Here is a 57,671-nt window from a genome sequence, read left to right as displayed (position 1 = left end):
AGAGGTACAAACTGGATTTCAATTAGTCGAAGAAGATAATCACCGACTTCTATTAACTTGGAATGAAATTGAAGAAGCTGCATATTCAGTATCTAAATAATAAATTGAGGCCTACAAAGTAGGCCTCAATATTTTTGTAATATATATTTTAAAAAGGGGACATTACCATTGAGTTGGCTTGAAAATCTTGTTAAATGGAATTCATATCATAATATGGATAAAGAATTAAAGAATAAATTACTACAATTAGAAAATAGTAAGAAAATCTTAGAGGATAGTTTTTATAAGCATTTAGAATTTGGTACTGGTGGAATGCGTGGGGAACTGGGACCTGGAATCAATCGCTTAAATATTTATACGATTCGTAGAGCAGCAGAAGGTCTCGCAAAGTATATTGTGCAACAAGGTGAAGCGGCAAAACAACGGGGGGTTGTTATTGCTTATGATTCACGTCATAAATCCCCTGAGTTTGCTCTAGAGGTAGCTAAAACGGTTGGCAAACATGGAATTAAGTCCTATTTATTCAATGAACTACGACCAACGCCTTTACTATCCTTTGCTGTGCGGTATTTAAGCGCCTTTTCAGGTGTTGTCATAACCGCAAGTCACAATCCTCCAGAATATAATGGATTTAAGGTATATGGCGAGGATGGTGGCCAGATTCCTCCTGAGGCAGCAGATATAATTATTCAATATATAAATGCTGTAGAAGATGAACTTACGGTCGAAGTAGCAGAAGAGAAGGAGCTTCTATCAAGTGGTTTATTAACCTACATAGGTGAAGAAATCGACCGAGAATATAATGCACAGTTAAAAAAGCTTCAATTAAATCCTGAAATGGTTGCATGTGTGGCAAAGGATTTAAAAATAGTTTATTCTCCTCTACATGGCACTGGGAATAAACCAGTCAGTTCCGGTCTAAAGGCATTTGGGTTTGAAAACCTAACGGTTGTAAAAGAACAAGAATTTCCTGATGCTAACTTTTCTACTGTTAAATCACCAAATCCGGAAGAACATGCTGCATTTGAGTTGGCCATTAAATATGGGGAAGAAATCGGTGCGGATATCTTAATGGCTACTGATCCTGATGCGGATCGCTTGGGTGTAGCGGTTAAAAATGGAAAAGGTGAATATGTTGTTTTAACAGGTAATCAAATGGGTGCCTTAATGCTAGAGTATCTATTATCTCAAAAGCAAGAAAAAGGGATCCTTAAGGTTAATGGTGTAGTTATTAAAACAATTGTTACATCTGAAATTGGACGAGCTATTGCTGAAAATTATGGTGTACGAACTATGGATACACTAACTGGATTCAAATTTATTGGTGAAAAAATTAATGAGTTTGAACAGAGCGGTGAGAATACTTTCTTATTTGGCTATGAAGAGAGCTATGGTTATTTAATCGGAGAATTTGTTCGTGATAAAGACGCTGTCCAATCCGCCATCTTTGCTACAGAAGTTGCTGCTTATTATAAGTCAAAAGGCATGTCCTTATATGAGGGTTTGTTAGCCATTTTCGAAAAGTACGGTTTTTATCAAGAGGAACTCCAATCCATTACGTTAAAAGGAAAAGACGGCGCCGAACAGATTTCAGAGTTAATGAATAGTTTTAGGGCGGAAAAGATATCTGAAGTTGCTGGAGTGGAGGTAACCACTATTGAGGATTATTTAAACTCTATTAGATATGCTAATGGTGTTGAAAATCAGATAGATTTACCTAGATCAAATGTATTGAAATTTCACTTGGCGGATGGATCCTGGTTCTGCCTTCGTCCATCTGGAACAGAACCAAAGGCAAAATTTTATTTTGGAGTTAAAGGGAATTCGATGGAAGACAGCCAGGAAAAGTTATTGTCAATCCAAAATGCTGTTATGAATAAAGTGAATCAGCTCCTAGGAATAAATTAAAAAATAACATTCATCCTTGTAATTGGATTAAACAACCATTATAGCTTGTATGTACTAGAGACAGTTTCTAGTCTATAATAAGTTTTGTTCCTGGATTAGTTATTATGAATAAAATTTTTTTGATGTAAATAGATTAAAATTTTAACAACCTTTGTTTTTCTTATAGAGCTACAATGGTAGCATTAAAATAATATAGAAAGTATAGGGGGCAGCTCAAATGTACAAAATAGCAGTAGCTGGAACGGGATATGTAGGTTTAGTAGCGGGAGTTTGTTTTGCTGAAGTAGGGCATCAAGTGACCTGTGTCGATATTGATGAGAATAAAGTAAATTTGATGAAGCAAGGAGTCTCACCAATTTATGAGGCTGGACTAGAGGAGTTAATGCAGAAGAACTATGCTGCAGGAAGATTAACTTATACTACTGACTATAAAGCAGCCTATAAGGATGCGGATGCCATTTTTATCGGAGTAGGGACGCCAGAACTTCCAGATGGTTCTGCCAATCTTTCTTATATCGCTACTGTTGCTAGACAAATTGCAGAAACGATTGAAAAGGATTGCCTAGTAGTTGTTAAATCAACTGTTCCTGTTGGAACAAATGATAAAGTGGAGCAATTTATATATGACTTCTTACCATATAATGAGGAAGGGGTAACAGGCAATGGTTCGGCATTAGGCAAAAAAATTAGAGTGGAAGTAGCTTCTAACCCTGAATTTTTAGCACAGGGTACAGCCGTTCGTGATACTTTACATGCTGCAAGAATTATTATCGGAACTGAAAGTAAGTGGGCTGAAGAAATCCTTATGAAAATTTATGAGCCATTTAATATTCCGGTTGTATCAGTCAATAGAAGATCAGCTGAAATGATTAAGTATGCTTCAAATGATTTTCTTGCTCTTAAAATATCCTATATGAATGATATAGCAAACTTATGTGAATTAGTGGGAGCAGATATCCAAGATGTAGCTGTAGGTATGAGTTTTGATGAACGCATAGGAAGTAAGTTTCTAAATGCAGGTATTGGCTATGGAGGCAGCTGTTTTCCAAAGGATACAAAGGCACTTAGCTACCTAGCAGGTCAGCATGGATATGAGCTTAAAACAGTGAATGCTGCTATTGAAGTTAATACTGAACAAAAGACACTGTTATATAAGAAGGCAAGTAAAAGATTAATTACATTTAATGGTCTTAAGGTAGCAGTGCTTGGCCTAACATTTAAGCCAGGAACAGATGACTTAAGAGAAGCTCCATCACTTGAAAATATTCCATTATTATTGGAACAGGGTGCTGAAATCTATGCATATGATCCAGTAGGGGCAGATAATTTTAAACGGAAATTTCCAGAAGGTAAAAATGGCAAAGGAAGCATCAAGTACGTTCAAAATGTTGAGGATGCATTAACGGAAGCCAATGTGTGCTTTATCTTTACTGAATGGGGAGAAATAAAAGCTATTCGGCCTGAAGATTATAAGAAATTAATGAGAACACCTTTATTATATGATGGTAGAAATATATATGGTACTGAGTATATGAAAGAAGCAGGAGTAGAATACTACTCTGTTGGAAGACCGAAGGGCACTGGAAAACTTTCTACGGTAAAAGCAAAGGAGACGAACGTAAGTGAGACAAGACTTTAAACAACTTGATAAGAGTAAAACATACCTCATTACGGGAGCAGCGGGTTTTATTGGATACTATCTATCAAAGAAACTGCTAGAGCAAGGATGTCGTGTTATTGGAATTGATAACATAAATGACTACTATGATGTGAATTTAAAATATACACGTTTGAAGAACTTAGAACACTTTGAACAGTTCACCTTTATCAAGGTAGATATTTCAGATAAGGAAACAATCAATAATATTTTTAAAGAGTACAAGCCTAATATTGTAGTAAATTTGGCTGCACAGGCAGGAGTACGCTATTCTATCGAGAACCCTGATGTATATATTCAAAGTAATATTATTGGGTTTTATAATATACTTGAAGCATGCAGGCATTATCCTGTGGACCATCTTGTTTATGCATCATCAAGTTCTGTATATGGAGCTAACAAAAAGGTACCGTTCGCAGAAACTGATTTTGTGGATAATCCTGTTTCTTTATATGCATCAACTAAGAAATCCAATGAATTAATGGCCTTTACGTATAGCCATCTTTATAAGATTCCGGCTACCGGACTTCGATTCTTTACAGTTTATGGCCCAATGGGACGTCCGGATATGGCATACTTTGGATTTGCAAACAATCTTTTTGCGGGTGAACCAATCAAGATTTTTAATAACGGCGACTTTGAAAATGACCTATATCGCGATTTCACTTATATTGACGATATCGTAGAAGGTATTGAGCGTTTACTCAATAACCCATCCGTTGGAGAGAATAACGTAGCCCATAAGGTTTTTAATATTGGTAATAATGATCCTGAAAAGTTAATGGTATTTATTGAAACACTAGAAAAATGTTTAAGTAATAGTTTAGGAAGAGAAGTACAGTTTGAGAAGGTGTTTGAACCAATCAAACCAGGTGATGTACCTGCAACATATGCTACTACAGAAATGCTTCAACAGGCGGTCGGTTTTAAACCTGAGACCTCAATAGAGGAGGGTCTGCAAAAATTTACCGATTGGTATTGTGATTATTATAAAGTGAAGTAGGAATAATAGAGGCTGACACAATTTCCTTGAAAGATGATTTTTTTGTGTCAGCTTTTAAATTGCAATAAAGATAAGAAAGTAATCTTAGTTGTTTGAGTTCCAATGCTTAAATTACCAAAGTTGTAGTTTACACTTGATATATAGAAGGAGTTGTATTTTAACTATTTTAATATTAAGTGTATAGAGATTTACACTCAACTAAAAGATAATTCCCATTAGGGAACACTCACATAAGTAACACAGAGTAAACCAAGTAAGAAATCCCCTTGCTCTTCCATGAAATTCACCTCTAGACTTGTAGAAAATCAGCATTTAATACATTATAAAATTAATTATTGTATAATTAATGGCGTTTACATAATCATGGCATATAAGAACTATTTTTAGTATGTTTAAAAGAATTAATACCAAAATAATATTTTAATATAAAAACTCCACGAAAAAGGATGGTAGGCTTGAAAAAAAACAATACTCAAAAAAGGTATTGGATTATAGTTCTAATTATTTTCTTATGTGCTTTCTCTTTAGTTCTACTGAACAAAGAAAAAAAAGATAAAACTAGTAATGAATTGTCGAATAAAGCTATTAAGGTATTAAAATGGTCGTCAACAGAAAAAGACGGGACTGTTGATGTTACAAACAGAATTCAAAAAATGTTGGATAGCACGCACGATAAAGGTTCTGTGATATTTCCGGCAGGAAGGTATTTAGTGAATGGTAAAGTTTCTGTGAAGAATAAATCTATTAATATTTATAGTCAAGGAGAAGTACAATTTATAGGAACTGGGGAAATTCATTTTAACAGTGATATGTCCTCTAGTGTTCCTAGTAATAATATAAAAAAAGAATCTAACATATTGAACTGTTATTTAAACGTGAATATTAACGATTATATTGAGATTTCAGGGGATATTGTACATAGAGATTATAATCCATCTCGGTACAAAACATTAAAATTTATTGCAAAAGTGGTTTCTAATAACAATGGAAAAATTAAGTTAGATCGACACATCCAATATGGTTTAAACAATGTAAAGATAGCAAAGATTTCTAACCCTTATCAAATTCATATCGATAAAGGATTTAAGTTTAACGGAGTAGGGTTATATGTTAATCATTTCGTGGGCGGTGAAATAAATGCAGCGTTTACGGGAGTTAGAGGTACTGGTAGCGGACTGTTTATTAACCAGTCCATAGATTTTACGGTTAACGTGAATATTAATGACCTCGTAGGAACGATGGGAATAGTTTTAAATGACTGTAATAACTTTAAAGCCTTTGTTAATGCAACAAGAGTAGGTTTAATGGATGGCACAGGAACCAAAGCGTTTAGGGGAAATGGATTACAAAATGGATACATTGATTTAATTTGTAATAGCTCTATTGTAGGTGATAGTACAATCTATGGTAGTCGTAATTTAGAAGTGAAAATTAGGTCAAAAAATGGGGGGAGATATTTTAGAAGAATTCATGATACCTCTGGTAACCGTCTTGAAACCGTACAATTTTCCGAATCTGATAATTTAAAGGTAATTGCTTACATGGATAATGTGGATGATCAGGCTCTTGAATTTTTAAGTGTTGAGGATTCCAATATTTATCCGCAAAGAATCAATACGTTAGAGGGATCAACTGAAGGTGCACTTGTAATTAAGGGTTCCTCAAAGAATATTATCATACATCATCCAGTAATTCGTTGTTATAACGATTATGGTATTAAAATTGAGACTCTTGAAGGTGCACATAATATTAAAATTATTAATCCTGATATAGTTAATCTTGAGAATGGAAGAACAGGGATAACTGTAAGAGACAGTAAAATTACACACAATGTTAATTTAGAAGTAAAAAATGGATATATCAAAGCTTCAGTACCTTTTCTCATATATAACAACAATAATTATGTCTCTTTAAAGAACATGGTCGTGCAAACGACAGGTGGTCATGCAATTTCTGGATACTCTGATTTCCTTAATGTATATAACGTAAATATTATAGGAGGTAATGACCTTCTAACCCGAGCAGTTGTATCTTCGGGAAGTCATGATACTATTTCCAAAGTTAATTCAAAGGGAGCTATATATGTGCGTAATCAAGATAGACGGAATCTAGATATTAAGAGATATGAAGGTAATAAGGTTTCGAGAATTTATATTGACGCCTCCTCGTAGAGGAACAAACACGTACTTATCATCCTCGACAAATTGATCGGCAAATTCATTTATTCATCTTAACTTCTTATGTTGCTCGACAGATAGGTTCTCAACCTTAATGACTATTCGAAGCTGCCCCCAGCCATTTAATACATCTGCATCAATATCTGGGATGTACTTCTTGGATAAGTTCAATTCGGTAAGTTCATCTTCCGATGAAACCTCTTTGTACTTCTTTAAGAATGCCTTGCTCATCGCCATGGGGAAAGATCTCTATCTATTCAAAGGCTGGTGTGATTTTTTAGAAGCTATGAGGGAGTATTAAAATTGCATCTACCGTTTGCTCCTGAATTATAGTATCCTAATATCTGGCGTTAATTTAGGAAGATGTTAATTTAAAGGATGATAATCTGAAGGTGTAGAATGTTAGAATTACCATAGATCAGTTATTCTCCCAAAGGGGTTGAAAAGACTTTTTCCTACACATACTTTGCTGAGGGAGCTTGCATTCTTCCAATCACAAATGATTATAAAGTGATTTGTTTACGAAAATACCGTGATGTGATTCATAGCTGGCTGTTGGAACTGCCTGCCGGAATGATTGATACAAATGCTGAATATCCAATTAAGGTAGCGAAAAGGGAACTGGAGGTAGAGAAAGGGCATGTGGCCGAGCATTGGCTTAAATGAGGAAGCTTTTAACTTCTCCAGGCTCAATAACGCAGGTAATCTTCTTGTTCGCTGCAGCTGGCTTAACTCCTACAGAGCAAAAGGTAGGAGAATAGCATTACACTTCGACTGCATCATGGGGGGGGGGAGGACTTGCGGCTATTTTTCGATATAAATTTACAACAGATGAACATCAATGAGGAGGACTTTTTTTGGAACCATTATTTTTACAATCTGTTTTTAAAGAGAGAATTTGGGGCGGGACTGCATTAAGGGAAGAATTTCATTATGACATTCCAAGTGATAATACGGGGGAATGCTGGGCGATATCTGCACATTCGAATGGGCCCTCTGTAGTAGCAAATGGTACATACAAAGGGATGATGCTAGACCAATTGTGGAGTGAGCATCCTGAGCTTTTTGGGGATCCACAAGAAAAGGTGTTTCCTTTACTAACCAAGATTTTAGATGCCAACATGGATTTATCCGTCCAAGTGCATCCTGATGATGATTATGCCATGGTACGTGAAAATGGTGAACTTGGCAAGACCGAGTGTTGGTATATCATTGATTGTAAAGAGAATGCAGACATGATCTATGGCCATAATGCGAAAAACAAGGAAGAGTTACAGGTCCAAATTCAGGAAGGCAAGTGGAATGACCTGCTACGTCGGGTGAAGATCAAACCAGGTGACTTTTTCTATGTGCCAAGCGGGACCATCCATGCTTTATGTGAAGGGACGCTAGTACTAGAAACCCAGCAGAGCTCTGATACCACCTACCGGGTATACGACTATGACCGCCGGGATGCGGCTGGGAACTTAAGGGATCTTCACTTAGAGAAGGCCGTTGAGGTGACAACGGTTCCCCATCAAGATGTGATTAGTGAGAGAGTTGTTCAAGAGAATGGTCGTACGAGAATCACAACATTTGTAGAATCAGCTTTTTTCTCTGTCTATAAATGGGATGTCGGTGGAAAGTCTAGTTTTTCATTTAATGAGCAATATCTTCTTTTTAGTGTGATTAATGGAGAGGGAACTCTTTCTCATAATGGGGAGCAATATGGATTAAAGAAGGGAACTCACTTTATTCTTCCTGTTAAATTTGGAGATTTTGAGGTAGACGGGAAATTTGAAATGATTGTGTCCCATACTTAATGAAGAAGTATAAAAGAGTAAAGACCCATGGTTTGGGTCCTTACTCTTTTAAAAATGATATATATATATCCACAAAATGATAAATCTTTAACAATAATTAAAATGGTCACATCATCAATAGGATAAAATGTAGAATTATAGAAATGTTTATGTGGGATTATAGGTCTAATTGTTGGAAATTATCGAATGGATAGAGGAAAAAAGGATGGTTCATTTACGCTACTAAAGCATGAGAACCATACTATGAGAATTATTATATATTAACCGCTACTTCCTTTATTTGATCTGGATTGATCACAATTTGATAGTTGTTTGATTTTAAAATATCGTCATAAAGTGTCTTACTTTCGCCACGGATTTGCTAATAATTTAACTGTGTTTTAGGATTAAAGTCTTTTGCAGATAAACCAAGACTCAACATATCTGATGTTGTTATATTTGAAGCCAGGACAAATTGAGGGATTGTTTTAACTAAGTCTGGTAATTTGGTAATCTTGCTTGGGCTTAATGCCGTTTTGGCAATACCCTTTAAAGCTTCTTGTAATTGTGGGCGACCGTATTCAACATTTTTAAGTGAATAGCGTTCGTGAATAACCTCTGTTACCATTTTTCCATCAAAAGAATAAGTACTGGAACTTATTACTTTGTTCTTATTCTCCTAATACCATGGATGGGTTAATGTTACACCAAAAGGCACGTCCATTTTAATACCGCCTAATGAATCTACCATTGATTGGAAGCCCCAATAATTCGTTTCAACATAATAATTTATCGGAACACCCATAAACTCACTTACGATTGTAACCGCTGCTTCTACCCCTTTTTGTGTTCTCTTTTTGGCTTGCATAATATATTGAACTCTTGTTAGTTTGGCATATCCATAGCCATCTAGATGCACACGTGTATTACGTGTCATACATATTACTCTCGTTAGTTTAGACAAGAAGGTTTAATTAATTAAAATAGGGCAATCATTATGATATTGATTAACGAAAAGGAGCAATATTAAATGGAATCTAAATTTTTATCTTGTCCAAACTGCGAGGCAGTATACATTGCGGATATTGATTACTCAAAACCAGAAGCCAAACCTGGGGAACCGCAACGTTATATAAGCTATTGCTCAAACTGCGACGAATTTATTGAAGGTTGATTAATCTAATTAATATCAATGTCGGCTGAAGAAGGCATAAAAAATACACCTTCTTTGGCGTTTGGTTTACATTTATACTCATTTGGCACGAGACCCCCATTAGTATGAGTAAAATTTAAATAAGAGGAATGATTTCTTAGCAGCCCTCATGTAATTTTGTATTCCTCAGTCCAGAGTGTCTTCCCATTTCTATTCCCTTAGCAATTTTAAAAATAGTATAAAGGAGGGTGTCCTCTTGTTACTTTCAATTTCCACAAAAAAGGGACGTATCCAACCTACTTTCTAGAGCTAGTTGTTCTTGTGACATACCTCTAATTTTGCGATGAGGGATGGATATGCCCATCAATCGGCAGCTTTAATTCCAATGAAGGATTAATTAGAAGACAATTGCACTATCGGTATGAATGATAATAATTTATCCTCTACACAAATGATTAGTTCGTATGATGCAATCTTTTATGTAGAGGCCGCCAAGTGTTTATCGCGATAGGATTATAACATGTTGAAAGTAAAATGTGACAACTTTCTTGAGATAACTTGTCCACTATAATGGGGCTTTTCCCCAGAAACCTTCTTTAAAATTCTTTAATTCATAAGAGATGATGAAGGCATTTGGAGACATTTTATTAATGATTTTAATGGCTTTTGGTTCATATCGTCTTTTAACCAATATCTGAATGACTGTACGATCGCCGCTTTTATCGGCACCACTCCAGGATGTAACGCTAAATCCCTGCTTTTGAAGGATTATCGGAAGCTTAATATCCACAGAAGAAACAATGGTTTGGATAGTTACATATCCTAAGGCCAAATATTCCTCAATCCGACTTCCAAAATAAACACCCAATCCCCAGCCAATACAATAACCTATTATGTTTATCGGATTATTTAAGTTTTCAAGAACGATAGCTAAACCTAATAAATAAATATAGACTTCTAGCATTGAAATGAACGAAGCCAATACTTTTTGTCCTTTAATCACAAGCATCATACGAAGTGTGAAACAAGATACATAGAAGATATTAAACATCACAATATTAAAAATAATAGGTTCAAGTTTAATCAAAATCTCCCTCCATAACCCTTGCTTTATCGAAAAACTTGTTTGTTTTCTATATTATGATAGTAGATACATAGTAAATTCCTTTAAATATGGAAAGGGGTCTAAAGACCAAACATTAAGCATGCCGAAAGTGTTAATTGATTTTTTATATACTTAGTTATTAGAAGGAACCGTTCGGAATAGGGACAATCTTCGTCATCTTTTTTGGGAATTTGAACACTACAATCCAGATATGTTGCATGTTTAAGCCATTTTAAATTAAACGATTGTGTAAAGTGGAAAAAAAGGGAATACAGTAGAAACATGTAAAGAGAGGAGGAATCCGTCTAAACTTGTGGAAAAATAAGTTTTTTGGGGAAGTTTTCATTTGCAGAAATCGGTAATTTTATTACATAGTCCGCCGGAAGTGAACGATTAGATCAATAATTGCTTCGATAGTAATCAAACGATTGATTAGTATAAGACATAGGGGAAATGGTCGAGAGAATGTCATTTCATGTAACAAATCATGCAAGTAAGCGATATGCCTATACCTAATTAACTTTTATGATCTGCAGTACAAATTTTAGCGAATTATCACGATTATTAACGTGAAAAACTAATTGTTATTTAATGGAAGATGTGTGAAAATGATATTAGTTATATCCTGCATCCTTTGAACTATATAATCATAAAACTTTTTACAGTAGGGAGCCCTCTACTGTTTTTTATATAGAAAGAAATAGAAAAAAGGGGGAGCAATTTGGGTAAGAAGATAGTTTTTTTAGGATTTATTTTTACTATACTGTTTGGTTCAATCGCTTATGCACACCCAGGAAGAACCGATTCAAATGGAGGACACACATGCCGAACGAACTGTGGTAGATGGGGACTTAGTACCGGTGAGTATCACTATCACAACGGTGGAGGTGCAACTACCAGTAGTTCTTCAAGCCGTTCTACAAGTAGCAGTACTAATATTAATGACAAAGATTGCACCGATTTTGCAACTTATGATGATATGATTGCCTATTGGAACTCAAAAGGTTATTCAGCTACTTACGATCCTGAAAATCTGGATGGATGGGGGAATGGGCAGGTAGACGATGGTATACCCTGTGAGGCTCCATATGGTTATGATTTGACTTTGATAAATAACAGCCCTCAGCAAAAAGCTGCAATTCAAGAAGAGAAAGACAATGAAAATGGTGAAAAAGCTGGCTATCCTGCTGGTATTAATGATGCATACCAAGAGAAACCAAGCAATATGTCCATTTCAAATGGTTCTGAGGCTTATAAAGTAGGCTATGCTGTTGGTTACAATAAAGGATATGATGAAGGACAGAAAAAAATTGAATCTGCAAAATCAAAGGCCACAAATGATGGATATTCTTTGGGGGGAAAACAAGATAAAATGGATATCCCTACTGTCTATGCATCTCACGCGGGATTAAAAAAATCCTTTGAAGATGGATTTAATAAAGCTGTTGCTGAAAGAGTAGAAGAAAAGAAAAAACAACTTAAAGAACAAGGTTACAGTGATGGGAAAAAAGATGTAAATTCTCCTCCTCTAAATGGGGAGGCAATGTTCGTCGAGGCGTACCAAGAGGGATACAATCAGGGGCAAAGTGAATTAAAGAAAGGCTACATGAAGCAAGGATATGAAGCAGCATTTACTATGCTGAAATATCAGGATCCGATATTAAACAATGATAAATTTACAGATTGGTATAAAGAAGGTTTCGATTCTAATAAAGAAATCATCAAAATTAAAAATAAAGGTTACCAACTAGGTAAAGCGGGAGAAGATTTAAATATACCGCCCAAATATAAAAAGGCAGAAACGATATTTAAACATCACTATCAATTAGGATACAAGGAATACGAAGACAAACAAAATAAAATAAAGGCGGCAGGCGGAGCCGGTGCCGTAGTATTGTTAGTTGTAGGCGGTGGATGGTACGGATTTAGAAAAAAACGTAATCGTAAAAAGGAAATCAATTAATTTATAGATACCATTGAAGCAGTGGATTGTACTTCCACTGCTTTTTATGATTAAACTCCATTTTTCGATTAAAGAAAGGGGTTTCGTAGAACCGCAAAAAGAATATAGGACAATGAAAGGAAAAGTTTAGTTTTACAGGTTCTGATTGTAAAGAAAAAACGGAGAAAACTCTCCGCTTTATTTATCGTCATCATCATCTTTAAAAACGTCATAAAATGCAGTGCTTTCTTTGATTTCTCTAACTAAATCTTCAGGCTCTATCTCAAACCCTCTAGCGAGTTTAAACGTAACATAAAGGGAAGGGGCCTTCTCGTTTCTTTCAATTTCTCCATAATAGGATCGATCTAAATTGCTATTCAGTGCCACTTTTTCTTGTGACCAACCTTTTTCCTTACGCAATCGTTTAACGACTTTACCGATGTAAATGGTCTTTTCTTTATCCTTTCCCAAGAAAAAATCTCCTTTTAAGACCATTACATAATTAGAGCAACATATACTCTACAGGCTATAGACAGCAAAACGATTAAAAGTAATCAATGGGGACGGTTCTAGTGATTACGAATCACTAGAACCGTCCCCATGCTCCATATTTCAATCGTGTTCTTCCAAGTGTTTGAATAGTTCGGATGCTTTGATTCCGAGTCCTGCGGAGAGGGCTATGATGGTATTGTAGCCAGGTTTTTTAATATCTCTTTCTAAAATACTGATATAGGTTCGATCAAGAGAGCTGTTGAAGGCTAAACACTCTTGTGAGAGATTCTGTTGCTTTCTCAAATTTTTTAATACTGCACCAAAGTTTTTGTGAATAATAGGGATCTTCCTCTCTAGAAATAAAATGGGTTTATTCTTTAAGATGGTTAGTTTGGTTGCGTTTTCACTTTTGCGAGAACAGTAACCAAACTAGTCATCTCAATCTCTATTAAATAGTAAATAGGACTTTATAACTACGGACTGAAGCAAGTATACTCCATCCTGATTTCATCAATTTGGTGACAATTAAGGTTGTATCTGGCAGTTATCCGTTGTATTCCATTAAAGATTTAAAATCGTATTTGCCTTCCTTCCGCTTGGCAATTGGTTTTATCTGTTTTTCTGATGTGATAAAGTGTGAAAGAGGATGAGGGTGAGTTCCTCTTTCCCGCGATATATTTTTCAGTTGAAGGGCTGTTTGGATCTTGGTGATGAAAGTGTACTTCTTTAAATCAATAATGATGGAAACACCATTGCTGAGTTCAACTTCCGTTTTAAAGCCGCGGGACTTGGTTTTGACAATATGGTCAGGGTTAAACCAGACACAATCTTCTTGTCTTGGCGACTTATATGGAAATAGACATATCCCTTTATAAGGATTGACGATAATGGGCCACATATTGATATTGCCAAGTATGTTTTTGGTGCCTTTGTTTGCTCCTTTTAAATCGAAACCTATGTAATTTAAAGTGTCATCTATTAGCTGTAATGGAGATCTGCTTACTAAGATGGTTTGTCCTCCAATCATTACTCTCGCACAAAATCTCCCAAAGTGATCATATTCACCTGTCATTAAAATGATTTCCTCATCCAATAAATAAAACTGATCAATACTCATAAAACATCTCCCTAATTGTTTTTATAAATTAATTTTGATTAGCGTGAACTTTTTGTGAGCAACTAAGTTGAGATTTACTATTTTTCTTTTTTGTACTTCACCTCTTTTGCTGCAGGTTCTTCACCTGGTTGTAATAGGTGTATTCGCCAATATGATAGTATGGAAATAGAATTGCAAACATGGGAGCGTTTTCCTCTAACATTATTTAAATATAATTAGGACTATTTAACTATGTACTAAAGAACACAAAATTCGTTTAAAGTTTGACGTTTTTGTTAACAAAAAATCATGGGGACGGTTCTGGTGGTCAAAACCATAAAAAAGGGGTCAGTCCTCCACTGTTTTAACGCAGTGGGGGACTGACCCCCACGCATGAATACCTACACCATCAAGAGAACCACTAGATTCTAACGGAAAAATGAGGAAATGATGTGGTCATCACTTTAATAAGGACATGAAAAAATGGCCAAAATTGTAATTGTGAATCCGTTTCCATTAATCTATTATAAAAATAAGAAAAGGGGTGATATACAGAATGACTAGATATCTCTCATTTTAGTCATCAATGACCAATTGACCAAAATGACCAAATAGCCACGGGCGGTTCTAGTAGCTTTAGATATACGGAAAATTAAAAAGAATCCACATCTTATCAAGTGGATTCTTTTTCTTATAGGAGTGAATTCATTTTATTACTTTGGAGGAATAAAGAATGTTTGGAGCGATTGAAGCCGGGGGGACAAAATTTGTATGTGCCATTGGCGATGAAACGGGGAATTTAATCGAACGGATCCAAATCCCTATCACAGTACCTAATGAAACCATTCATGAGGTCATTGATTTTTTTAAAAAGTATCCTATCGAATGTATGGGAGTAGGTTCATTCGGTCCTATTGATGTGAATCGTGAAAGTTCCACTTACGGCTACATTACCTCTACACCTAAAACAGGATGGAGGAATTACCCGCTTGTGCAAACGTTGAAGGAGGCTTTTCCGGTTCCGGTTGGTTTTCATACCGATGTGAATGCAGCTGCATTGGCTGAAGCTACTTATGGTGCTGCCAAGGGATTGGACAGTTGTTTGTATATTACGGTCGGGACGGGAATTGGCGCAGGGGCGGTGGTCCATGGTAAGTTGCTACAAGGTTGGTCACACCCTGAAATGGGGCATATCCTCGCGAAACGCCATCCACAAGATGAGTATCCAGGAAGATGTCCCTATCATTCCGATTGCTTGGAGGGATTGGCATCAGGCGCAGCGATTGAGGAGCGTTGGGGAGAAAAGGGAATCAACTTAGAAGGACGGATGGAAGTATGGGATTTAGAGGGATATTATCTGGCCTAGGCCCTCATGCAATATATTCTAATTCTTTCGCCGAAAAGGATTATTCTTGGTGGGGGAGTCATGAATCAGAAACAAGTTTTTTCTTCCATTTATAAGTATTTGCAGGGATTTTTGCGGGATTATGTTTCCTTGCCAGAGCTTTCGGAGTATATAGTCAGTCCTGGTTTGGGAAACAATGCAGGGATTATGGGTTCTCTTTTGCTTGCCAAGAATGCTATTGTAGAAGCCGAATGTGGATGAATTTTTAATATGGTAGAGTTTAGTGTTCGGGAATTTATTGGAGGGAGAAGGTAATATGAGATTAGAAGGCAAGAAAGTGATCAGTTTGGTGCACCATGACTTTGAGGACTTAGAACTTTGGTATCCGATTCATAGACTTCGGGAAGAAGGTGCCGTTGTCCATCTTGCAGGAGATGAGGCTGGCAAAGAATATATGGGGAAGTATGGCGTACCTGCGCAATCGGATTTTTCATATAGCGAAATTAAGGCGAATGATTATGATGCGATTTTAGTACCAGGGGGCTGGGCTCCGGTTAAGATCCGCCGTTTTCCTGAAGTTATTTCTCTCTTACAGGAAATGAATACAAGTGAAAAGGTCATTGGACAAATCTGTCATGCGGAAGAAGGGGGTCAGTCCCCCACTGTTTTAACGCAGCAGGGGACTGACCCCTGTCATTCATAATACTCATTGTAGTTTTAAATTTTTACTTGAGGCGTTTGTTTCTTCATTATGTATTTTATATTTAAATTTCCTATTTCGAACAAACGAACGACAAATAACTATGGTGAAATGAAATGAACATAAACATGCCAGTGTGAACAATATCAAGAATATTTGATAATTGAAATCACCAGGGGTTGGAAAAATTCTTTTGGACAGAAACATATAATTTCCCCCCGTAAATGTATTGGCTATAAAAGCGAATACGGCCGAGACAATCATAAATATTATCGAGTGGAATAAATCATTCTTATGTACATTGGCTTTCCTTTGAACCAGACGGAATAAACCAACAAAAATCAATGTGAGGTGGTAAAACATAAAGTAGCAAAGATAAAACGTTCCGATACTCGCAATTCCAAATGGATACGACAATGCCGCAATCGGACCCAGGATTGCTGGATACATGATCATATCCAAGAGTTTAATTCGATTGGTCACGACAGCATAAAGAATCCACATCTGCATAAAATTGCACAATTCAAATGGAAGATGGAAGTCCATCCGGAATTGTCCGTCCCACATCACCTTCGTATAGAAAAGAACCCATCCCAATAGGATGGCGGTGAACAAAAAAATACGTAATTGCTTGTTCATTTCATAAACTCCTTGTATCTTTTGTTTTTGTAAAATTCTGGATTTATAAGGTTGTGTTGTTAATAGTACCATTTTTAGTATAATTTGGGAATTGCTTTGCTTAATCTCCGCCCTAAATTTTGGGGTCAGACCCCCACTCAACTAAAGTGTGAAAAAGAGAGAGGTCATTCAGTATTTATGTGTTTATAAAAGATTTGAAATTATTATCGAAACATAGAGGGAAAGAGAGAATGATGTTGAATAATTATATTTGGTAAGAGATTATTATAGAAAGAGAGGCGTTAAGCTCCGATGTCGAGAAAACACCGTGTTTGGTTTCCTGGTGCTGAGTATCATATTACGAGCCGAGGCAATCGAAGGTCATCTATTTTTTACGATGATTATGATCGTGAAGCCTACTTTCAGTTCTTAGAAGAAGCTCGTTGGTATTTTCCTTTTTATCTCCACACATACTGTCTCATGACAAACCACATTCATCTCCAAGTAGAAACCATTCACCACCACCCTAAAGATATGATGAAAATGATTAATTCTAGGTATGCAATGTATTTTAATAAACGTCATCACCTTGTTGGCCATGTTTTTCAAGGTAGATATGGAGCAGAACTGATTGATTCCAAGGACTATCATTTAGACGTTAGCAGATATATTCATTTGAACCCTGTAGAGGCAAACATGGTAAAATCCCCAAGAGATTACCGGTGGAGCAGCTATACTGCATACATATCGGATTCCGCTAATCCTCATATTACAACCACAAAAATATTATCCCATTTTCCAGAGCCACAGAAAGAAAAATACCGAAAATTTGTGGAAGGATCACTCACTTTAACTTCATCAGTAGCGCCTATAACAAGTTAACGAAATTAAAGAATGATAGGGGTCAGTCCTTCACTGGTTTAACGCAGTGGGGGACTGACCCCTGCATTAAAAAGATATAGAATAATTATTGATTTCGTGGGTTAAAGCATAAAAGCGTCTAAGCTTTTATGCTTTTTTGTGAATTCTTGCACAAAAATAATGAATTATCTATAATTTCAAAAGAAAAGGAGTGGAGATATATGTCTCAGGTTAAACAATACTCAGCCTTGGTATTAGGAACTTTTATAGAGGCGTTATGTTTTACATTATTACAGAGTCCAAACCAATTGGCTTCAGGTGGTACAACTGGTGCAGCACTTGTTCTCAGTCCTGTATTACAAATATCATCAGCTACGATACTATGGGCAATCACATTTATTTTATTGTTTACTAGCTTTTTCTTTTTAGGCGTACACGCCATTTTAAAATCTATTATTGGTTCTTTACTAGTACCTTTTTTTGTTTATCTTACAAAAGGATTACCTCCTTTAACTCACGACCCACTACTAGCTAGTATTTATAGTGGATTAGGCGTTGGGATAGGATTATCATTAATTTTTCGTTCAGGGGGGAATACGGGTGGTTTTACTGTCATTTCTCAAATTCTGCATACTAAAATGAACATTAAACACAGTGTATCTATTATTTTTATGGATGCAGCTGTTCTGATTTCTGGAGCATTTATTTTTTCAACAGAAAAGGCTTTGTACGCACTTATTGGGTCATTGATAACTAGAATAACGATGGAATTTATTCAAGCTAAAGCTAAGCACGCTAATAAAATCGTGTATGTTATATCATCCATAGAATTTGAAGATAAAATAAGTACTACCATTCTTCATGATTTAGATAAAGGACTAACTAAAGTATCAGGATATGGAGGATATACTCATAAAGAAAGAATGATCATGATGACTGTAATCAGTTTACCAATGGTAAATAAATTTAAATCAATTGTACAAGAAATTGACCCGCAATCTTTTGTTATTGTATGTGATACTAACGAAGTAATTGGTGAAGGTTTCTCGTTACCTGTTCCTTCACGGAGTAAGAGGTTAATCGCAAATTAAGAGTTTACTAAATTAGTTTTTTAGGAGTGGAGTTGGGTGATTAGAAATAATCATAGTGTGAAACTGCATCGAGAGTTGGATAATAGGCATATCCAGTTAATTGCACTTGGAGGTGCAATTGGAGTCGGCTTGTTCTATGGTTCAAGTGCAACGATCCAAATGGCTGGTCCCGCCGTTTTGTTCTCATATTTAGTGGGAGGGTTAGTTATTTTTACCATTATGAGGGCGTTAGGGGAAATGGCTGTAGATGAACCAGTTTCAGGTTCGTTTAGTACATACGCAAATCGTTATTTAGGAAAGTTTGCAGGATTCTTAACAGGCTGGACTTATTGGTTTATGTGGGTGATCGTAGGGATGGCAGAGATAACAGTGGTTGGTGTTTATGTGAATTATTGGTTTCCAGATATACCACAATGGCTGACAGCACTGGTTGTACTTGTCTTTATAACAATGATCAATCTTGCAAATGTAAAAGCATTTGGAGAGTTTGAATTCTGGTTTGCGTTGATTAAAGTTGTCGCCATTATTGGAATGATTCTCCTTGGATTAGGCATAATCTTCTTTGGGATTGGAAACAAAGGTCAGCCAATCGGTCTGGATAATCTTTGGACGCATAGAGGCTTTGTGCCAAATGGAATCAAAGGTATTTTAATGTCTTTAGTTCTCGTGATGTTTTCATTTGGTGGGGTAGAACTTGTTGGGGTTACAGCCGGGGAGGCAAAAAATCCTAAAAAATCAATTCCATCAGCAATCAACAATATTGTTTGGCGAATATTAATTTTTTATATCGGTGCATTAGGAATTATGATGATTTTATATCCTTGGAATGAGGTAGGTACAAATGGGAGTCCATTCGTTTTAATTTTTGGTAAAGTTGGAATTCCTTATGCCAGCCATATCATTAACTTCGTTGTTATAACAGCAGCATTATCTGCTTTTAATAGTGGTTTATTCAGTTCTGGGAGAATGCTCTACAATTTATCACTACAAAATAACGGTCCTAAATATTTTCGAAAGCTTAACAAAAATGGAAGTCCGATACGTGGAATCCTTTTCTCGTCAATATTTTTATTAGTGGCAGTTGTTTTAAATTATATTGTTCCCGACAGAGTGTTTATGTATATTTCTTCTGTTGCCACGGTTGCGGTTATAACTAGCTGGACTATTATTCTATTAACTCAATTAAAATTCAGACTTTCAAAAACAACAGAGGAAATAGAAAAGCTAGCATTTAAGATGCCGCTTTATCCAGTTTCTACCTATTTGGCACTTGCCTTTTTAGCACTGGTGATTGTATTAATGGTATTTATTCCAGATATGCGTATAGCTTTAGTTGTAGCACCTATATGGTTTTTAATTCTTTATATAGGATATAAAGTAAAAAAAAGAGATCCAAATGAACAGTCAATTGACAATAAAAATATTGCATAAACCCTTAAACTCTGGTTTTACAAGAGCTTAAAGCTAAAATTACAACAGTTTTTTGAAGAACTGTCCTTAAATAAACGGGGTGATTTTTAGGATACTTGATTGGTTAACAGTAGTTTAAAGACTACTGTTTTTTTATATTAAATCGTCTTAAGTAAGGCATGTTTGTCGAATTTTGACGATTAAAAAAATTTAATGTATCCGATTTCAGCTGATAAAATCTTTGAAGATAAATATTTTTAATATTTATAATCATTTGTTTAATTTGAATAACACTAGAAATTCTCACAACAACAACTGGAGGTTAATTGATGGGGCATGAAAACAAAAATACACAAGAAAGAGGTAATAAAGCTAATCAGATAAATAAAGAAACCGTACAATTAGAGATTGAAATCCCAGAGAAAATAAGAGATCACTTTCGGGATGCAGTTGAAAAAAACGGAAAATCAATGACTGAAGTTCTTAAGACGTATATGCAAAAATACATATGGAAACAAAGCGAATTACAAAGAAATAGACAGAAACGACGAGAAAATATTGGATAAAGAGTAGCTTAGGGCTGCTTCTTTTTTAGTGTGCTCTAACTGGGCATTTAGTTGAACAAGAAATAGAAAAATATGGTTGACCAATTTAATAATACATAATAAAATTGAGAAAATTATAAAAATTTCGAAACACAGTGACTGGGAGTATTAAGGAATGCTTATTGTTTAGAGAGCTGTCGGCTGGTGAAAGACAGTCAATAAAGTCCCCAACTCGCCCACGAGTGGTAAGGCTGATATGTAAGTCTTAACGGTTAACATCCGTAATCAGTTATAAAGTGGATTTGTTGTAATAGCAAATCAACAAGAGTGGTACCACGAAGGTAAAGCCTATCGTCTCTTATGAGATGGTAGGCTTTTTATTTTAAACAATTGGTGAGGGAGGAGAATATATTATGGGAATAGTTTATGATTCAATTCTTCCAAAACACGAAGAATTTATAAGAAAACAACGGATTTTTTTCGTTGGTTCAGCACCGCTATCAACAGACGGACATGTTAACATTTCCCCTAAAGGTCATGATGTACTAAGGATATTTTCACCAAATGAGGTTGCTTACTTAGATTTAACCGGTAGTGGAAATGAGACAAGTGCCCATTTAATAGATAACGGTAGAATTACATTTATGTTCTTAGCTTTTGAAGGTCCCCCGATGATTTTACGTTTATACGGAAGAGGTAAGGTAGTATTACCAGACTCACCAGAATGGAATGACATGGCTAAGCATTTTGACATCCTACCTGGTTCTCGTCAAATAATTCATGCAAAAATTGAAACGGTAAAAACGTCATGTGGTTATAGTGTTCCATTTTATTCATACAATAGTGAACGCGATACTCTTCAACAGTGGGCTACCAATAAAAGCGAACAAGACTTAGAAGAATATCGTAAAAAGAAAAATTCTATTAGTATGGATGGAATAGTTACACCAATTGGAGAAAAGTTTATCTAGCTTAATAACGTTAAATAGTAATAGTCCTTGTTGAGCAGTGGGGTTGCAGCAGCAACCCTTTTTTTATATGCCATTTACCATAAAATAACATATAATGTAAACATTACCGTGGAAACAAAGGAAATAATATCCTATAATTTTTTTAGTTCTTTAATACTATTACCAAGATTATAAGGTCGGTACCGATAAATAGGTAATAGGTATTAAGTATTACATAGTGCTTTCTGAAAGTTCAATATTTTTTTAATTTAGTAAAAAAATGGTATTGTGGAGGAGCAAGAATGGAACAAAAACCATTTTATTTTGATAGAAGCGGACAACCTTACCTTGAAGTCATAATAATAATCTAACAGATTACTCAACATTGGTGCTAATTCTAGCTATCAATCCCGTTTGCGGTAAATTTGTTCTTTATAGGGAACAAAATATTTTTTATAGGTAACGATTATAGGCCCATTTGCCGATTAGCTGATCAAAGATCATTTTTGTTTGAGGAACTTGCAAACCTCGGTGGATTGGTAAGAGATATTTAAATGGGGAAACAACTATAGATAACAAACCATTACTGGCAGAAAAGCTAATAATTAGCTATGAAAGGGATGAGTGGCTCAAATTGAACCAATTATCCTTTATATTTAAGGGGGAAATTATGAAGAAAAGCATCCTATCTCTATTATTTGTTTTTGCACTTATTTTCGTGATTACTGGCTGTAGCAGTGATTCCACAACAAAGGTTGCTAAAGCAGAAAAAGTAACAACTGATACAAAAAAACAAGAGAACACAGCCGGTCTTACTGGTAAAATGACACTTTCCGTAACAAAAGGCGTAGTTGGAACACCTGTTCATTTTTCCATAAGTGGTCTTAAGCCAAACTCGGAAACTCAATTGGAATGGAAAACAGTAAAAGGACAATATAACTTTATAGGAATCTATCAATTTAAGGGTGTTTCTTTTAAAGATAAAATCATTCCTTTGCTTTCAGCTAAAAGTGATCAAAATGGAAATCTCGAAGGAAACTTTACCGTACCAAGTGGTTTTGGTGGTAATCACACTATTTATGTCAAACAAAATAATCAATTGAAGACGCAAGCAAACATTCATGTGAACCCGACTTTTAAAATGGAACCTGCTTCTGGACCTGTTGGTAGCGAAATTACCATTACAGCCGATGGAATTGGTTCTGATGACATGGAACGAAATTGGCAGTTAACCTATGATAATCAATTGACTGGATTGATTACATCCATCACAACGGATGGGAAAGCGGTCGCCAAAATCCGTGCTTCAGGTTCGGTAGGGAATCATACCTTAACTGTTTGGCATGGGTATTTAGGAATTCCTTATATTAACCATGAACAAGCACCTACCTCTTATTTACCTGTACCTAAATTCACTTTCAATGTTACTAGCGATAAAGCTGACTTGAAAGGGTATGTTGAACCAACTCCAACCGCTGCTGATGGCGGTGTAAACATGCCAAAACTTAAAAATAAGTCTGGCGTAAGCGTAAGTTTGGATAAGAAATCGGGTGTTGTTGGGGAGTCAGCAACAATGAAAGCAAGTGGGCTTCCTAAAAATCAAAAGGTTGAACTAATTTGGAATACCATGAGAGGAAGCCGTGTGTCAGGAAAAGGTTTTGGTGCAAAACAATCCACTTGGCTGACCGTTGAAACAGACAGTCAAGGTTCGTTTACCAAAACTTTCCCAATCCCTGATGATTTAGGCGGACCTGCACACCGAATCGACTTACAAGTGGATGGAAAAATTTATGGTCAGGCATATCTAAGTATTACACCATCCATCGTAAAAGTTTCACCTGCATCTGGACCTTCAGGAACTCCTTTTACGATAGAAATTAAAGGGGTAGGTTGGACCGAATATGATAACACCTATCAAATTACCTACGACAATGGATATGTCGGATATGTTTGTGGGTTTAATTCAGCAGGAACTGTCATTGTTAACATGGTAGCTTCGGGTACCCCAGGTTATCACACGATTGACTTTTATCCTGGAATTTACAGAGGTCAACAAAAACAGCCTGATATCTACCTGTCACCGCAATTGACCTATGGACAAGACCATCCGGGCAGTGGCATTCCAGCATTACGCATGGGATTTGAAGTAACGAATCGTTAAAAGTAGGGGGAGAGGGATTCTTCCCCTGAACATAGACATAATGGATAATTCTTGATAATGGGGCTCAAAGGTTTCTGTTATTAAGTTTTATAGATAAAATTCTTTTTAAAAATGGGAGGAAGTAACATGAAAAAGAAGTGGCTTTATTCAGCAGCTTTAACAGGGGCGTTAGTTGTCGGCTCAATACCATTAATGGGATTCAGTTCGGTATCAGCTGCCCAAGGAAAGATTCAACCGAATCAGATTACACTAGAAAGTGGCGGGACTAGTGTTCCGTACAAGCAAATGGGTGATTCACCTTATCATGCACCGGTTGATGGAATTATCTCAGGAACACAGGGCTGTCAGCCAGATCTTCACGAGTTTGACAAAAGTATAGCAGGCTCCCACATTGTTTTTACAGCAGGCATTAAAGAGGTTTTAACTAAAGAGGATGCTGCTAACTTTGAAAATAGTGGTGCTCAAATTTTTGTTGAAATCAAAAGTAATGGTCAAACAGTCAAAGAATTACCTTTTGAACTTCATGCTATGCCAGATAATGGAGAGCTTAAAGAAGTGGATGATCCAAATACGGGACTTCCATTCTGGGTTTCAGCTGTTTATTTAAATGGCAGTCGTAACTTTGTGGATCTTCCTACAGGTGATTACAATTATCAATTCAAGGTAAAAGATGAAAAAGGTCGCGTTCTAGATGTCTGGACACCTAAAAACCATAAATTCACTATTATAGATAGTTCGCAAACAAATTAATGACTGGGGAAGCATGGGGACGGTTCTCGTGCTTCTTTTTTATGGATTAATGGAAAGAACGTTCCTATGGGTCATGAAATTCGAGGGTCAGACCCCCACTCAAAAATATCAGGGGCTTCTGTTGTGCTGGAATCCCCTTTACCCTTCTCCAAATAGAACACTAGTAAACAAGGAAAATGCGACAACTATCTTGACAAACACGGCCTCTCTTATGATAGTAAGTTTGGCCACTTTCTATCATAAGAGAGGTTTATAGGATTGGAAATCATGTAGCTCATTTTTTATGTGCTCAAATCATAGAAAAGTGGCTCAAATCTAGATTAAGATGGTTTTTCTTGTTCTACTAAATGGTTTTTTCAAGGAGCTATATTCAGCACATTTTTTTGCTTCGTTTCATAACTATTTGATTTTTAATATTATTTTTCCTTTAGCCCTACCAGTCTCTGCATATTCCATGGCTTTTTGAGCATTTTCAAAAGGAAAAACTCTATCAATTATTGGTTTGATTTTACCAGTCTCAATAAAACTTGTGATTATACGTAATTGCTCTCCACTTGGTTTCATAAACAAAAACGTATATTGAACATTATGCTTTTTTTCAAGTGCAGTAAGTTTATGACTTGCTGCTGAAAACAACAACGTTTTAAAAAATCCGGAACCATATTCTTTGCCGAAACGAGCATTCGGTAATCCCGAAACGGAAACCATTTTCCCTCCGCTTTTTATCACTTCGAATGATTTTTCGAGTATCTCGCCCCCAAGTGTATCAAATACGGCATCATAGTTTTCCAGTATCTCTTCAAATTTTTCTGTCTTGTAATTTATGATTTCATCTGCCCCAAGAGATTTTACTAAATTCGCACCAGCAACACTTGCAGTCGTTGCAACAGTGGCACCTATTAATTTGGCCAGTTGAATAGCAAAGGTACCGACACCACCAGCCCCAGCATGAATTAAAATCTTTTGTCCCTTTTGTAATTGCAAAATGTCTATTAGGGCTTGATAGGTAGTTAACCCAACCAGTGGGATCGATGCTGCTTCTTCAAAGCTCAAATTCTTAGGTTTTAAGGCGATGTCCTCTTCAAGAATAGCGATATATTCAGCAAAAGTACCGATTTTACTCTTACGTGGACGTGCATATATTTCGTCACCAACTTTAAAACGAGTCACTTTTGCGCCAACCTTTGCAACGACACCAGAAAAGTCATTCCCTAAGATAAGAGGCATGTTATATTTAACTAACAATTTCACTTTCCCATCACGTATTTTAAAATCAACAGGATTAATACTAGCTGCATGAATTTCTGCGAGTACCTCATATTCACCTATTTCAGGTGTAGGCATTTCTGCCAAACGCATTGGAACTTTCCCATACCTATCAATAACCATTGCTCTCATAGCTTATGCCTCCAAATAATGTCTGTTTAAATTCCATATTTCAATAAAAGTTCTGCATGAACTTATCAATATCCAACACAAGCGTTCTTAATAAACCTAATTCTGTACGTACATTAATATAATAAAAGTTCTTTGTCCCTTCTTTGCGCATTAAAATAACACCGGCATCCCGCAAAACCTTAAGATGATGAGAGACAGCAGGTCGAGAAAGATGTGTTTGTTCAGTGATTTCACCCACACGTAATCCTGTTTGACAATCCGTCCCCATTAGAACTAACAAGATCGATTGACGTGTTTCATCACCAATTGCCAATAGTACTTTTTGACAATTAATAAAATCCTCTTTGATCCTATTTAGTTGGTCCTGTTTATTCATTCAGTAAATACCTCCAGCAATCAGTTTAATGGTTTAAGTTGATGAACCAAATAACTGAATACAACAATATACGATTATTAGGTTAGCTGCAATATTGAGAAAGCAAATCGAGACGAATACATCACACGAGGTTGCTAGCGCAAAAGGAAAAATCCATTTTATGAAGAATCATTTTATAAGAGGGAAATCACGGTTGAAGTATGGACAGGAGGATTCAAATGAAAATTTATTCTGCAATTTTGTTTAGTGTTGTCATCTTGACAGCCTGCAATCATTCTAAGGACATTGGGCCATCAGAAAATCATAAATCAGATCAGCAAGCACAGGAAGAGAATAAAGATAACCAAGGCAATACCCTAAAACATGATACTGAAAAGGAGCAACCACCTCTGACTGTTCAAAAAATTGTTTCTTTGGCTAAGACCGGATATGTAGTTAACAATCCTTTCGCTGCCCATCAATCCACCATTTCGGAAGTTAAAAAGGCCTGGGGGGAGCCTAATCAGATTGACCAGGTTGGAAATGGGTTTTATGCAACCTATACTGCTAAGCATGCTGTTTTTGGATTCACCAAAGATGGACGTATATATGACGTCCGTTCCAACGAGCCATCCATTCAACTATTTACTTTCACGGATATAAAAGATTCGATGGGGAACCCGGCAAGGCTTTCCACAAATCAAAAAGAAAAAATAATCATGTATAAACTGAATGCCCAATATCAATTAAAGTGGATAATATCCAATCAAACAGGGAAGGTGGATCATATTTCAGTCTACAGCCCTGTTGAACTATCCAATACAGATGAAACTTATATCCTTTCCATAAAGGGAAATTCCAAGAATCTTTCGCCATCGGCCTGGCAAAAAATGATTCAATGGCGTGAGTTGATTCTCAACTTTCCGAAGAAATATCCCAATGAGGTATTTGTGAATGGTCCTGATAAAAAGAGGGTCGCACTTACATTTGACGATGGCCCCGACCGGATCAATACTCCCAAAATTATTGACGCTTTGAAAAAGGAAAATGTGAAGGGGACTTTTTTCTTTATTGGTCAAAAGGTCCAGCAAAATCCCGATATTGTCAAAGCTGCTTATGATAACGGAAATGTTATTGGTAGCCACAGTTTTTATCATCACGAGCTAACAAAGGAAAAGGATGCTGACCTACGGCAGGATTTATTGAAATCATCTGAAGCTATCCGTGCTGTTATCGGCAAAGCACCGGCACTGCTCAGGCCGCCTTATGGCGATGTCGATGAAAAGGTGATCAGCTCTGCCAAAGAGCAACAGTCTAAAATCATCATTTGGTCCATTGATACCCTGGATTGGTCACAGAAAGAGCAAGCCAATATTCAAAAAAATGTTATGGACAACGTGCGTAATGGAGACATCATCTTGATGCACAGCGATGATGACAAAACAGAGACGGCCAAGGCGGTCCCAACCATTATCGAAGGGTTAAAAGCCAGAGGATTTGAAATAGTGGATGTAGCGACCTTATTGAATACTAATCCATACAGGTAATGGGGGTCAGACCCTCACTCAGCTAAAGTATGAGAAGCATGGGGACGGTTCTCGTGCTTCTTTTTTATGGATTAATGAGTACTCGGTCCTATGGGTCATAACCAAGGTTCACAAAAGCATACCCTTTCCTTTAGAAAGTTGGTCAATTTTCAGTTGCTCATTAGATGGTGAAGCATGGGGACGGTTCTCGTGCTTCTTTTTTATGGATTAATGAGTACTCGTTCCTATGGGTTATTACTAAGGTTCACAAATGCAGACCCTTTCCTTTAGAAAGTTGCTCATTAGATGGTTATCATAAGTAGAATTGAAACATAGGTAAGAGACAGTTTTTTTCATATTTTTTAGAGAATGGGAGAGGGAAATTGAGCAATAGAGCTGGATGGGGAAGGTTTTAACTAATCGTTTGTTTAATGTTGAAAAAGTGAGAAGTAAATAGATTGGTGTCATATCAAATGAAACTAGTCCCATTTTGATGAAAAGGGGGGAGATTATAAAGTGATTTCATTTTAGAACTCGACAATCTTTTTTCAACCGCAGTAGGAGAAACCGGAATAAATCGGTTCTTGCAGCAATTTTAATCAAACGTTTGAATAGTATAGCATATAGGGAATCTAGTCGTAAGAATGTCGTATTAGGGGAATGTAAGGGTACCCCAAGTGTTTAGAAAGGACATGTGGACAGTGCTGTAGGCAGTTTGTTAACATAAAACTTACATGGGGTAGACTAATTTAATACTAAAAAACTAATCTAGTAGGTGAAACCAGTGGATCGCAAAAAGCAGCTAAAACAACAATATAAAGAAACTTCTGTTGAAGCAGGTGTTTTTCAAATAAAGAATACGATAAACAATAAAATATATCTAAGCAAGACTAAGAACTTTAAAACCTTAAACGGTATAAAATTTATGCTTGAAACCAATGGGTATACACCGAACAAAGAACTACAAAAAGAATGGAACGAGTACGGAAAAGATGCTTTCACATTCGAAATACTAGAATCATTGAAAACGAGTGATGACCCATATTATAACGAAAAAGAGGCATTAGCAGCACTTGAAGAAAAATGGCTAGAAACATTGCAACCATATGGAGAACGAGGTTATAACAAATAAGGTGAAGCATGGGGACGATTTCAATTGCCGGAAACCAATAGAACCGTCCCCTATAATGATGTACAAACAATAATTTACGTAGGGAAAATAGATGGTTATGGTATTCCCACCCACCACCAGAAGAAAACGGAGTAGATTTAACATCGTACTCCGTCACTTCCAGTTTCTTTTCAATTTAAAAACCTCTTGTATATAACCATATACCGATACTGGAGACATAATCAATTGATATCCAAGAATGAAAAATATAAAGCCTAAAATATTTTTTCTGATTCTTAAGTTTAATGCTTTAAATACAACATTCCTTTGATAGAAATAAAGAATACTATAACTAAGAAGTGTTAAGGGCAATACAAGTAATGTCATTGGGCCCACAATCCAGTTATAACCAAAAAAGGCCAAAATAAGTCCCGGAATCCAACATAGCGTATAGGTAAAATCTAAATATGGCATGAGAAGATTTATGCCTGTCAAATATTTCACATAAACTTGAGGCTGTTTCCATGGTTTTATTTCAGTTAATCCCTCAATCATGCCTCTTGCCCATCTTGCTCGTTGTCGGACAAAGTGAATAAACGTACTTGGAACTTCAGTAAAGGAAACAGCCAATGGCTCAAAATATACTTTCCATTTTTTCTGAAGCAGACGCCATGTTAAAACAATATCCTCACCTATGGCATCAGGCCAACCGCCTACTTCTTTTATGCAATTAGTTTTATAAAGACTATAAGCTCCTTGGGCTACCAATGTCCCCTGGTACAAGCCTTGAAGCCGCTTAATGGATGCAATACCTAAGAAGTAGTCCCATTCTTGGACTTTTGTCCATAAATTATCTCTGCTGTTTTTGGTTAGAACAGAACCTGCAACAGCACATACGTCTTCAGGACTGGATTTCATTCGTGCAACAAGATATCGGATAGAAGATGGATGTAGTAGAGTATCGGCATCAATCGTAATCACATAAGGAGTCTCTACCATTTCTAACGCGTGGTTTAAAGCATTGAATTTTCCGGGTTTCTCTTCATTAAGTAACTCAATTTCAGTCGTTAATTCCCTTTTAGCTTTTACAACCTCATGAACTGTTTTATCTGTTGAACCATTATTGATAACAAATACTTTTACCTTTCCTGAATAGTCTTGTTTATCAATGTAATGTAAAGTCTGAAAGATTTTGTCTTCCTCGTTATGTGCGGCTATGAGTATCGTAATCTCATCATTCGGATATTCATTCTTAAAGGCAGGCTGGCGATCGAGAATTAAGCTTATGACTAAAAAGGTATTCATATAGCCAGGGATGTAGGATATACCACCAATGATAAGCAAGGCTAGTGGAAACGATACGATTTTTGCAAGATCTTCTAACCAAGGCTGTGCTACGTAGATAGAAAAACACATCCAGATAAAAGATGCTATGTGACTAATCCAAAACTTAGTCTTTACTGATATATATTTTCCTTTAGTCGCTGTCGGTATTTGGGGGTTAATAGGACTTAATATTGGTTTCATAGAACATGTACCTTTCTTAAAAAAAGAAAAAAGTAATAAAGTTCTATAATACCATGATTTTAATCAGAAGAAATTGATGTTTTAGTGTAAACTGAGGGGGAAATTGGAAGGAACTATTATTTGTCAAGAAAAATCATTCGAAATTCGTGGTAACTTGGTTCCTTGTATATGAGATTCTCATTTCGAGGTCGACAATCTTTTTTCATCATGCAGGGTGGAATTGCCATTGTGTATTTTTTGTAACAAAAGTATCCACCCACAAGTAGATACTGTATAATTCTGTTATTAAAGATACGGTCAGGCAGGTGCTGCGCAATGGAGGAAAAAGAACAGAGTTTAGTTGATCACTTTGAAGAGTTACGGAAAAGATTGATTTTTACTGCCATCGCTTTTTTGTTATTACTTGTTTTAGGTATGGTATATGTAAAAGATATTTACCACTTTTTCATGGGGAATCTGGGGTATAAATTAATGGTCCTCGGACCAAGTGATATTATCTCGATTTACTTCCATATTGCTGCTGTAGTGGCTGTGGCGGGGACCATTCCCATCGCAGCATGGCAGATTTGGCAATTTGTCAAACCTGCTTTAAAGCTGGAGGAAAGAAGGGTTACCTTAGCATACATCCCGGCGCTTTTTTTCCTTTTTATGGGCGGACTAGCATTTGGGTACTATTTAATCTTTCCGAACATCATGAGGTTCCTGATTAAGCTCGGAAACGGCTTAGTGACGACTTCCTTTACAGCAGATAAATATTTCAGTTTTTTAATGGATATGACATTGCCTTTTGGGATAGCCTTTGAACTGCCGCTAGTCTCTATGTTCCTAACAACCTTAGGAATATTAAATCCATACAGGATTGTGAAGTTTAGAAAATTTGCGTATTTGTTTTTGGTCATCATCGCTTCCATGATTTCACCGCCGGAATTTGTTTCTCATCTTTCAGTAGCGATTCCGCTCATATTGATATATGAAATTAGTATTTTATTATCCAAAGTGGTTTACAAACGAAAGGAAGTAAATGCTGGATATATAAGCAGTTAAAAGGATCATAAAGGGGTCAGTCCCCCACTGTTTAGTGCCCTCTTTTAACGCAGTGGGGGACTGACCCTTGTCATTTATAGACTTAGAACATTATATGCTGCTAAAAATTTGCGGAATATGCGATATCCAATATAGGCTCCAGAGGTATTTAAGATCACATCATTAATATCCGTGCATCGATTAGGCATTGATAATTGGATACACTCAATTAAGATGGATAATGATAATCCCATCAAAGTGACAGTTAGTGTTCTTCTCAGTTTAGGAAATTTTAATGGTAGGAATAAACCGAAAGGAATAAACAAGACAATATTACCGCCAACATTCACTATAAAATCGGGAGATAGGGGATTACCTAAATTAATTAACGGTATGAAGTTGAGTTCTCCCTTATTCATCCCAATGCCTAAGGAAGCGTTGGGAAGCATCGTCAATCGGAATATAAAAATCAGGGAAAAAATAAACAGGATATTTATAAGTATCTTTTTTTTCATCAGAACACCTGCAAAATCTTTGATAGGAATATCTTATCATTTTAAGAGTTTTTGTGTTCGATTTTTCACATTAAAATTGGCTTAAGAGGTGTGCAGAGTATTTGTTCATTTATGAAACAAGTGCCGAATTATGAAAAAGAAGATTATCCATAAAGGGATGGATAGCAGGATACCCCAAAAACAGCCTTTACCAAAATTCCTTCCATCATCCTTTTCATTCATATGATTCACTCCATTGTGTACAAGCTTATCTTTAAAATAAACGAAGGATTAATTTTACCCATCCCAATACGGCGATCCATAATGGAATACTAAAAGATGTTCCCCACATGAATCCCACTAAAAAATTTCCCTGCTTTTCCATTATGTTCACCTCTAATGATTGTGTAGTTAAATAAAGTATATGAACCACTTGTCTTCAAAATTATCTGAAACAGAATTTAAGGTGGTTCATCTCAGACATAATTTTTATTATTCCCTAGAATGAAGAAAATTACTCTTGTGCATTGGATATTGAATTGGAAATATCGATTATTCATTAAAGGGAGTTTTTTTGTATCATTTATGAGCAATGAATGGAGTGGGGAACTAGGGGGGAAGTAATGAAAATATGGTCGAGGACCATCTGTTTGCAACTTTAGCACTACTACTATCTTATTGTAATATATTTTCGAATCAGATCATTTCCTATACAGTAAGATTCGGAAATTTGTCAATTAATTCAGCGGGTACGGGTATAGGTCTTTAGTTTAATAAATTCTCCTTAAAGAGAACTTAAAAAACAAATGACCGAAGGGGATTCATTTTATTCTTCCTGTGGGATTTGATGAGGTTGAAGTTTTTGGGAATTTCGAGAAGCTTGTGTCGGATTCATAAAACAGAGTAAGGACCCAATCGGTTTGGGTCCTTACTCTGTTTAGCATAATATATATATTGATTTAATTGACAAAGTGAATTAGAAGTTTCATCCAGCCGAAAAACGCCATCCATAATGGTATACTTAAAGAGGTGCCCCAAAATAGTCCAACTAATAGATTTCCTTGTTTGTCCATATCAACCACTCCTAGTAAAGTTGTAGATACCTATTATGTTTGCTATAGCGTTTCATTAACTATAAATGAAAACGGTTACATTTGCAATAGGATAAATTGTAGAATTAATAAAATGTTATTGTGGGATTATGGGGCTAATTGTTTGAAAAGATCGAATGGAAAGAGGAAAAAAGGATGGTTCATTTATGCTACTAAAGCATGAAAACCATCCTTCCTGAGTCTTATTGGAAATTAACCGCTATTTTCTTAACTTGGTCTTGATTTATCACAATTTGATAGTTTTTTGCTTTTAAAATATCGTCATATAATGTCTTACTTTCACCACGAATTTGTTGATAGGTTAATTGAGTTTGTGGATCAAAGTCTTTTGCAGATAACCCAAGACTCAACATATCCGATGTTGTCATATTCGTAGCCAGGACAAATTGAGGGATTGTTTTCACTAAGTCTGGTAATTTGGTAATCTTGCTTGGGCTTAATGCCGCCTTGGCAATGCCCTTTAGAGCTTCTTCTTGTGATTGTTGACGACCATATTCACCATTTTTAAGCGAATAGCGCTCGTGAACAACCTCAGTTACCATTTTTCCATCAAAAGAATAAGTACCTGCACTGATTACTTTATTCTTATTTTCCTTATACCATGGATGGGTTAAAGTTACATCAAATGGAACGTTCATGTTAATACCGCCTAATGAATCTACCATTGATTGGAAGCCCCAATAGTTCGTTTCAACATAATAATTAATCGGAACACCCATAAAATCACTTACTGCAGCCACCGCTGCTTCAACCCCTTTTTGAGTGCCTTTTTTGGCTTGCATAATGTATTGAACGCTTGTTAGTTTGGTATATCCATAGCCATCTACATGCACACGAGTGTCACGTGGAATACTTACAGCTTGGTATTTATTTTTATTTAAGTCAACATGAATGAGCATCATAGAATCGGTATGGCCCAACTTTTGACCTTTTCGTTGGTCAGAACCGATTAAAAGCACATTAAATATCGGTGTTTTTACTTGATCGGTGCTAGTTTTCTTTGCACCTACTACAGGCACGGTTGAGAAATGATTTTTTGGCTGTAATTGATAGTACTCATATCCTAAGGCAGCAATCCCTAAAACAAAGATTCCTAGAATGCTGAGGCCAAGGATCTTCCATTTTCTTTTCCCTTTTTTTTCTCTTTTCTCCATAATTTCCTCCACTGAAAAAGTATTAATTGAAATTTATAGTCATAAATACTGAGTAATCTTACTATTTTTGGAGATTGTAATCAATAAGATTATTTTGGGAAAATGCAGAATTTGTAGAATTTCTTAGATGTATAGTACTTTTGGTTGATTATTTTTTAATATTTGTAGATTTTATCAGAAGTATAGTACTTTTGGTTGAATTTTGTAAATATTTGTAGTTATTAGTTTTATATGTTTCCTATTTTTGATAGGCTTATTGATAAAATAATCCTATGAAAAGAGGCGCGTAATGAAATTAAAAGCTATCATATGTCTTTTTCAGAAAAGGCATAAGTATGACTATTATTCTGGTATCTGTATTCGGTGTGGGAGAAAGAGCAGAAGAGATTGAAGGGGATTTAGTAATTCTCCGGAGTCGAATTTAAGAGTCATTTCCTAGTTAGTATTAAGGGGAATGGCTCTTTTTTTTACTTGAAACGTCTAGTCGCAATGTGCATAGAAAATGAACTTTAAGGGTGTTACCAACATTCCCATCTCCATTGGTAATGGGAATATGGTCCAATAAATACTAGTGTGTATCAATACACACTAGTACGCATTTTCTTCCAAATCTGAAACATTAAAAAGAGCCCTCAAGGACTCCAAATTTGAACTTATTTTTAAAGATTGTGATTCCAACCAGGATCATAAATATAATCATTATTTTCATTAAACTCATCTAAGTCTTCAAACTCAATATGTTCATATTCTTCGATGTAAGATGTAATTCTTTCTGCTAACGATTTTATTATTTTTAGCATAAAATCACCTCATTTAATTTGAATGTTTGAAGTTGTCCAAAAAAGCTATGTCTTAATAATACAAATAGAATATGAAGAGTTAATGAATGGAATGTAAATCTTTTGTTAAGAACCGATGTAAAAGAGAATACCAACCATACTTAATAGACACTTAAGTTAATTTTAATCAAGCTTTAATAAATAACTCACCCATATGTAATATAGTAGAGACTAGCGTGAAAACACTCTAGCTCCACTTGATTTTTACAATAATGGGAAAAATTATATGATAGCTTGTTATTCTTTATACTTAAGCCTTTGTTTATTAAAGATTATTGAAAGAAGGTTGAAAAATGAACAATTCTGTATCGGTCACCAAGAATCAGGCCATGCAAATGTTAGCTAAAGTGCCTGAAATTACTTTCTACTTTTGGATTACGAAGCTGCTGACGACTGGAATGGGTGAAGTGGCATCCGATTATTTATTCGAAAAACTAAATCCGTTTATTTCAGCACCGCTAAGTTTGCTTATTTTTATCGTTGCCATGGTATTACAGTTTAAAGTACGCCGATATATACCATCCGTTTACTGGTTAGTTGTCATCATGGTTAGTATCTTTGGGACAATGGCTGCAGATGTGGTTCGTGTCGGATTGGGCATTCCCTACATCGTTTCAACCATTGTCTTTATAGTGGGACTCGCTGCTGTTCTTATCACTTGGTATGCGAAGGAAAAAACGCTGTCCGTACACAGCATCTTTACTCGTCGCCGTGAGATTTTTTACTGGCTCACTGTACTGGTAACCTTCGCACTCGGTACTGCTGCAGGGGATATGACCGCATCAAGCATGCACTTAGGCTACTTAACTTCAGGTTTATTATTTACGGTCATGCTTGTTATTCCAGCTTTGGGTTACCAATTCTTTGGTTTTAATGAAATTTTTGCTTTCTGGTTCGCTTATATCATGACGCGTCCAGTAGGTGCCTCGTTCTCAGATTGGTTAGCTGCGGCTCATATCCACGGGGGCTTGGGAATAGATAAAGGTTTGGTTAGTCTTGTTTTATTGATTTTTATTATTCTCCTAGTCGCGTTTCGGGGAGGTTCACCGGCAAAAGGTGTGGAAGTTTTGGATAAAGAGGAGAGAGCATCTTAGGAAATATAGGTTGATTTCAGATAAAGCCATAGCAGAAAAAACGAATAGTGGAGGGAACTTCCGGTATAACATTGCTAAGGTCGTGGTGTCATTACTATCTAAATGTTATATGAAAAAAAGACTAATCTATTTTTAACTTTGACCTATAAAATGGATAGTTTAAAAAAGGCCTTTTTATGAAGCTAGTAAATGACTCTGGTATTGGACCGGAGTCATTTTATTGAATCCCCATTAAAATTCTCTCTTACAACTCTGTTCTTAAAGTCAGGCGTATATGAAATATAACGTTCTGACACATGGTCCAGATTGGGATTCCTAGTCAAATGGCTTAATCTGAAATTCGTTAAATATAACCTTCCTCCGATTATATCCTTTAAATGATTATTAACAGTTATTAATCGAGAGGACACAAAAAGACCGAAAAATGTACTCCATATAGGGCTGTTGATACACTAATAGGAAATTTGAAAGCCTGTGTAGAATTTTATTCTATACAGGCTTTTTGATTGAGATTTTCTTATGATGGGTGTAAAAATGACTATCAAAAACGAGATAGCTTTCATTAAAAATTTCTTTTTATAAAATTCTTTTTTATCCTCGGTTAAATTACTAATGTTATTTCCAATTGTTTTAACTTCGTCCGCTATAAGTTGAGTACTTTTACTTGCTAAACCATTGTCCGAATCATCAAGGTCATTGGTTGTTTTCTCAATAATGTCTAATGGAAAGAAATATGAATTTTAGAACTAACCCAGGAGGGGTAAGCATTGTAATCTCTACGCTTGTTTGTAAGAATGGGTTTCCAATTATTTTAGGGCGGATATAAGAAAAGTACACTAATAAGAGCAAAAAAACTATTAATATACATAATTAGAGGAAATTCGGTCGTCCTATTATGGTCGTCCTTTTTTAAAATTAAATCCACAATGCAAAAAAAGACAAGGACCTTGTTTTATGAATTTAAAATTGTTTTCAGCTAGAGGGTATCTGTATAATTACGGACTGAAATAAATACAATCTTCAAGAATACAGATAAAATATCACCGTAAAAAGGGGAATATAGTTATAATGGTAAAAAATACATAGTCTATTATTCCTGTGTTTCGGGGGCCATCCTTAAAAAAGTAAATGAAGAAAGGTTTACTTAGGGTTCTTTGAATGAGTATTAAAAGTCTTCGATTTAACCTACTTCTAGGAGGTATTGCAAAATGAGCAAACTTAATGATTTATTATTAAAACGTAACCAAATATTTACCACTATAAGAGACATAGAAGAGAAGTATGAAGGAATTGAAAATGAAAATAATGCCAGAAAAATTCATGAACTTAATCTTCAACAGGCAAATTTGTATGAAGAAAAATCAATGTTAGTCAAAAAAATTCATAATTTAGAAGTTGAGATTAATAAATTGAATGATGAAATCAGAACCCTTTCAGGGATAGGAACTGGAACTAATCGTATACTGGAAGCAATCCAAGAACAAAGATGGTATTTTTTTAAGAATAAGCCCAAAGTTTTAATGGATCGGGATACTGGAATACTATGGGCAAACTTAGATTACTTTAAATACGCAAAAGAAAATGGTGAAGAGTATACCGGTTTTCAGGCAGAAAATCTATTAGAAACAACAGCGCTTGATAATTTCACTGGCTGGAGGGTTCCTACCGCCCTTGAACTTTGGAATATGATTTCAGATAAATCATTCCCTTTTATAAGAGGAAATAACTGGAGAATAAATAGTGAAGATTACTGGCTTGTTAACTATGAAAATCGCATCCAAAAAAAAGATTTAGATCAGCAAGGTGCGACAAATAATATTGCAATTGGAAGTGGATGTCTCCTCCCTTGCAGTTCTTGTTTAGTACCCGAGGATTATGTAAACCATGTTTCTAATAAGAACAAAGTTTATACTAAAACAGAACGTGCACAATTTACACTAAACCTTTTTGTCGGAAACGGTTTGGAACCTAATTTTTTTGATAGTGAAATAACAGGACTTTTTAGAAAAATTTACATCGAAAAGCCATCTTTGATTGAAGAATTGAATTACTTTGAAAATGAAATTATGAGCTTACAGGAGGAAGTATTGCTATCATCTTCATTTGACTATCTGCAAATACTTTCGAAATATGATGTTCCAAATATAGACTTCTCAGTTATTAAATACCATGAGGCAGTTATTTCTGTGTTAGATGAATTGATGGAAAGGCTTAGTTACTACGAGGAAGTGAAAAGTGAAATTATTCGTGATTTTAATATTATAAGTCTGAAGCTTTCCAAGAAATATGCTGTAAACCCTAATTTTACTGATGAAGAAAATGAGCTATTTAAAAACAGGCAAGCATACGTTAAAAGACATTTTGAGCTTAGTATGAACAGTACGAAAGATAAACTTTTAGCTATAAAAAATCAGGCAGAAGATATTGGTGTTCGAATAGAGGGAATTAGCAGCAGGATGAATGCCCTTAAGGAACTTGCAGTTTTAGAAAAAGAAGAAAGGGCAAGCTTTTCATTTATCGTGGAATATGCAGTTTCAATGATTATAAAAGCATTAAAAAAGATTGAGTTCTTTGAAGGGAATAAAATATATGCATCCAATATTATCAATAACTGGGAAGCATGGAGTGGAAATTACAAAACCTTTAAAACCAAATTAATGGATGATTTTAAAACTGCATGTGACGATGATGGAATAGAAAGTGATACATATAATCCGTGGTTTAATGAATGGCAAAAGAAACGATTTACGATTGAGGGAAGGTTTTTGCCGCTTATTGATTATAGCTTGAAAGGCAACCTTACAAATATAACCGAAGAAGGTTTGACTGAGGTTGATGTAATTCTTGGACTACTAGAGGAGTATAAAGAAGGATTAGATAAGTTTTATATTGAAGAAAGGAAAGCAATCCATACAAAGTGTTTCTTCCTAGTTGCTGGGGAATTGCAGGAAAAGTTTGAGGTGGAAAGTGTCCTTTACGCTCTAGGGTATCACTTTCAAAAAGAGTTGAAAGATATTATTTTTGGCCTTGATCGGGTGGAAGACCGTCTGTTTTTACTGGAATGGGCTGATAGTTTGCTTGATTTGCAAGTCGAAGAAATACTTAACTTTGTTACAGATAAAGAAATTACGAAAATCTCCTTAGACGTCCTTACTGATTTCGCTGACCTTAAACGAAAGAATTTTGATGTCTATATTTCGGATATCAAAGCATACAGTGAAGAGTTACAGAGGCGTGAAAAAGAATATAACGGACTTGTATTTAGGATGAGAAAGGAATTGGTTAAGCAATGAGCTTTAGACTGACTCCTGCTTATGAGCATCTAAAAGCTAAAGAACCAGAAGAAATATGGATTTTCACAACTCCAAGTCGAGCTGACCATATTAGGGTTTCAAGAGGATTGTATAACCACCATGGAGTTTATATTTCCCATGATGAGGTAATCCATTTTACTGGCGAGGATGCAGATAATATTCTTGATTGGTCGAAAAATGAGGTGATCAAGACTAATCTAGAGGCTTTTTTACAGGGGGGTACCTTAGAAGTCAAGGAATATACACAAGAAGAACTGAACGACCTTTATCCTGTTGAACATATAGTTCATTTTGCTAGGGCCTGCTTGGGTGACAGGGGGTACAACTTGATTATTAATAACTGTGAGCATTTTGCCAATATGTGTACCTTAGGGCGATTTCGTAGTAAGCAGGTTGAAAGAATATTTGGCATTTTAATAAACGGCGGAAAGCCGATGCAAGGGAGAAAGAGTTATATGGGCCTTTTTGGAAGATTAGGAGACGCGTGGAATGCCTTGTGGGGTAACGGCAATTCAGGAAGAAGTGGAAGCAGTGGAAGAAATAGTACGGCCACTACTCATACATACACATACGAACCGGACAAGGTAAAAATTGCTGAGATTGAGGCAGATACGAAAATTAGGTTGGTTAATAAAGAAAACGAGCGTATAGAGCTTATGAAAAATGCTCACCTAGACATTTTAGAATTTGAATTGAAATCGAACATGGCAATTGAGGAGGCTAAAGCAAGAGGGTTTAATCATATGGCCCAGACGTTTGTGGCTATGCAGGAAAAAATAAAAGAAATCTCAGAGAAAAGGCTAATCCTTATACAAAGCGCTTCTATGCAAATTGTGAAGGATATGGAAACTTTTTATCAGGAACTTACCGAGCGGGTCAATGCTGAAAATGCTAAATATACTACTGATAAATTTCCTATGCTTCTATCATTGCTTGAACAGTACGAACCCGGTACAGCTGCACATGAGCTGTACCAAAAAAGGATTCAAGATGACATGGCCCTACAAGTAAAACATTCTTATTTACAAATAGAATCGATAATGAAACGTCAGGAAGAAATAGTAAACAGTCTTCTTAAGGACAGAGAAACAATTATCCAGCAAAACGGCCAGATTACAGTAGGTCTATTACAAAACTTATCTAATGATTTTAAAGAACAGTTTGCATTGGAGGATAAAAAAATAGTTGAGTCACAGCTAAAAGAGACCAGAGCTAGGCTTTTAGAAAATACTAAAGCTTAAACTAGTGGCTAAGAGAATTATATTAATTTATTTTAAGTAGGTGAAATTTTTATGGAGATAACTAATACTTATATAATCCAAATTGATTGGGACGGCTCCTATACGTTAAACGATCTAACAAAGTTAATGAACGAAGAAACCGATTATGGTATTTATCAAATATACGGTAAACACCCGATTTATGGTAGTGATGTATTATTGTATATTGGTAAGGCTGATTACCAAACACTAGGTAAAAGGATTTCTCAAGAAAGTTGGCTTTACAACAATGACTCCAAAAATACAAAAATATATGTTGGAAGGTTACATGGGCAACAAACTCCAACAGAAGAACAATGGTCTAAAGAAATTGATTTAGCTGAACGTTTATTAATCTATGTTCACAAGCCTGCGTTTAATTCAAGAAGTATATCTTCCCTTCCAGATTCAGAGATGCAGAATATTCATATTCTAAATTGGGGGCACCACAGAGATCTTTTCCCTGAGATTTCTGGATTACGATGGTCAAGTAAGTTAGACATTTACAGTTATGAAACTTACAAGTGGGCAGTACATTAAAAGAGTCATGAGAAGGTAAGTATTAAATTTTTTGATTCTTATTTGAAGTTAATTTTCTATCTGTGGCATTTTTCTTGGTAAGCCTGTTTCATTACTCATCTACTCTAGAAAACGGGTAGTGACCATCCGTTTTGTGGCTGTATAAAGCTTTTTCTATTCTATATGTGAATGGATGAGTCGGAACCCATCCATTTTTGGTTCGGATACATAGTCTGCAGTATAGAACGGTTTATCAGTCTTATTGAGTAGAATTGGGCTAAAAAACATACTTATCACCTTCAATATATGATACTACCAAAAAAGTTTATGCGAATTAGGTGGTTAAATCCATTAAATAGATAAAGGTATTTATAGGTCTAAGCGGAATCATTCAAGTAATTTTGATTATGGATACAGAAACTGTTGCAATGGCAGCGAATACAACTTGTAGGTTCAATCTATATGTAATAGAAGGATCTATAGAAAAGTACGAATTGATGAATATTATTGAAAAACAAGAGGTAAAGATAGGAATTATATAGGAAAAGTTATTATCGAAAAACATCCTCAAGGAAAAAAGAATCATTAATGATTGAAGAGATTAATAAAATCTTAGAATATAGTAGGAATTATGACATAAATAGAATTGCATTCCAAAATAATTTGAAAATTTACCTTAACCATGCATTTTAACAGCGAGACAAATAACTTAAGAAAGGGGAATAAGGATGCATATTCTTTCTGAAAAAGAGCTGGAGGATATTTTAGTAATTCACCCAGAATTAATTGAAGACGGCTTAACATTGCTTGATAGGCAGGCGCAATTGGAATCAAGGAGAACAGATTTAACTTTTTTTGATAAGGATAAAAATATTTTATTGGTTGAGCTAAAAAAAGACATAGTGACCTTAGAAAATGTTGAACAAATTACAGATTATGTTAAGAGACTAAAAGGGAAAGTAAATAAACGAATTAGGGGGATGTTAATTGGTCAGGAAATACCTCAACTAATTCAAGACATATGTAAACAAAGTAATATTGAATGGAAAGAGATAACAATGCAATCGCTCTTCCATTTTCTTCAAAACGAAGATCAGGATTTATATAAATCTATTTTTATTAAGGGAAAACTACACAAAAAAGCAATTTCTATACCTAAAATGAGCTTTCAAGAATATTTAAATGAGACTTCCCCCTTTGGTGTCCCATATTCTTCTTATCAATTTTTTAAGCCCGTTGATGCCAGTCCTGAATTAAGTGATGATAGCCAGAACAATCAAAGAGTTGCTGATGCTTTTAATAAGTTGATCATGGGACTAAATTTTAATCGCTCGTTATTTCGTCAACAAATCAAAATCACAAGAAATCAGGAACAACCTCCTAAATGGAATGAAAACGGGAATGGATCATGGCAGGGGTTTGTTATTCCATATACTCTATCATCAGCAGATTTCCCGAATGGTTTACCTTGTGAGGTATACTTGGGAACAATAGGTTACCGTGGAAATAAGACTACTTTTGCTGATGAAAAGTCCAGGTTTATCGTAGTGAAAGTAGGAACTAGGACTAACCAAATGACAACACAGTATGGTTTTCATAAGTACCTTAGGACTGATAAAAAAGCACTCCTTCCCTTTTACGAGCTGAAATTTAATTCGAAGGGGTTGCCAAAAGATTTATGGGACTCAATGTATGAGACTCTAAATAATTACGGATATTTTGTAAAGGACTCTGCCGATAAGAAATCATCAAAGATATTATGGATAGGGGATATTGCTTTGGATGATCTTTATGTAGAAGAAAAGATAAGTAATCTGCTAGAAGCCCTTTTTGCTCTAACAATAGTAAAAGCACATTATAAGGGGATTGAAAAAGGACTAAATTTTAATGTCCTTAAGAATTAAAATGAACCTAATGTGAAAAACGATGGGTAATTCCATTTGCTTTTGATGGGAATAATGACAAATATTCATAATACCGTTTAAAAGGAATTAATAATTTTGTTAAGAGCTCTTCTTTTAAAATTTTTTGTGCTCTTTTGAACGACGTTCCATGTTGGGGTGAGTATGAACCTAACCAGAAGCGAAAAGGGAAGGTGCAAGTTCTTCCGATACTTGGATAAAGTTTCATGAATTTTGGGATTTAATGAATTTATTTCTAACTTGTAGAGGATCTGAGGAAGTGGAGATTGCCTAAGCTTAAAAAGAGTCAGTGGCAAATGTTTTTTTTACATATAGATTCGACTAATATTTTTCGTGTTAAGATTTTTTTATTAAGAAAAAGAGGTTATTAGTAGGACAACCTTTTCAGACCCGCTTTTATATATAAATACTGGATGCCCTCAAGGATTGTTCTCGGACAGACTTGAGGGCTATTTTTAACAATTAAGAGGGGATAGTAAAGTAAAAACAATCGAACTAAGCATTGAATAAGAGCTTTTTGTTTAGGATTAATTGCGGTGAACCTTACCAAAAATAGAGGCGTTTTTTTTACTTTAATTTCCGTGAACCGTACCATAAGTAAATGAGGTTTTTTCCGAAAATAGTAACAGCACCTTCTCTAAATGGTAGAAGAGGTGCTGTTTTGATGTTTGGATGATTAGATGAATTTGTATCACGAATGCTTGTTTTTGCTTCGATAGTAATTCTAGTTTTTTTCTTATTCTGTTTTTTTATCGAATATTGCAAAAAGGCTTTTCATTAACTGTTGGATATAAATATTTAGCTTATTTTTATAAGTCTGCTTTTACCATATTACACTTTTTATCAAGTAATTGCAGATTATTTGGGATGGTCAATCCACCTTTTGACATCGGCTTGATATGATCTATATGAAACATAAAACGGTGTGGACTTGTGTAACCACATTCTGCACAAATATAAAATCCATTAGGAAGTTGAGATTTTTCAAATACGGTGTTACGAAGTGCTAAATAGTGATTGTAATCATGTATTCGAATCTCCTGTAAAGTAAGCTTTTCAAAACTACGTTGCTCCCCTACACTTTTAGGTTTTTCACTTGTTTGTGGGTGTTGTATTTTTAAAATTTCATTATCAACACATTTCGCAAAAAAGTAAAATTCTTTAGCAAAGTAAATTTGTAAAAACTGATTTCGTTGCCATTCTGCTTGTAAAAAATTTGCTTTCTTTTGAGCTCCCATATCCTCATCCCAAATCGTTTGAGCAATTTGCTGGACATCAATTTCTTGCCGCTCTTCAAATCTCAATAAGGCTGGTACACTTTCTGTTAATGCATAGTAATTTAGTAAGTTCTCAATATCTTGACGCTCATAGTTAGGCAAGTATGGGGGATTATTAAAGTAATTATCTAGCACGATATTAGTTAATACCGATAATTCATTATTTGTTAAATACTCATTCTTTATCTGTTCTGCTGCAAATAAATTTGGCAATGCTTCTAAAAAGTATTTATAACTTTTCTCAGTACTTTCGAATACTAGTACTTCACAATGGCGTGATCTATTTTCATCTTCATCTTGTAAGAGCAACTCAAAAGCGAAAACGCCTACCGGGACAGATTCCATAAATTTTATATCATCAAAATCACTATGTTCGGCTGTTTTTAGTAATTCCTCAACTAATTTCCCAATCATTTTAATAGAAATAATTTCAGTAATTGCCTTATTAGATTTATCAGTTGGTTTATCATCTATTTCTGTTGAAGCTACTAGCGAACGTGGATTCTCCCAAGCAATTAAATTAGACCATTCATCTATAAAACTTACAATATAGGCATCCTTTGTCCCGCCTGCTCTTGGTCCGCGTAGAGCACGCCCAATCATTTGTGTCATTAATATTTTGCTTATCGTAGGTCGTGTTAAAAATAAGGTTTGTACGTTGGGTAAGTCGGTACCTTCCGTTAATATATTCACATTTATTAGTACTTGTAATTTGCCCTCGCGGAAATTCTGAATATGCTTTGCATTATGTTCATTTGCTACAGTGGCACCAGTCATTTCATCTGTTAATCCGGAAATAACATATTCAGCGCAAATATTGTATTGTTGAAATAGTTTACTTAAAGCAACTGCTTGAATTTGGTTGATGGCAAAAATTAATGTTTGACCATATTTAGCTTTATTGTCTATATAATGCTTTACAATCACACGATTACGTTCACTACTTTCAGCAATTGTTTTCGCAATATTTTCAGGTAATTGATCGAATTGAGCAATAGTTTGAATTTCCTTATTCGATAATTTTGTCTTTAAGTCTAATTTTGTTTCAATATCCAAAAAATGAGGTTCAGCCAATATACCTCGTGTAATCAGTTCTTTTAAATCAATTTTATATAAAATATCATCTTTAAATAGCGTTTTCATATATCCTTGTTCTTGTTCAAATGTCCTGAACGGTGTAGCAGTTAATCCGAGTAATGTTACGTTTTTTACTGTATCTTTCACGCATTGAATTAATCGACGATACGTTTTAGCAGGTGCGTGATGTGCCTCATCAATTACTAGCATCACATCATCAGTATGTTGTAACCATTGTGTTTTTAAGTAGTTTTCACCTTTAATCAAGCTATCCTTACCTGCAATTAACAATTCATCTGTTGGTTGGATATGTAGAGGACGGTCATGTTTGCCTGATAAAATGCGGTAGCTATATGTATCTCGCCTTGTTAGCAAATTTTTATATGAGGTTTGCTCAAATTCTCTATATGCTTGATTTAATAATTCATGGCGATGCGCAACCCATAACACCTTTTTACCTTCATTTATAGCTGCTTGTAAAATAAACTGTACGGCTGTACTTGTTTTTCCGCCACCTGTTGGAAGTACTAGCAAACCGTCAAACGAACCGTTTTTTTTAAGTTTTTTATGTAAGTCACTTAGCGCTTGTTGTTGATGAGGATACAAGCTGCGAGGATTACTACCTTGACTAACAATGATTTGGCCTGCATGAGCATTGGTTACAACTTTTTTAGTCTTTGTTGGTGCTAGGGGCTTTTTTTCAATTGCCTTTCGTGAAAAAGCAATACGTTGTTTTAAGTCCACATTTTTGAAACTCTCTATCCCATTGGGGAGCTTCATTTCAATACTGTACTCTTCCAATGCCTCATTTAGTTCACGAACTAATTTATCACTGCGTTTTTTTGCACCGCACTTCTTAAGAATAGAATTACCTGTCATCCAGTTTGTATCTTTTTTTCCTTGGTCAATACGTGTATCTAAAAAGGCTACAACATCTTTGATTGATTTCATATGATCGTCTCCGTATCAAATTGGAACTTGTTATACTTATTATAAACAAATTATAAATTTTGTTAAATTTTAAAAAATTGTGTAATAACTTTAAATTAGACTAAATAAAGCATTCTATTGAAAGGCTGTCGAAAAGAATTTCGTCAGCCTCATATATATATATGAGCCTCATTTAGATGCGTCGCGGTGAACCGTATCATAAGTAAATGCGGTTTTTAGAAATAAATCATTGGAATTAAGCATTCAAATAGCAACAACGTTTCTATTCAACGTGCGAATTTCCAGCAGGTTATTCGGCATGAACAATGACAAGTCCGGTGAACTGTTTAAACAGAGAAGGAAGGACGGGGTTTCCCCGTCCTTCCTTCTCGTCATAAAAAATTCTTCTTTGATCCAATTAATTTTTATTTAAGCCCTTGCCTGCTTTTTCGGGATATGGTGCGTGTCCTCTTGTGGCTTTCCAAATTTGTCGGTTCAACTCTTCTTGGTTTGCAGTATCCGGCTTTGAAAAATCCAATTGAGATGAAGGCGCAGCCGTTGTTGACTGTTGGACATTAGCATTTGCAGCAGGCTGTGTCTTCTGTTCATCAGAAGTTAAATTAGCAGGTGCCGGCTGTCCATTCTTCCAATCAACTGGATAATTTTCTTGTTCCGCATCAAATGGATTAGAGTTTGGTTGAGCGGTGAAAGAATTTAACATCGGTACGGCAGAAGCATCAAATAGAGACATTGGCTTTATTCCCAAAATCAACTCCATTGTACGAAGCATGGAGTCTTGATCATAGAACGTGCTGTCTACAGTTCCCTTTTGCGTATAAGGGCTGATCACTAAAGCTTCAGTACGGTGTGCATCGACATGGTCGGGGCCTGCTTGCGCGTCATCTTCCATGACGAAGATAGCTGTATCTTTCCAATATTGAGAATGGCTCACCGTTTCAACAAGCTTACCGAGGGCTAAATCATTTTGTGCCACCATTGCTTGAGGAGTATCATATCCCGGTGCTGTACCAGCTGTATGGTCATTTGGAAGATAAACCATTTCAAGCTGCGGTAAGTTTCCACTCTTTTTAAATTGTTTAAATTCCTTCTCCCATTCGTTGTAACGGGTCATATCAGAGATGGATAAATCCCATCCAGGGTAGTTTGGATCATAATTATCTCCAATACCCGGATCATCCGGAACCCACTTTCCATCAGCTGGAGATTCCCAATAATTGATGTATTCACCGTAGTCACGGAAGGATACACCATACTTTTTGGCATTGTCCCATAAATATCCTTCCTCAGGTTTAAGGGCAGGTTTATCCACTCCATACCCCTTACGTCCGGAATAATCCGGCAGCCATGTTTTTTCTGAGTAGTCATTCGATTTACCTGATATTGCCCATTGGTGTCCTGGGTCGCTGACTTCTGCATCTGTATAGAAGTTATCAAGTGTAACAAATTGATTGGCTAGTTTATGAATGTTCGGTGTAAGGTTCTTTCCGAACTCGGTTAAACTTTTATCGCCGTTTCCTTTTCCTAAATCTCCAAATACTTGATCATAGGTTCGGTTTTCTTTAATGACATAAATAACATGTTTAATAGGGGATTTTTGACCGTAAGCCCTTGGTATTGGGAAATCATTTCCATCATTTTGATTACCAAACCAGCTATTTCCTTTAATCGGGTTCAGTGGGTTATTTTGTTCAACCTGTTTGGTGTAATCCTTCAACTGCTTTTGATTTGGTACATCTATTAATGACATTGTCCCCTGCATCATGCTGCCGATATACTGACCTTGAGCGTTCGGGCCTGCTCCGAGACCTTTGGCGTTAAGGACCATAATCTTATTTCCGTTCGTATAAACACCGGATGGATACCAAGCGGTCGGAATAAGACCGCTGACTTGAGCTTCTCTGGTGCCATTTCCAATATCAATAACGGCAATCGCATCTGTCCCGGCATTAGCTACATAAAGAGTTTTTCCATTTGGGCTAAATGTCAGGGCAACAGGCTGGCTTCCCAGTGCTGCATCTTTATTGGCAGAAACAGAGATGGTTTGAACAACCGCTCTTTCCTTAGGATTGATGACAGAAATGGTGTCTCTGTCCGAATCCGATACATAAATCAATCCAGTTGCCGGATTTTCCGCAATCGCATTTGGATGCAATCCAACCGGAATCCTTTTCACAACGGTTAAATCCTTGGGATCTAACACCGTCACAGTGTCTTCGCCCCAGTTGGAGACATAAATAGCACTGCCATCCTTTGTAATTTGTGCGGTATACGGGTCCGCACCAACAGACGCAGTAGCAATTATTTGCCCAGAGGTCAGATCAATTTTTGATATTGAATTGGCTTCATTATTAGCGGTATAAAGGAACTTCCCGTCCGGAGAAACGGAGATTCCCATTGGAGTCTTAATGCTTGGGTTGTTCATAAGAATTGGCGATTGTTCTGTAAGCGTACCATTGTTAAAACTGAATACACGGATTTTATTGTTCCCGCCTGCAGATGCATAGAATGTCTTACCATCCGGGCTAAACCCCGTACCGTAATATAAACCCTCTCCATTGGTGTAAGGAATCGTCTGCACGACCTTTTGATTTTGCAAATCTACGACTTGTAATGACTGAGTGCCTTGTCCATCATTAGACACGACCAAATAACGGTGATCTGGACTAATTGAACCACCCATCGGAAAGTCACCCAATGTAATCTGTTTACCTGCTGGTGTAAGGGTCCAACCATGTGGAGTCACACCTGTACCATCAGCCTTCGGGCCCGCTGTGGTAAATGAATAGGCCATAGCTGTACCAGTACCCAACAATGAAGTCGCCAACACAGCAGCTGCTATCTTTTTCTTCATCTTCATTCCTATTTTCTCCCCTTAAAATATATGTATTTCTTTCACATCAATCCTACCAGAACAATGTAAATCCTCTGTTAAAATAGTATAAAATTGGGGTTTGGGGAGAAATGGATCATTTTAGTAGGACATTTTCCTGCAAATTTACTAGTTTTAAAATAATTAAACTTGAATGTCTATAGAAATGAGGTTTGAACGATATACGGAATGAAAGCAGAATTCAAACTATAGTCCCTATTATTTTTTTAAACCTGTTTATAATCTTAACGATAAATTAACACTATCATTATAGGAAATTTACATATATCCGTTAAATTTTAAGTTGTACAAAAAATGTAATGGGGGAGAAATAATGAGAAAAGGTATTCGTAACATGGCACTGTCATTGAGTGCATTGTCACTTTTGGCTGCGCCTTTTACAGGTAATAAAGCAAATGCTGAAGAAACAAAAACAGCAGCGTTAATAAACCAATCTGCTTCAGACATAAAAACAGCTTCACCAATAAAACATACAGTAGTTATTTTTCAAGAGAATCGTACATTTGATAACTATTTTGGAACATATCCATATGCTTCGGGCTTCAAACCGCTTAACGGTACACCTCAGGATGTTAGAAACTTTAAATATGTCACAGGGGATGTGACAAGAGATGCAAATGGAAATGTCTATAATCCAGATGCAAACGGACTCCCTATCTATCCTTGGCATGATGCAGGGAAAGGCGCCATTCAAGAAACCGATGTAAATCACGGCTATTCCCCGATGATTTCCATGGTTGACGGCGGAAAAATGGACAAGTTTTATCAGGTCAACCATGATAGCGGCAAACCGACTGACACCAATGACAAAGGCTTATTATCCATGTCTTATTTTGACTATAATGACATTCCTGCTTATTGGCAATACGCTCAGCACTATGCATTGGCGGACAACTATTTTCAACCTGTTTTCGGTCCGTCCACACCAGGTGCACTTTATTTAGTAGCAGGGCAATCTGGGAATGAAAGTGAAACAACAAACACAAATACAAATCCTAAGGCTCAAATTACAGGTGATCCATCTCCTAAAAACGGGCCGTTTGGCGGAGATAGCAGTACCAATACGCTTAAATACAACCTTACCTATAAGAATATCGGGGATGAGTTGAGTGATTCCAAGCAATCTTGGGCTTGGTATGCTGGCGGATGGGATGCTGCCAAAGCAGCTCCTACTTCAGATGAAGCCAAAACATATTCTCCACACCATAACCCATTCCAGTATTTCCAAAACTATGAGGATGGGAAATATAATAACAACCTGAAAGATTACAATAATTTTGCACAGGATATTAAAAACGGCGATCTTCCTGAAGTTAGTTTTATTAAAGCAGGATATGGCGACGATGAACATCCTGGAACAGGAAATCAAAGTACACCGTCTGCAGAAGAATTTACTGTAGACACTATTAACCAAATTATGAACAGCCCATACTGGAAAGACACAGCCATTATTGTTACGTATGATGAAGGCGGAGGATTCTATGATCATGTAGCGCCTCCGACTGTAACTCCAAATGCGGATGGATTACTTGGAGATGGACCACGTATTCCGGCACTGGTAATATCTCCTTATGCCAAGCAGAACTATGTCAGCCATGTTCAGTATGATCATGCATCTGTTTTAAAATTCTTAGAGTGGAACTATGATCTTCCAGCATTAAACAGCAAGGATGCAAATGCGAACAATTTGACTGACATGTTTGATTTTAAGCATCCGAACTTCTTGCCTTACATGTATAACGATGGCGATTTGGCTAACCAGTCATCCAATGGAACTGCAGTGAAAGTACAGTTAAATAATGCTTTATTGGGAGTAAGCCATGTTGGTGAAGCACCGTTTGTTGACAGCAAAGGCAATGTCATGGTTCCACTTGACGATTTTGCCCGCAGCATCAATGGCACTGTTACACAAACGGAGGAAAATCGTTTACTTCTTAATGCTCCAGAGAAGCAAATCGAATGGAAAGTACAAGGAAATACAGCATTTGTTGACGGAAAACCGGTACATTTAGACACACCTGCGTGGAAGAGCCCATCAGGATACACCTACATTCCACTGCAGTCTGCTGTCGATATTCTTGGCTGGTCTATGAATACTCAAGGAAATACTATTACTGTTACAAGCAAATAAGTATAATAAAAGATATGGGAAGGTGACACAGGAGGTTGCGTATTAGTGGCCTTTTGAGTCACCTTTTTTGGTTACGGTGAACCTTATAATAAATAGAGGCAGTTTTTTGATTTATTTTTACTTTTCTCTCTAAAGAGAACAGGTATTTAATTTTAAATGAGATTATTAGGAGCAAATTTTAGGCCTTACGTCACAATAGTAAGGCCTATTTCTTCAACCTTAAAGAGCTATTCCTCTGTAAGTGATTCTTGGTTATGTAAATAATATTTGTTTGCCAGTAATGGCTCTATCTTTTTTTAGTTGGAGCTCTCCTTCTAAGACCTCAAGTCATTTTCCCCTTGAATAGCCAGCGTATTTTTTTGATTCCTCTGGACATTTTAATATATGATGATTCGTTTATTCAGCTATCGTTTTCATAGTGATTTTCCTATCTGATATAGATGTCAAGTTCATTATGACTTTTACACACTTTTGAGGGAGGCAAGGACAATTTTCCTTGCCTCTATTAACGTTTTATAGAAGCGACGACCATAGAAAACCTTATAGCATCTCTAAAAAAAGTGACCGTTGCAACGGTCATTATCCAGCGAAACGTTTATTATATTATGGGTTAATATAGTACCAGGGAGGCAAGGAGATGAGTTCAAAAAGTAAACATGAACAAGATCTGATACTGTTTCTTTCGAAAAATCAAGGTTATGTTACTTCGGAGGATCTCCTAGAAGTACTAAATGTTTCTCAAAAAACAGTATATCGTTTAATAAAGAATATTAACGATGATTATGTGGATGGCCCTTTAATTATATCTGAAAGAGGGAGAGGCTATAAACTAGATTACGAAAAATATATTAACTATCAAAAAGGAAATAAAAAATACAAAGAAAAACATTCTCCTAACGAGAGACGTAAACGGATTATGGAAGAATTATTGTTGTCTTCGCCTAAACCTATAAATATTTACCACTTATTTAGTAAGTATTATGTAGGAGACTCTGTTACTTTTAATGACGAGCAAATCATGAGCGAAGAGCTTAAAAAGTATAATCTAGTTCTAGAGCGAAAAAACAGAACACTAGCCATACTAGGGGAAGAAGTTAATATTCGAAAGGCCATTAAAGATATTATTGAAATCTTTAATACGATTGATATTGATGATTTAAAAAGGAATCAAGAACTTAATTTCAATCAGTACGATGTTTTGTTTATATTGGATCAATTAAGAAAGATTGAAGAAGATTTAGATATAACGATTCCCTACCCATATAATGTAAACATTTTCTCGCATTTATATATACTATTAAGTCGCTCAAGAAAAGTTCCTGCCAAACTGTTTACTGATACGATTTCTAATGAAGAAATAGAAAACATGAAAAAAGATATTTTGTATCCAGTTGCAAAAGTGATTGTCCATAATATTGAAAAATATTTAAACAATCCTTTACCAGACAGTGAGATTTATTTTCTATATCAGTATTTAGTGTCATCAAGAATGCAGGGATCTCTTGCTATAACTTCCACTTTTTCATCAGAAGTTATCCAAGTAACGAAAGCATATATTGAGGGAATGAGTAGTAGCTTAGGAATTGATATAGACAGCCAGTCAATTTTTATTGATTTAGCGAACCATATTAAACCGATGCTTAATCGATTAGAGCATAAAATTCGAGTTAAAAACAGCTTGTTAAGTCAGATAAAGGTAACGTATGAAGAAGTATTTTTGGGCGTAACAAACGTATCCGAATTAGTAAGTAATAAATTTAACTTACCAGCCATAAATGACGATGAGAATGGGTTTATCACCCTCTATTTTGCCAAAGCCATTGAAACGGGCCAACATCAACGCCCTATAAAAACACTAATCATGTGTACGACAGGAATTGGAACTTCAGAACTTTTAAAAGCAAAAGTTTCAAAGAAATTCCCCGAGTTAGAAATTGTTGGTGTAGTAGCATCACGAAATACACAAATGTTAAAAGAGGAATACCGAGAGGCTGAATTAATCCTGAGTACTGTTCATATGAAGGAAGAAGTACCCATTCCTTTCTTATTGGTGAGTGCGATGTTTACAATTGATGACCAGAAGAGACTTCAGGGGAAGATAGAGGAAATTTATCATGGAGATTAATTCACTCTATCAAGTTTATTTTAATTGTGAGTTAAAAACAAAAGAAGAAGTACACTCGTTTATTTCTGACATCGTATGTCAGGATAATCCTTTGCAAAAAGAGGAAGTCATCCAGCTATTAAATGAAAGAGAAAAAGTAGGCAGCACATTAATTGCTGAACATGTGATGTTGCCTCATATCGAAAGCAATCAACTAAAGAAGAGTCAAATTTTATTTATCCGTTTAGCAAATCCAATCCGATTATGGGATTACGAGACAAAGGATATCTGTTTATTGATTGTTATTTTATTAAAGGCAAATGAAAGCGTTCAAATAAAGAAGGAACTATCCTTATTCACCCGGACTTTAGCAGATGAAGAGTATTTAAACCGATTATTGAATAGTTGTGAAAAAGAAAATTTTATAAAAGAAATTTTAAAAAAAATGGAGGAATAATGATGAAAATAGTAGGAGTTGCAGCATGCACAGTTGGGATCGCACACACATATATCGCACAAGAGAAATTAGAGAATGCCGGAAAGAAAGCAGGCCATGAAATTCATATTGAAACACAAGGAACGATTGGAACAGAGAATGAATTGACTCAAAAACAGATCGATGAAGCAGACATCGTTATCTTAGCTGCAGACGTGCAAATTTCAGGAAGAGAACGTTTTGAAGGAAAGAGAATCATCAAAGTTACCACAGAAATCGCTGTTAAATCACCCAATAAATTAATTGAAAAAGCGGCAGAAGTTGTAAATCAATAGAAATAATTTAAGCACTCGAATAGGGGGAATAAATGATGGAAGTAAGAGATATTGTCGATATCAATACAATCAAAACCAACATAAATGTTAAAAGTAAGGAAGAGGCCATCCAAGAATTAGCAGAGGTGCTGCTGCAAAATGAATACATTACAGATATTGAAGCGTTTATAAAAGATATTTATGCTAGGGAAGAAGTGGGACAAACTGGAATCGGAAATTATATTGCGATTCCTCATGGTAATAGTGATTCTGTAAAAAAAATAGGAGTTGCGATTGGGATTACTCAGGAAGAAATCCCTTGGGAAACACTCGACGGGAAAGGTGTAAAAGGAATCATCCTCTTTGCTGTTGCAAAAGATAATGATGGTGCACAACAACATTTGAAATTATTATCCTTATTTGCAAGAAAATTAGGTAATGATGAAGTGGTTGAGAAAATGCTAGAGTCAGAAAACGCTGAAGATGTGAAAGAAGCGTTATGTAATTAACAAGACTTTAAGGGAGGGTTAAAAATGAGTGCATTAAAAAAATTAAATCTTAAAGGTCATTTATTGACGGCAATTTCATATTTGATTCCAGTTGTTTGTGGAGCTGGTTTTTTAATCGCAATTGGTATGGGATTTGGAGGTAATCCTGGTGCTGACTTAACAAAAACTTATACCTTCTGGGATGCACTAGCTAAGATGGGAGCCCTTGGTTTAGGTTTACTACCTGCCGTTATTGCTACAGGGATTTCTGCTTCCATTGCTGGAAAACCGGGGATCGCTCCAGGTTTTATTATTGGTTTAACTGCTAATGCAGTTGGAGCTGGATTTATTGGCGGGATATTAGGAGGATTCTTATCTGGTTTTCTTGCTGTAGCTGTTTTAAAACAAGTTAAAGTTCCTAAGTGGGCTAGAGGATTAATGCCAACTTTAATCATTCCATTTCTCACCTCCATTATTGGCGGGTTAATCATGGTTTACATTATTGGTATCCCGATCGCTGCTTTTACATCGTTATTAACACATGCATTAAACGGTTTAGGGTCTTCTTCCAAGTTAGTATTTGGTGCCATTATTGGTTTATTGAGTGGAGTTGATTTTGGTGGTCCTATTAACAAGACTGCATTTGCCTTTGTATTGACATTACAGGCGGAAAAAATTAATGGACCTATTACAGCCTTACAATTAGTAAATACAGCAACACCTATTGGATTTGGGTTAGCTTACTTTATCGCAAAATTGTTTGGGAAAAATATCTATACGCCAGTAGAAACTGAGGCTTTGAAATCCGCCGTTCCAATGGGTGTTATTAATATTGTTGAAGGTGTCATTCCGATTGTTATGAATGATATTGTTCGTTGTGTCACTGCGGTAGCAATTGGTGGAGCGGCAGGTGGAGCAACAACTATGGTGTTAGGTGCCGATGCAAAAGTCCCATTTGGCGGGGTATTGATGTTACCGACAATGACTCATCCATGGACAGGAGCAGTAGCCATATTAGTGAATGTTCTTGTAACAGGGGTGGCCTTGGCGGTGCTTAAGAAAAATGTGAGTAAAGAAGATGAGCGAGAAGAAGTGGAAGAAGAAGACATTGATTTAGATGATATTCAAATTATTTAAGAAAAATGTAAGTACAACTAAATGTAAACGTATCATTACTTTAGGGCTAGTGGATAGGCGACGACAAACTCTACCACTATTTTCTAAAGAAACTAGCATTTTTGTGGAGGGTAAATAGAGTATGAGAAAAGTAGAATTTTCACCATCATTGATGACCATGGACTTAGATAAGTTTAAAGAACAAATCACTTTTTTAAACCATCATGTAGATTCTTATCATATTGATATTATGGATGGGCATTATGTACCCAATATTACATTATCCCCATGGTTTATCGAAGAAGTACGAAAAATAAGTAATTTACCCATTTCTGCCCATCTTATGGTAACGAATCCAAGCTTCTGGGTTCAACAATTGGTTGATATTAAGTGTGAATGGATTTGCATGCATGCCGAAGTACTTGATGGTTTGGCATTTCGCTTAATTGATCAAATACATGATGCTGGGTTAAAAGCAGGAGTAGTATTAAATCCAGAAACGCCTATTGAAACGATTTTTCCTTATATTGAATTAGTGGATAAAATCACCATTATGACAGTGGATCCAGGGTTCGCTGGGCAGCGTTTTATCGAAAGCACCCTAAATAAAATTGTAGCATTAAGAGAATTACGAGAAGAAAAAGGATATCAATATGTTATTGAAATGGATGGATCATCTAGTCGGAAAACATTTAAAAGAATTGATGCAGCCGGTCCTGATATTTATATCATAGGTCGCAGCGGTTTATTTGGATTAGATGAAGATATCGAAAAATCATGGGAAATCATGTGTAATGATTACGAGGACATGACTGGGAAAGTTATGACTGGGAAAGTAATATCTTAAAAACTTAAGGGGTGGGACAAAACCCACCTCTTTCATTAATGATCATAGAAAAGGAGCTTAGTAGAGTGATAACATTACAAACGAAACAAGCGATTGACCAATTAGCGATTAATACCATTAGAACATTATCCATTGACGCAATTGAAAAAGCAAACTCTGGTCACCCAGGAATTACGATGGGGGCTGCTCCAATGGCTTATACGTTGTGGGCTAAGGAAATGAATATCAATCCTACCAATCCAGAATGGATGAACCGTGATCGATTTATCTTGTCGGCTGGTCACGGATCAGCGCTTTTATATAGTATGCTTCATTTATTCGGATATGGCTTAACGATCGATGATTTGAAAAATTTCCGTCAATGGGGAAGTAAAACACCTGGACATCCTGAATTCGGACATACAGCAGGTGTAGATGCAACAACAGGCCCACTTGGTCAAGGTGTCGCGATGGCAGTGGGTATGGCTATGGCAGAATGTCACCTTGCTGAAACGTACAACAAAGAAAAGTTCAATGTGATTGACCATTATACATACAGCCTTTGTGGTGATGGTGATTTAATGGAGGGCGTATCCGCTGAAGCAGCTTCATTAGCAGGGCACTTAAAATTAGGTCGTTTAGTTGTATTATATGATTCAAATGATATTT

Annotated in this window: 45 protein-coding genes, 3 pseudogenes and 1 other annotated feature (2 of these 49 cut by a window edge); of the genes and pseudogenes, 33 read left to right on the top strand and 15 right to left on the bottom strand. The window is 35.9% G+C overall.

Features of this window, described 5'->3' with window-relative positions; all coding sequences use genetic code 11:
- From JOC76_RS09540 to JOC76_RS09520, 5 genes are all read left to right on the top strand, one after another.
- Positions 1 to 100: the 3' portion of a sugar phosphate nucleotidyltransferase gene (locus JOC76_RS09540; RefSeq protein WP_205177372.1), read on the top strand. It extends 1,277 nt beyond the left edge of the window; only the last 100 of its 1,377 coding nucleotides appear in the window; the start codon falls outside the window, past its left edge; it ends in the stop codon at positions 98 to 100.
- A gap of 113 nt (positions 101 to 213) precedes the next feature.
- Positions 214 to 1,908, top strand: coding sequence for a phospho-sugar mutase (locus tag JOC76_RS09535; RefSeq protein ID WP_275591350.1), 1,695 nt, complete (start codon positions 214 to 216; stop codon positions 1,906 to 1,908).
- A gap of 217 nt (positions 1,909 to 2,125) precedes the next feature.
- Positions 2,126 to 3,547, top strand: a complete 1,422-nt coding sequence (locus JOC76_RS09530; RefSeq protein ID WP_205177370.1) for a UDP-glucose dehydrogenase family protein — start codon at positions 2,126 to 2,128, stop codon at positions 3,545 to 3,547.
- On the top strand, positions 3,531 to 4,568 hold the full coding sequence (locus tag JOC76_RS09525) for an SDR family NAD(P)-dependent oxidoreductase (protein WP_205177369.1): 1,038 nt from the start codon (positions 3,531 to 3,533) through the stop codon (positions 4,566 to 4,568). Before JOC76_RS09530 ends, JOC76_RS09525 begins: the two co-directional genes overlap by 17 nt.
- Before the next feature lie 455 nt (positions 4,569 to 5,023).
- Complete coding sequence (locus tag JOC76_RS09520; RefSeq protein WP_205177368.1) at positions 5,024 to 6,739, top strand: hypothetical protein; 1,716 nt, start codon at positions 5,024 to 5,026, stop codon at positions 6,737 to 6,739.
- A gap of 54 nt (positions 6,740 to 6,793) precedes the next feature.
- Here the strand turns inward: JOC76_RS09520 and JOC76_RS09515 are convergent, their stop codons facing one another.
- Complete coding sequence (locus tag JOC76_RS09515) at positions 6,794 to 6,976, bottom strand: NADPH-dependent FMN reductase family protein (RefSeq protein ID WP_205177367.1); 183 nt, start codon at positions 6,974 to 6,976, stop codon at positions 6,794 to 6,796.
- 279 nt (positions 6,977 to 7,255) lie between these two features.
- Between JOC76_RS09515 and JOC76_RS29945 the strand changes: the two genes are divergently transcribed.
- The gene (locus JOC76_RS29945) at positions 7,256 to 7,411 is read left to right on the top strand and encodes an NUDIX hydrolase (RefSeq protein ID WP_239557651.1); all 156 of its coding nucleotides are present in this window, start codon (positions 7,256 to 7,258) and stop codon (positions 7,409 to 7,411) included.
- Between the two features lie 191 nt (positions 7,412 to 7,602).
- Entirely contained in the window at positions 7,603 to 8,547 is a 945-nt protein-coding gene (manA, locus tag JOC76_RS09505) for a mannose-6-phosphate isomerase, class I (RefSeq protein ID WP_205177366.1), read from the top strand.
- Between the two features lie 361 nt (positions 8,548 to 8,908).
- Here manA and JOC76_RS31065 read toward each other — a convergent pair.
- Both JOC76_RS31065 and JOC76_RS09490 read right to left on the bottom strand, forming a co-directional pair.
- Positions 8,909 to 9,490, bottom strand: a pseudogene (locus tag JOC76_RS31065) (LCP family protein).
- A gap of 754 nt (positions 9,491 to 10,244) precedes the next feature.
- The gene (locus JOC76_RS09490) at positions 10,245 to 10,766 is read right to left on the bottom strand and encodes a DUF2179 domain-containing protein (protein WP_205177363.1); all 522 of its coding nucleotides are present in this window, start codon (positions 10,764 to 10,766) and stop codon (positions 10,245 to 10,247) included.
- 739 nt (positions 10,767 to 11,505) lie between these two features.
- Here JOC76_RS09490 and JOC76_RS09485 point away from each other — a divergent pair.
- Positions 11,506 to 12,747, top strand: coding sequence for a YHYH domain-containing protein (locus tag JOC76_RS09485; protein ID WP_205177362.1), 1,242 nt, complete (start codon positions 11,506 to 11,508; stop codon positions 12,745 to 12,747).
- 177 nt (positions 12,748 to 12,924) lie between these two features.
- On the opposite strand, the gene JOC76_RS09480 is transcribed toward JOC76_RS09485, so the two are convergent.
- The 3 genes from JOC76_RS09480 to JOC76_RS09470 form a co-directional block, all read right to left on the bottom strand.
- On the bottom strand, positions 12,925 to 13,197 hold the full coding sequence (locus JOC76_RS09480; protein ID WP_205177361.1) for a helix-turn-helix domain-containing protein: 273 nt from the start codon (positions 13,195 to 13,197) through the stop codon (positions 12,925 to 12,927).
- Positions 13,198 to 13,338: 141 nt separating this feature from the next.
- A complete protein-coding gene (locus JOC76_RS09475) occupies positions 13,339 to 13,521 on the bottom strand; it encodes a helix-turn-helix domain-containing protein (RefSeq protein ID WP_239557650.1) in 183 nt (60 codons plus the stop codon).
- 241 nt (positions 13,522 to 13,762) lie between these two features.
- The gene (locus tag JOC76_RS09470; RefSeq protein ID WP_205177360.1) at positions 13,763 to 14,335 is read right to left on the bottom strand and encodes a competence protein ComK; all 573 of its coding nucleotides are present in this window, start codon (positions 14,333 to 14,335) and stop codon (positions 13,763 to 13,765) included.
- Positions 14,336 to 15,047: 712 nt separating this feature from the next.
- Here JOC76_RS09470 and JOC76_RS09465 point away from each other — a divergent pair.
- Positions 15,048 to 15,920: pseudogene (locus tag JOC76_RS09465) on the top strand (ROK family protein).
- Positions 15,921 to 15,975: 55 nt separating this feature from the next.
- A pseudogene (locus JOC76_RS09460) lies at positions 15,976 to 16,299 on the top strand (DJ-1/PfpI family protein); the annotation flags it as partial.
- 66 nt (positions 16,300 to 16,365) lie between these two features.
- On the opposite strand, the gene JOC76_RS09455 reads toward JOC76_RS09460, so the two are convergent.
- Entirely contained in the window at positions 16,366 to 16,998 is a 633-nt protein-coding gene (locus JOC76_RS09455) for a TMEM164 family acyltransferase (protein WP_205177358.1), read from the bottom strand.
- Positions 16,999 to 17,289: 291 nt separating this feature from the next.
- On the opposite strand from JOC76_RS09455, the gene JOC76_RS09450 reads away from it, so the two are divergent.
- The 7 genes from JOC76_RS09450 (at position 17,290) to JOC76_RS09420 (ending at position 24,745) form a co-directional block, all read left to right on the top strand.
- Positions 17,290 to 17,859, top strand: coding sequence for a transposase (locus JOC76_RS09450; protein WP_205177357.1), 570 nt, complete (start codon positions 17,290 to 17,292; stop codon positions 17,857 to 17,859).
- Between the two features lie 200 nt (positions 17,860 to 18,059).
- Positions 18,060 to 18,929, top strand: a complete 870-nt coding sequence (locus JOC76_RS09445; protein ID WP_205177356.1) for a YitT family protein — start codon at positions 18,060 to 18,062, stop codon at positions 18,927 to 18,929.
- A 36-nt stretch (positions 18,930 to 18,965) separates the two neighbouring features.
- Complete coding sequence (locus JOC76_RS09440) at positions 18,966 to 20,360, top strand: amino acid permease (RefSeq protein WP_372441924.1); 1,395 nt, start codon at positions 18,966 to 18,968, stop codon at positions 20,358 to 20,360.
- Positions 20,361 to 20,668: 308 nt separating this feature from the next.
- Positions 20,669 to 20,905 (top strand): hypothetical protein, encoded by a 237-nt coding sequence (locus tag JOC76_RS09435; protein ID WP_205177355.1) that lies wholly within the window; start codon positions 20,669 to 20,671, stop codon positions 20,903 to 20,905.
- Positions 20,906 to 21,030: 125 nt separating this feature from the next.
- Positions 21,031 to 21,246: a binding site (T-box leader), on the top strand.
- Between the two features lie 51 nt (positions 21,247 to 21,297).
- The gene (locus JOC76_RS09430; protein WP_205177354.1) at positions 21,298 to 21,855 is read left to right on the top strand and encodes a pyridoxamine 5'-phosphate oxidase family protein; all 558 of its coding nucleotides are present in this window, start codon (positions 21,298 to 21,300) and stop codon (positions 21,853 to 21,855) included.
- Positions 21,856 to 22,504: 649 nt separating this feature from the next.
- The gene (locus tag JOC76_RS09425; protein ID WP_205177353.1) at positions 22,505 to 23,995 is read left to right on the top strand and encodes a hypothetical protein; all 1,491 of its coding nucleotides are present in this window, start codon (positions 22,505 to 22,507) and stop codon (positions 23,993 to 23,995) included.
- Positions 23,996 to 24,121: 126 nt separating this feature from the next.
- Positions 24,122 to 24,745, top strand: a complete 624-nt coding sequence (locus JOC76_RS09420; protein WP_205177352.1) for a hypothetical protein — start codon at positions 24,122 to 24,124, stop codon at positions 24,743 to 24,745.
- A gap of 399 nt (positions 24,746 to 25,144) precedes the next feature.
- Here the strand turns inward: JOC76_RS09420 and JOC76_RS09415 are convergent, their stop codons facing one another.
- Together JOC76_RS09415 and JOC76_RS09410 are read right to left on the bottom strand one after the other, a co-directional pair.
- Positions 25,145 to 26,143: an NADP-dependent oxidoreductase gene (locus JOC76_RS09415; protein WP_205177351.1), complete on the bottom strand. Its 999-nt coding sequence runs from the start codon at positions 26,141 to 26,143 to the stop codon at positions 25,145 to 25,147.
- Between the two features lie 40 nt (positions 26,144 to 26,183).
- Positions 26,184 to 26,519: an ArsR/SmtB family transcription factor gene (locus tag JOC76_RS09410; RefSeq protein ID WP_205177350.1), complete on the bottom strand. Its 336-nt coding sequence runs from the start codon at positions 26,517 to 26,519 to the stop codon at positions 26,184 to 26,186.
- Between the two features lie 218 nt (positions 26,520 to 26,737).
- Here JOC76_RS09410 and JOC76_RS09405 point away from each other — a divergent pair, with 218 nt between their 5' ends.
- Both JOC76_RS09405 and JOC76_RS09400 read left to right on the top strand, forming a co-directional pair.
- Positions 26,738 to 28,045 (top strand): polysaccharide deacetylase family protein, encoded by a 1,308-nt coding sequence (locus JOC76_RS09405; RefSeq protein WP_205177349.1) that lies wholly within the window; start codon positions 26,738 to 26,740, stop codon positions 28,043 to 28,045.
- Positions 28,046 to 28,808: 763 nt separating this feature from the next.
- Complete coding sequence (locus JOC76_RS09400; RefSeq protein ID WP_205177348.1) at positions 28,809 to 29,156, top strand: GIY-YIG nuclease family protein; 348 nt, start codon at positions 28,809 to 28,811, stop codon at positions 29,154 to 29,156.
- Positions 29,157 to 29,309: 153 nt separating this feature from the next.
- Here JOC76_RS09400 and JOC76_RS09395 read toward each other — a convergent pair whose 3' ends face one another.
- Complete coding sequence (locus JOC76_RS09395) at positions 29,310 to 30,662, bottom strand: glycosyltransferase family 2 protein (RefSeq protein ID WP_205177347.1); 1,353 nt, start codon at positions 30,660 to 30,662, stop codon at positions 29,310 to 29,312.
- 315 nt (positions 30,663 to 30,977) lie between these two features.
- Between JOC76_RS09395 and tatC the strand changes: the two genes are divergently transcribed.
- On the top strand, positions 30,978 to 31,706 hold the full coding sequence (gene tatC / locus JOC76_RS09390; RefSeq protein WP_205177346.1) for a twin-arginine translocase subunit TatC: 729 nt from the start codon (positions 30,978 to 30,980) through the stop codon (positions 31,704 to 31,706).
- Positions 31,707 to 31,780: 74 nt separating this feature from the next.
- Here the strand turns inward: tatC and JOC76_RS09385 are convergent, their stop codons facing one another.
- From JOC76_RS09385 to JOC76_RS09375, 3 genes are all read right to left on the bottom strand, one after another.
- On the bottom strand, positions 31,781 to 32,200 hold the full coding sequence (locus JOC76_RS09385) for a VanZ family protein (RefSeq protein ID WP_205177345.1): 420 nt from the start codon (positions 32,198 to 32,200) through the stop codon (positions 31,781 to 31,783).
- Between the two features lie 1,273 nt (positions 32,201 to 33,473).
- Positions 33,474 to 34,445 carry an LCP family protein gene (locus JOC76_RS09380; protein ID WP_205177344.1) on the bottom strand — a complete coding sequence of 324 codons (972 nt, stop codon included), beginning with the start codon at positions 34,443 to 34,445 and terminating at the stop codon, positions 33,474 to 33,476.
- 659 nt (positions 34,446 to 35,104) lie between these two features.
- Positions 35,105 to 35,245, bottom strand: coding sequence for a hypothetical protein (locus tag JOC76_RS09375; RefSeq protein ID WP_205177343.1), 141 nt, complete (start codon positions 35,243 to 35,245; stop codon positions 35,105 to 35,107).
- Positions 35,246 to 35,577: 332 nt separating this feature from the next.
- Here JOC76_RS09375 and JOC76_RS09370 point away from each other — a divergent pair, with 332 nt between their 5' ends.
- The 5 genes from JOC76_RS09370 to JOC76_RS09350 all read left to right on the top strand — a co-directional run bounded on the left by JOC76_RS09370 (position 35,578) and on the right by JOC76_RS09350 (position 43,374).
- Positions 35,578 to 36,378, top strand: a complete 801-nt coding sequence (locus JOC76_RS09370) for a COG4705 family protein (RefSeq protein ID WP_239557649.1) — start codon at positions 35,578 to 35,580, stop codon at positions 36,376 to 36,378.
- Between the two features lie 1,346 nt (positions 36,379 to 37,724).
- Positions 37,725 to 39,671 carry a hypothetical protein gene (locus JOC76_RS09365; protein ID WP_205177342.1) on the top strand — a complete coding sequence of 649 codons (1,947 nt, stop codon included), beginning with the start codon at positions 37,725 to 37,727 and terminating at the stop codon, positions 39,669 to 39,671.
- A complete protein-coding gene (locus JOC76_RS09360) occupies positions 39,668 to 40,933 on the top strand; it encodes a lecithin retinol acyltransferase family protein (RefSeq protein WP_205177341.1) in 1,266 nt (421 codons plus the stop codon). The genes JOC76_RS09365 and JOC76_RS09360 overlap by 4 nt, the downstream gene beginning before the upstream one ends.
- Before the next feature lie 51 nt (positions 40,934 to 40,984).
- Positions 40,985 to 41,491 carry a GIY-YIG nuclease family protein gene (locus tag JOC76_RS09355; protein ID WP_205177340.1) on the top strand — a complete coding sequence of 169 codons (507 nt, stop codon included), beginning with the start codon at positions 40,985 to 40,987 and terminating at the stop codon, positions 41,489 to 41,491.
- Positions 41,492 to 42,198: 707 nt separating this feature from the next.
- A complete protein-coding gene (locus JOC76_RS09350; RefSeq protein ID WP_205177339.1) occupies positions 42,199 to 43,374 on the top strand; it encodes an endonuclease NucS domain-containing protein in 1,176 nt (391 codons plus the stop codon).
- 827 nt (positions 43,375 to 44,201) lie between these two features.
- Here JOC76_RS09350 and JOC76_RS09345 read toward each other — a convergent pair.
- On the bottom strand, positions 44,202 to 46,697 hold the full coding sequence (locus tag JOC76_RS09345; protein ID WP_205177338.1) for a DEAD/DEAH box helicase family protein: 2,496 nt from the start codon (positions 46,695 to 46,697) through the stop codon (positions 44,202 to 44,204).
- 397 nt (positions 46,698 to 47,094) lie between these two features.
- Positions 47,095 to 49,554 (bottom strand): bifunctional YncE family protein/alkaline phosphatase family protein, encoded by a 2,460-nt coding sequence (locus tag JOC76_RS09340; protein ID WP_205177337.1) that lies wholly within the window; start codon positions 49,552 to 49,554, stop codon positions 47,095 to 47,097.
- A gap of 346 nt (positions 49,555 to 49,900) precedes the next feature.
- Between JOC76_RS09340 and JOC76_RS09335 the strand changes: the two genes are divergently transcribed.
- The 8 genes from JOC76_RS09335 to tkt all read left to right on the top strand — a co-directional run.
- Complete coding sequence (locus JOC76_RS09335; protein ID WP_205177336.1) at positions 49,901 to 51,718, top strand: alkaline phosphatase family protein; 1,818 nt, start codon at positions 49,901 to 49,903, stop codon at positions 51,716 to 51,718.
- A gap of 637 nt (positions 51,719 to 52,355) precedes the next feature.
- Positions 52,356 to 53,843, top strand: a complete 1,488-nt coding sequence (locus JOC76_RS09330; protein ID WP_205177335.1) for a BglG family transcription antiterminator — start codon at positions 52,356 to 52,358, stop codon at positions 53,841 to 53,843.
- Positions 53,833 to 54,279: a PTS sugar transporter subunit IIA gene (locus JOC76_RS09325; RefSeq protein WP_205177334.1), complete on the top strand. Its 447-nt coding sequence runs from the start codon at positions 53,833 to 53,835 to the stop codon at positions 54,277 to 54,279. Before JOC76_RS09330 ends, JOC76_RS09325 begins: the two co-directional genes overlap by 11 nt.
- Before the next feature lie 2 nt (positions 54,280 to 54,281).
- Complete coding sequence (locus tag JOC76_RS09320; protein ID WP_205177333.1) at positions 54,282 to 54,593, top strand: PTS fructose transporter subunit IIB; 312 nt, start codon at positions 54,282 to 54,284, stop codon at positions 54,591 to 54,593.
- Positions 54,594 to 54,628: 35 nt separating this feature from the next.
- A complete protein-coding gene (locus JOC76_RS09315) occupies positions 54,629 to 55,081 on the top strand; it encodes a fructose PTS transporter subunit IIA (protein ID WP_205177332.1) in 453 nt (150 codons plus the stop codon).
- Between the two features lie 24 nt (positions 55,082 to 55,105).
- The gene (locus JOC76_RS09310; protein WP_205177331.1) at positions 55,106 to 56,197 is read left to right on the top strand and encodes a PTS fructose transporter subunit IIC; all 1,092 of its coding nucleotides are present in this window, start codon (positions 55,106 to 55,108) and stop codon (positions 56,195 to 56,197) included.
- A gap of 121 nt (positions 56,198 to 56,318) precedes the next feature.
- On the top strand, positions 56,319 to 57,023 hold the full coding sequence (alsE, locus tag JOC76_RS09305) for a D-allulose 6-phosphate 3-epimerase (RefSeq protein ID WP_205177330.1): 705 nt from the start codon (positions 56,319 to 56,321) through the stop codon (positions 57,021 to 57,023).
- A 65-nt stretch (positions 57,024 to 57,088) separates the two neighbouring features.
- Positions 57,089 to 57,671: the 5' end (the start) of a transketolase gene (tkt, locus tag JOC76_RS09300; protein WP_307784705.1), read on the top strand. It continues 1,430 nt past the right edge of the window; only the first 583 of its 2,013 coding nucleotides appear in the window; its start codon is at positions 57,089 to 57,091; its stop codon lies beyond the right edge, outside the window.

The organism is Neobacillus cucumis (assembly GCF_016908975.1).
Taxonomy (GTDB): domain Bacteria; phylum Bacillota; class Bacilli; order Bacillales; family Cytobacillaceae; genus Neobacillus; species Neobacillus cucumis.
The sequence above is the reverse complement of the archived record's forward strand: the minus strand, read 5'-3'. Positions and strand labels throughout refer to the sequence as shown.

Excerpts from the sequence above, each read along its gene's own strand:
- JOC76_RS09360 (WP_205177341.1), top strand. The coding sequence starts at position 39,668 with ATGAGCTTTAGACTGACTCCTGCTTATGAGCATCTAAAAGCTAAAGAA.
- JOC76_RS09420 (WP_205177352.1), top strand. The coding sequence starts at position 24,122 with ATGAAAAAGAAGTGGCTTTATTCAGCAGCTTTAACAGGGGCGTTAGTT.
- JOC76_RS09450 (WP_205177357.1), top strand. The coding sequence starts at position 17,290 with ATGTCGAGAAAACACCGTGTTTGGTTTCCTGGTGCTGAGTATCATATT.
- JOC76_RS09375 (WP_205177343.1), bottom strand. The coding sequence starts at position 35,245 with ATGCTAAAAATAATAAAATCGTTAGCAGAAAGAATTACATCTTACATC.
- JOC76_RS09435 (WP_205177355.1), top strand. The coding sequence starts at position 20,669 with ATGGGGCATGAAAACAAAAATACACAAGAAAGAGGTAATAAAGCTAAT.
- JOC76_RS09425 (WP_205177353.1), top strand. The coding sequence starts at position 22,505 with ATGAAGAAAAGCATCCTATCTCTATTATTTGTTTTTGCACTTATTTTC.
- JOC76_RS09330 (WP_205177335.1), top strand. The coding sequence starts at position 52,356 with ATGAGTTCAAAAAGTAAACATGAACAAGATCTGATACTGTTTCTTTCG.
- JOC76_RS09335 (WP_205177336.1), top strand. The coding sequence starts at position 49,901 with ATGAGAAAAGGTATTCGTAACATGGCACTGTCATTGAGTGCATTGTCA.
- JOC76_RS09430 (WP_205177354.1), top strand. The coding sequence starts at position 21,298 with ATGGGAATAGTTTATGATTCAATTCTTCCAAAACACGAAGAATTTATA.
- JOC76_RS09315 (WP_205177332.1), top strand. The coding sequence starts at position 54,629 with ATGGAAGTAAGAGATATTGTCGATATCAATACAATCAAAACCAACATA.
- tatC (WP_205177346.1), top strand. The coding sequence starts at position 30,978 with ATGGAGGAAAAAGAACAGAGTTTAGTTGATCACTTTGAAGAGTTACGG.
- JOC76_RS09470 (WP_205177360.1), bottom strand. The coding sequence starts at position 14,335 with ATGAGTATTGATCAGTTTTATTTATTGGATGAGGAAATCATTTTAATG.
- JOC76_RS09455 (WP_205177358.1), bottom strand. The coding sequence starts at position 16,998 with ATGAACAAGCAATTACGTATTTTTTTGTTCACCGCCATCCTATTGGGA.
- JOC76_RS09410 (WP_205177350.1), bottom strand. The coding sequence starts at position 26,519 with ATGAATAAACAGGACCAACTAAATAGGATCAAAGAGGATTTTATTAAT.
- JOC76_RS09340 (WP_205177337.1), bottom strand. The coding sequence starts at position 49,554 with ATGAAGATGAAGAAAAAGATAGCAGCTGCTGTGTTGGCGACTTCATTG.
- JOC76_RS09355 (WP_205177340.1), top strand. The coding sequence starts at position 40,985 with ATGGAGATAACTAATACTTATATAATCCAAATTGATTGGGACGGCTCC.
- JOC76_RS09515 (WP_205177367.1), bottom strand. The coding sequence starts at position 6,976 with ATGAGCAAGGCATTCTTAAAGAAGTACAAAGAGGTTTCATCGGAAGAT.
- JOC76_RS09445 (WP_205177356.1), top strand. The coding sequence starts at position 18,060 with ATGTCTCAGGTTAAACAATACTCAGCCTTGGTATTAGGAACTTTTATA.
- alsE (WP_205177330.1), top strand. The coding sequence starts at position 56,319 with ATGAGAAAAGTAGAATTTTCACCATCATTGATGACCATGGACTTAGAT.
- JOC76_RS09535 (WP_275591350.1), top strand. The coding sequence starts at position 214 with ATGGATAAAGAATTAAAGAATAAATTACTACAATTAGAAAATAGTAAG.
- JOC76_RS09405 (WP_205177349.1), top strand. The coding sequence starts at position 26,738 with ATGAAAATTTATTCTGCAATTTTGTTTAGTGTTGTCATCTTGACAGCC.
- JOC76_RS09310 (WP_205177331.1), top strand. The coding sequence starts at position 55,106 with ATGAGTGCATTAAAAAAATTAAATCTTAAAGGTCATTTATTGACGGCA.
- JOC76_RS09380 (WP_205177344.1), bottom strand. The coding sequence starts at position 34,445 with ATGGAGAAAAGAGAAAAAAAAGGGAAAAGAAAATGGAAGATCCTTGGC.
- JOC76_RS09320 (WP_205177333.1), top strand. The coding sequence starts at position 54,282 with ATGAAAATAGTAGGAGTTGCAGCATGCACAGTTGGGATCGCACACACA.
- JOC76_RS09395 (WP_205177347.1), bottom strand. The coding sequence starts at position 30,662 with ATGAAACCAATATTAAGTCCTATTAACCCCCAAATACCGACAGCGACT.
- JOC76_RS09345 (WP_205177338.1), bottom strand. The coding sequence starts at position 46,697 with ATGAAATCAATCAAAGATGTTGTAGCCTTTTTAGATACACGTATTGAC.
- JOC76_RS09325 (WP_205177334.1), top strand. The coding sequence starts at position 53,833 with ATGGAGATTAATTCACTCTATCAAGTTTATTTTAATTGTGAGTTAAAA.
- JOC76_RS09530 (WP_205177370.1), top strand. The coding sequence starts at position 2,126 with ATGTACAAAATAGCAGTAGCTGGAACGGGATATGTAGGTTTAGTAGCG.
- JOC76_RS09350 (WP_205177339.1), top strand. The coding sequence starts at position 42,199 with ATGCATATTCTTTCTGAAAAAGAGCTGGAGGATATTTTAGTAATTCAC.
- JOC76_RS09415 (WP_205177351.1), bottom strand. The coding sequence starts at position 26,143 with ATGAGAGCAATGGTTATTGATAGGTATGGGAAAGTTCCAATGCGTTTG.
- JOC76_RS09370 (WP_239557649.1), top strand. The coding sequence starts at position 35,578 with ATGAACAATTCTGTATCGGTCACCAAGAATCAGGCCATGCAAATGTTA.
- JOC76_RS09385 (WP_205177345.1), bottom strand. The coding sequence starts at position 32,200 with ATGAAAAAAAAGATACTTATAAATATCCTGTTTATTTTTTCCCTGATT.